We start from the raw sequence: 57671 nt of genomic DNA, 5'->3' as shown, positions 1-57671 counted from the left end.
ACAATGCTTCTGTTCTATTTATATAACCGTTTGACGTATAAGCTTCAGAAAATAAGTTTTTAACTTCAGCTGTTTTTTGCAAATAAATATCATCTTCAAACAATTTTTTAGTTGCACGAAGGCACGTTTCATTAAATTTATCTGCATCTATGAACTGAGTATATAAAGAATTAATTTCTTCCGAAATTATACCGGCTGCCTGGAGATATCTATAGGCGCTTTTGTAAAGACGAGCTTTGGTTTGATTTATTTGAATAATTTTATGTTTGTGCTTTTCCAATTGACTGCTGTTAAGGAAAGAACCAAAATTCAAAATTTCGTCGACCGCTCCTGGAATAGACGGATCAGTTGCATGTGGTGCCGTGCCGTCAACAAATGCCAACTTAAGGTCAGGAATTATTATTCCATCAAGGCTTTCGTCGTCGCTTGAGCAATGAATATATTCCACGAAATACCCTTTTTTAGAAATTTCAGCAGCAAATTTTTTCATGAATGAACTTTTTCCTACACCGGGGCCTCCTTTGAGTATATAGAATTGATTCAGCTTGGAAGGCTGAAAAATGGAATTAAAGCAGTTGAAAAATCCTTTAGAAGTGTTATTTCCTGCAAAGATATGTTTTCCTTTCAAGTAAGTACCTCCTATTTAATTTTATACTTCAAAATGATTTAAGCATTCATTTTGAAAGCACTAATTGTTGTATTATATGTAAATATGAAATTCTTGTTAATACATTAATTAAAATTTAATTCGAACAAAGAGGGGGACAAATATACTTAATCATGCTATAATTATTTGTCAAGCTTAACAAAAGGAAGATATTTATGAAATTGATAGTTACGGAAAAACCTTCGGTTGCAAAAGATATAGCCAGAGTGTTAAAGATAAATAAATCAAGAGATGGCTATATGGAAAACAGCGAATATATTATTACATGGTGTGTCGGACATTTGATTCAGCTTGCATATCCGGAAGAATACGATAAGAAATATAAAAGCTGGAATATAAATGACCTTCCAATTTTCCCGAGACAATTCAAGTATATGGTTAACCCTTCTACTGCAAAACAGTATGAAACTGTTAAATCTCTTTTATTGAATGATTCTGTTGATGAAGTTATATGCGCAACGGACGCCGGGAGAGAAGGACAGCTTATTTTTGGCTATGTTTACATTAATGCAGGTTGCAAAAAGCCTGTCAAAAGGTTATGGATAAGCAGTATGACCGACGAGGCCATAGAAGAAGGTTTTAAAAATTTAAAAGATAATAAAGAGTATTTTAGTCTTTATCAGTCTGCAAGAGCTCGCTCAGAAGCCGATTGGCTGGTTGGAATTAATGCCACTCGGCTGTTTACGGTTAAATATAATCAAATGCTTACAATAGGAAGAGTTCAGACTCCTACTCTTTCTTTGATTGTTGGCAGGCAAAAAGAAATTGATGAGTTTGTTTCACAGCCTTTCTATGAGGTAGCGGCAGACTGTGAAATGTTTACGGCAACATGGTTTAATAAAAACGGTACGCGAATCGATGATAAAGAAAAAGCGGAGCAGATAGCCCAGCGGTGCAGTAACAAAGAGGCAACTGTTACAAAGCTTAAAACTAAAAGAGCTTCTGTTGAGAGACCACTGCTTTATGATTTAACAGAACTTCAAAGGGACGGTAACAAAAGATACGGCTATTCGGCAGAGCAGACCTTGGAAGCTGCTCAGAATCTTTATGAAAAGTACAAGCTTGCTACATATCCGAGAACGGATTCAAGATACTTGACAAAGGATATGAAGCCGAAAATACAGGGGCTGCTGCAGAATATTAAGAGTGGATGGAAAGGCTCTGAATATTGTGTAGATAAGGTAATTAAACAAAAAATTAATGCCGACAAAAGAGTTATAAATGATTCAAAAGTGACAGATCACCATGCAATAATAGTTACACCAAATATAAGGAACCTCCCAGGTATAAGGCTTCCTGAAAGAGAAGCAAATATACTTAAGCTTATAGTAGCAAGATTTATTTGTGTGTTTGACAGGAAACAGGAATATGATCAAACGGATTTGGAAATTCAAATTGAAAAGGATAAATTCAAGGCAAGAGGTAAAAAAGTTGTTGTGCCAGGCTGGAAGGAAGTAGAAGACATAATGCTGGGAAAGGTTAAGGAGAATTCCGAGGACAAAGAAATCACAGCAAGCATTGTGGTTAACGACAAGATTATGCCCAGGGAAATAAAAGTGGTTACTAAGAAAACTTCTCCTCCGAAAGCATATACGGAGGCAACTCTGCTTACAGCTATGGAAACTGCCGGTAAGCACATAGAGAATGAAAAACTTAGAGAAGAAATGAAATCTGTAGGGCTGGGCACACCTGCAACCAGAGCGGGAATTATTGAAAAGCTTATATCTGTAGGATATATAAAAAGAAACAGAAAAAGTCTTGTGCCTACACAAAACGGAGTACAACTCATTGAAATAGTACATGAAAAACTTAAAAAACCTGATTTAACAGGCGAATGGGAGAGTACCTTAGGGAAAATAGCTAAAAAAGAGGAATCCTCAAGGGATTTTATAGTTAATATAAAAAAATACGTTTATGAAATAATTCAAGAAGGAAAGATGAGTTCAACACTTAATGTTAATTTTGAACAGACCGGGAACAAGAAGAAAAGGAAGGCCGTAGGAGTGTGCCCCAGATGCGGCAGAGAAGTCTTTGAAAATAAAAAAAGCTTTTATTGTGCAGGATATAAAAATTTTCCGTCCTGCAGGTTTTCCATGTGGAAACAGGATAAAATATTGCAGGAAAAAGGGATTACTTTGACAAAAGAAATGGCAGCAGAGCTTTTAAAGAGCGGACAAACTATAATAAACGATGAAAAAGACTGCGACAAGCAAAAAATGACGATAAAGTTAAGAGACGAAGGATATAAAACTGTGTACTTAGTCGAGTAATTGTGCTAAAATGAAGGAATGTCAGGTGTTCCTGCATTATTTTTATGATTAAGAGAAAAATAAAGAATATGGAAGTTATAACAGAGTAAAATCAATTAAAACTTATAAAAATAAATAAATTTGGCGAAAATTGAATAATTCTGCTAAACATGAATAATTGCTTAAAGAATGTATTTATATTAGAATACACAAGAACAAAAATAAAGGAGCAGAAAATGGAATTCTTATATGAAGGTATTATCCAGATTACATGGCAGCAAATATTGATGTGGTTAATCGGAGCGACATTGATATATTTGGCAATTTCAAAGGAATTAGAGCCGTCACTTTTGCTTCCCATGGGATTTGGCGCAATTTTAGTTAATATTCCTATGAGTGGAGTATTGAACCAAACTCTGGAAGGAATAGGTGAAGTTAAAGGTATAATAGACTGGCTTTTTGAAGTAGGTATCGAGGCATCCGAAATGATGCCGTTGTTGCTTTTTATAGGCATAGGAGCTATGATAGACTTTGGGCCTCTTTTATCGAACCCGAGGCTTTTACTTTTTGGAGCGGCAGCACAATTCGGAATTTTTGCAACGATTACCGTAGCAACATTGCTGGGGTTCAATATACAGGATGCTGCATCCATAGGGATTATAGGTGCTGCAGACGGGCCTACGTCCATATTGGTATCTCAGGTTTTAAAAAGTAATTATATAGGTCAGATTGCAGTGGCCGCATATTCATATATGGCATTGGTCCCGATAATACAACCTTTTGCCATAAAGATGTGCACAACAGAAAAAGACAGAAAAATAAAGATGAAATACAATCCAAAGAGCGTTTCGAGAATGACAAGACTGCTGTTTCCCATAGTGGTTACAATTATTGCAGGATTGGTAGCACCGGCATCAATATCTTTGGTAGGATTTCTTATGTTCGGAAATTTAATCAGGGAATGCGGTGTTTTGAGATCATTATCAGAAACGGCACAGAAGGATTTAGTAAACCTTATAACGCTTCTTTTAGGAATAACAATATCAGCAAGCATGAGGGCAGAGCAATTTGTAACACTTGATACTCTTTTGATAATGGGGCTTGGGCTCCTTGCATTTGTATTTGATACAGTCGCAGGAGCATTGTTTGCAAAATTTTTAAACTTGTTCCTAAAGGAAAAAATAAATCCGATGGTTGGGTCAGCAGGAATTTCAGCATTTCCAATGTCATCAAGAGTTATTCAAAAGCTGGGACTTGAGGCTGATTCGCAAAATCATTTGCTGATGCATGCTGTTGGAGCAAATGTGTCAGGTCAGATAGCATCTGTTATAGCCGGTGGAGTTATAATAGGACTAGTTCCAGGGTTGATGTAGGAGGCCATATGAATATTAACATTGAAAATGTAATGAATTCACTTGAACTTATGGGGATGGGTATGTCTGCTATATTTTTGGTAATTATAGTGATATATGCATCTGTGAGCATAATGCTGAAGCTTACAGCACAAAACAAATAAACAAGATAAATAAAAGAATCGAGGGAGGAACTATGAAATTATTAAACTATAAATCAACAGCTGTAATACTAACTGTTGTAATTTTCATCTCGATTTTTTTAATTATTTCTGAGAATCACACCTTGAAAGATGATATTTCTTTAAATAGACTTCCTTCGTTTGGAAATTTATTTGAAGAAGAATATACGTGCCAAGAAGGAAACTCTCAGTTGTTAAAGCGGAGTAAGGGAATCTTATTTTACCTTAATATAAAATTTATCTTGTTCAGCATATGGATTCTTGCTGATTTGTATAAAGCACGGCATGCCGAGATGATTAAAACATTGTTGAGGTTTTATAGTTATTGCGTATTTATCGTGTTTTTTATTAATAAAAAGGATGGTAAAAAAGGGACTTTTGTTTGTGCTTCAATACAACAATTAAATTAAAATCAGGAGGAAAAATGAGAACTAATAAACATATTTACATTGTAGTTATGCTTTTAATTGCCGGAATTGCTCTTACATCATTTTTTGGAATTAACGCAGGTCCAATTCAAATTAAGGGCATGAAGGATATAAGATTTGGTATAGATATAAGAGGCGGAGTTGAGGCTGTATTTGAGCCTGCCGATCTTGACAGGGTTCCTACGGAAAATGAGTTGGAATTAGCAAGGGTAATCATGGAAACAAGAATGGATGCCCAAAATATTTTAGACAGAGAGATAACTATAGATAAAAATACAGGTCACATAATAATAAGATTTCCTTGGAAATCGGGAGAAACAGACTTTAATCCTCAAAAAGCAATAGCTGAGCTGGGAGAAACGGCAAGATTGACATTCAGAGATCCCCAGGGAAATGTTTTGGTAGAAGGAAAAGATGTTAAGGAAAGTAAGGTACAGCTGGACAGCAAAACAAATATGCCTATTGTTACTTTGAAATTTAATGAAGAAGGCGCGGAAGCTTTTGCCGATGCTACGGAAAAACTAGTAGGGCAGTCAATATCTATTTATATGGACGAAACATTAATATCAGCACCACATGTTAAACAAAAAATTACCGGAGGAGACTCCTATATAAGCAATATAGAAAGTGCCGAAGAGGCAAAGAGCTTATCAGATAAAATTAATTCAGGAGCACTTCCGTTTTCTTTAATATCAAAAAACCATAGTATCATAACCCCAACAATGGGTTCAGGCGCTCTGGATGTTATGATAAAGGCAGGAATAATTGCATTTGCGGCAGTGTGCATTTTTATGGTTTCATATTACAAGTTGCTTGGAGTTGTAGCATGCTTTGCATTGCTTTTACAGATTTCTGTTCAGATGCTGGCATTATCTATACCTCAGGTGACACTTACATTAACAGGCATTGCAGGTATTATCCTTTCAATAGGAATGGGCGTTGATGCTAACGTAATTATATATGAGCGAATTAGAGAAGAACTGAACCAAGGAAAGACGTTGGGATATTCAATAGATACGGGATATTCTAAGGCTTTTTCAGCTGTGTTTGATGGAAATATTACAACAATAGCTGCATCAGTTATTATGATGATATTTGGAACAGGATCAATGCTTTCATTTGGATATACGCTTATGGTAGGATGTATACTAAACTTTGTTTCAGGTGTTACAACCTCAAGAATAATTACGAAATCTATGAGTATGAACGAAGTGTTTATGAAAAAGTCCTTATACGGAATGAAAGTTAAGGAGGCAAAATAATGATAAGATTTTATAAAAACAGAAAGATATTTTTTGCTGTATCAGCTGCTATCATGATAATAGGGATTATTTCACTGTTTGTAAATGGTGTTGATTTAGCAATTCAGTTTAAAGGCGGCGCAATAATAAAGTATTCTTATGAAGGAGAAATTGATCAACAGTTGGTTGCCGAAACTGCAACAAAGATTCTAAACAGAAGCACAGAGGTACAGCTAACAGATGATTTAGCAACACATAGCAAGAAAATAGTATTCAACCTGTCAGGCAGCAATGGATTGGAAGCTGGGGAGCAGGATAAGCTGGATGCAGAACTAAAAGCTAAATTTCCTGAAGCTAATTTAGAACTGGCCGAGTCAAATGTGGTAGAGCCATTTATAGGTAAAAGATTTTTAACAAACGGAATGATTGCCATAGCTTTAACAGCTTTGTTTATAATTGTATATGTAAGATTCAGATTTAAAAAAATATCAGGAATGTCGGCGGGAGTTATAGGTTTGATTGCGTTACTGCATGATATACTGATAGTCTTTTTTACATTTGTAATATTCAAGATGCCAATAAATGATTCATTTATTGCAGTTACGTTAACTATAATAGGATATTCAATCAACGATACAATAGTAGTGTACGATAGAATCAGAGAAAATCAGCCTTACTATCTTAAAAAGTCATTTGAGGAACTTGTGGATGCAAGCATAAACCAGACATTGTCAAGATCAGTTAAAACAAGTGTGACGACGGGAGCAAGCATTATAATAGTATATATCCTTGCATTTGTTTACAATATTGACTCAATTAAGACTTTTTCAATACCTATGTTTATAGGAATCGTAAGTGGTTGCTATTCTACAGTGTGCCTGGCAGGACCAATGATGGTTATGTGGCATAACAGAAATCAGGCTATGACATCATAAGATTTTGGAGGAATTAATGGATAAGTTTATCAATACGAGGCTGGTAAAATCAGAAGACCTCAATCACCACGGTACTTTGTTCGCAGGAAGAACAGCAGAATGGTTTGTTGAATCAGCATTTATTGCCGCATCTTCAACATTTGGAAATCCGGAAAATATAGTATGCCTAAATGTGCATGGGCTGTTGTTCAAGAAGCCTGTTAATAAAGGAGAAATAGTAAAGTTTACAAGCAGAATCGTTAATTTAGGTAAAACCAGCATAGCAGTTCATACAAAAATGGATACTGAAGTATCCAAGACAAGCCCGGTTGAAGGCTTTATAACCTTCATATGTGTGGATGCTGACGGTAAAAAAATGCCACATGGATTAGTGCTTGATGAAGCTATAGATGAAGAAGAGCGTGTATTGAGAGAACGCGCAGAGAGTTTGAGACAATAATATGAAAGAGCAGCATAAGCTGTTCTTTTTTATTGCCAAAGATGCTTTGATAAATTAAAAAGCTCTATTTCAACTTGTAAAAAATTATCAAAAAAGTCCATAAAATGTCATAGTATTGTCATTGACAATTCATTCCAAATTATTTCAATTTTCTTACATATCTCTTATAATTATCTAATTAGTATCAAAGAACCAATTAAAATTGAGTAATTAAATTGAAAAGGAGGTATGTTGGTTTATTGGAAGCTTAATGCAAAAAATTTACAGAAAAAATCAAGAAGGAGAATCTATGACAAAATTAAAAAGTATAAGAACAAAATTATCTCTGGCTTTTGGCTTGTTGATTCTGATGGTATGTGCAGGCCTTGGATTAATAACATACATTCAATCATCATCTGCTATATCATCGCAGGTGGATGAATCATTAGAACAACTTACGAGAGAGGCATCCAAGCTTGTTAAGGGAAGAACTGATCTTCATTTAAACGCACTTGAAGTAGCAGCTGAAAGTGATTTAATCAAATCAGAAACAATAGCTATAGACGAGAAGCTGGATTTTCTGAAAAGAGAAGTTGAAAGAAGTGGACATTTGTCAATGGCTGTTGTCGATATAAATGGAAATGGTCTAAATACCAAAGGAGAAACAGTAAGTGTTTCAGAAAGAGAATATTTTAAAAAAGCCATGTCCGGAGAAAAATCAGTTACAGACCCAATGGTTAATAAAATAGATGGCAGCATAATAGTTATGTATGCAGTGCCAATAAAGAACGGAAGTGCAGTAAAGGGTGTACTGCTTGCCGGAAGAGATGGAAATGAGCTAAGTGATATGGTCGATGATATAAAGTTTGGGGAAAATGGTGAAGCATTCATGATTGGCAAAGATGGAACAACGGTTGCTCATCCTAATCGCGAACTTGTTTTAAACATGGACAATGACTTAGAAAATGTATCGAGCGATGCCGGGCTGCAATCTCTTGTGGAGCTGGAAAAGCAGATGATTGAAGGTAAAACAGATACAGGTGAATATGAATACAACGGCATTACTAAGTATATGGCATTTACTCCTATAGAAGGAACTAATTGGTTCTTGGCGCTTACATCTCCAAAATCGGAGGCCATGGAAAAAGTAAATAAAATAACCAACATAATTATTTCTGTTTCAATTGGGTTTATTGTAGTTGGCATTTTAGTAACAATTGTAATTTCTGCAAGCATTTCAAAACCGATAAAAATGGCATCAGACCATCTGCAAGTGCTGTCTACAGGAGATTTTACCAAGGATATTCCTTCTAAGCTTCTAAAGATGAACGATGAGGTGGGGATTTTGGCAAACGCCATGAATACTATGCAGCAATCACTGAGTGGTCTAATACGTAATGTTGCCGGCGAATCTACAGAAGTTACATATATGCTTGGACAAATCAGCAATGAAATTATTGAACTTAATAAGAGCATAGAAGAGATAACTGCAACTACAGAAGAGCTTTCTGCATCAACAGAAGAAACAGCATCAGCAACAGAAGAAATGAATGTTACTTCTTCAGAAATAGAAGGTGCTGTGCAGTCAGTGGCAAATAAATCCCAGGAAGGGGCGGTTACAGCCAACAGCATGAACGATATGGCTGAAAGCATGAAAGAAGATGCTGTTAATTCAAAGAAAGAAGCAATCGAAATTTACGAGAGAACAAAAACAAGCATGGAAAATGCAATTAAGCAGTCTAAAGCAGTGGAACAGATTAACGTTTTATCTGAAGCTATACTTGAAATAGCATCACAAACTAATTTGCTGGCTTTAAATGCCGCAATAGAGGCGGCAAGAGCAGGCGAAGCAGGCAAAGGGTTTGCTGTTGTAGCAGATGAAATAAGAACTCTGGCTGTAAATTCGCAGAATACGGTTTCAAGGATTAAGGAAGTAACACAGTTGATTTTAGTGGCTGTAAATAATTTATCAGCCAGTGCTCATGAAATAATGGAATTTATAGACGGAAAGTTGCTCAAGGATTATGATACACTTGTTGATTCCAGCGAATTATACAGTCACAACTCATCAAAAATAAACGATATGGTTACCGATTTCAGTGCGGCGTCTGAAGAAATACTGGTTTCGATGCAAAATATGGTACATGCTTTAAATGAAGTAGCTTCGGCTTCAACAGAAGGAGCTCAGGGGGCTACAAATATTGCTCAAAGTACAACTTCAATTGCTCAGATGTCTGGCGAAGTTTCAAAACTTTCAGAATCAGCAAAAGAAAAATCAAATATGCTTATTGAGGCGGTATCAAAAATCAAATTATAGGGGGGTAAAATGGCAGAAATTAAGCAGATAGTAGTTTTTAAATTGGGGGAAACAGACTACGGTTTTCCGATAGAACAAGTAAATGAAATAATTAAATATATTCCTGTTTCGAAGATACCTAATTCTTCGGCATACATGGAAGGAACATGCAATTTAAGAGGCAAACTGCATGTTATATTAAATCTTAGAAGTATAGTTGGATTGGAAATAAGTGCAGCCCATGATAATGCTTATATAGTAATTGCAAATAATTATGATGCAGGCTTTATTGTTGATGAGGTTAAGATGATTGTTTCAATATCCGAAGAAGACATTATTGACACTGATACATTGGCTAAATATATTGATGATAACTACATACTATACATTATTAAGTATAACAATAAATTAGTCAATGTGCTGAATTTGGAGAGCATAACAAGCAGGAGCTTGAATAATGTTAAAAAATAGCCATGAGGAAATCAGCATTTTGATGGAAAACTTAGAGTATAATGAGTTTTTCGTACATTATCAGCCAATAGTAGATGCTGCAACTTATGAGATTCGATGGATAGAAGCGTTAGCTAGATGGAACAGCCCCATAGCAGGTACTGTAAGCCCTGACAAGTTTATTCCCGTTTTGGAAGAGAAGTTGCACATAATTCCTGTTGGTATGCACATTCTTAAAAAAGCATGCATGCAGCTTAAAAGGTGGTATAGCAATGGCTGCACAAATAGTGGTATATCAGTAAACGTTTCGTCTTTGCAGCTTCAGCAACACAATTTTGCTGAAGCTGTGGTTACTACGCTGCATGAATTTGGGCTGAAGCCGCATAATCTTGTTCTGGAAATAACAGAGAGTTTAAAGTTAATGGGAAACGAACACGCGTTACAAACACTAAAAGTTCTAAAGGAAATGGGAATAAGAATATCAATTGATGACTTTGGCACAGGGTATAACTGCTTAAAATGCTTACAGGAATTTGAATTTACAAGTATAAAGATAGACAGATCTTTCGTTGCAAACATGGGAAATAACAGATGTAAAATTATAATTGACAGCATAATTTCACTTGGGCATCGAATAGGAGTAAAGGTTATAGCAGAGGGAGTTGAAACTATTGAGCAATGCAATCAGCTTAAGCATATGGGATGCGATATGCTTCAGGGATACTATTTCTATTTGCCTTCTCCGGCAGAAGAATTAAGTTTATTGTTAAAAAATGACTTTATTAATAAATCAATGGTTCAGTAGGAATATATTAATTTTATATGTCAATGCTTAAATATAGAAAAAGTGAACTTATGGTGATATTATAGTAGTCAATAAGCATTATACTATGGTAACATAAGTTCATTAATTTTTGTAATAAAAAAGAGGAAGACAGGTAAACATGAGCAATATGACATTTGGTGAATGCCTCAAATTCATGCTTTCAGCGTTAGATATAAGCATGAATCGCCTGGCTAAGTATATTAATGTAGATAATTCACTTGTTAACAGATGGGTTCATGGGGAAAGAATTCCTCCTTACGGTTCATCTTATATTGATAACATAGCATTGTACATGTCAAAAAACGTTTACAATGCATATCAGAACAAGAACTTAAATGAAATTATTGCTAAACATGGATATAGCAATAATTCATGTGATACAGAAGAAAAGATAAAAAGAATTCTGTTAGAAGCTCAGGGATATTCATTTGAATGTAGAAAAAGACATTTAGACAAAACGAAAAACTCAGCCAAAGTTCAAGGATTTAAAGCCTTTGGTACAATAGATGTAGAAGTAAAGAATGCTAAAGATATGATACAAACAAAAATGATAGACGGTATATTTGGAATGTCAAGCAATGATAAAGTTATTTTTGGTTCTGAAAATATAATCAAGTATGCTTTTAATATGCTTGATGAAGCAATAAACGAGGATAAAGAAAATAAAATTATTTATTTAACTTACAACAGCAATATTAGCAAAAATAATGGCGAAATGCTGAAATTGCAAAGTTATTTAGGCACAATGATAAAAAATGGGTGGGAAATTATTATTCTAATGAAATTGGACAATAATTTTAGCAGAATATTAAATTTTATCAGGCTTTCCATGCCATTGATGTTTTCAGGAAAGCTTAATATTTATTATTACATTAATTATGCTATGTGCGACGCAGAAAGAGAAATGCTTATAATTCCTAATACTAGCGCAATGTCTGGTTTTGCGCATAATTGTAACATAGGATTGAATGCAGCGTTTTATCTGAAATGCACAAGTGCTGTTAATGCATTTAAGGACCATTTTGAATCAATGATGGAAAAAAATGCTCATCCGTTAATAAAAAACTATGACTCAAAAGCATACATGGAATATTGGCGAAATTTAGTAGAATCGGATGAAACAATAGGAAATCGTATGGTGTTCCGATCCGGTTTGGGTTCAACAATGCTTCCTGAGCATATTTATTTAAAATTTCTTAATAAGTTAAATCTTTCCGATGACATAGTAAAATTTGCTTTCAATAACTACAAAAAACAGCGTGAAGCCTTTCAAAAAAATATAAAAAGTTATGAATACAACGAAATATACCTTATGGACGCAGTAAGTAGCTTAATACAGACAAATAAATTTTGCATGAATTATTATGCGGGAGTTCAACATATAAAATTAGAAATAGAAGAAATTATTGAAATATTGGAAAACATCATACATAATATAAAAAAATATAAACATTATAAGATTTCATTTATAAATAGAAAAATAGAAAATTTGATAACAGCTAAAAACTTTTCTTTTGTACTGAAGGAGAGAAAAGCACTATTTTATGAAAGTTATAATGATAGAACCAATTACCCGTCAATAAGGCTATCTATCGAAGAACCGACTTTCATAAAAGCTTTCGAAGAATATTTTATGCAGGTTTGGGAGCATATAACGCCTGCAAACAAAGAAAAATCAGAGGCCATAATGTTTCTTAAAAGACATATAGAGGCCCTAAAAAGGCAAGCCTAAGCTAAAAGATTTATATATTGTAGAGGATAACATTTGTTATTCTTTTTTTATATATTTTGCGATGAGTTGAGCATAGACTGCCCTAGAAAAGTTGACAGAGCGGTTTATAGGGTGTATACATTTATTTGATAAATTTCGATTTTTATGTTAAAATATAGAAAATATATGAGGAAATATATGAAAAAAATCACTAAAATAGAAATTCAAAAAAATAACAGAGATAGAGTTAATATCTATCTTGATGATGCTTTTGCTTTTGGTATTGATTTGAATATTATGATGAAGTATTCGTTGGCTAAGAATATGGAGATCGAGCAACTATTTATTGATGAAATATTAAAAGCGGAAGAGGAGATACATGTATATAACTACGCACTGACATTATTATCAAGGCGTGCCATGAGTGAAAAACAAATAAGAACCAAAATGAAAACAAAAGGATATGATGAAGACTTTATCGATAGTGCAATTTTGAAGCTGAAGAATCAGAAGTATCTAGATGACGAAAGATACAGCGAGATGCTGATAAACGATAAAGTTAATATTTCAAAATATGGCAAAAGAAAAATAAAACAGCTATTATATGAAAAAGGAATAGAAAGAGAGACAATTGAAGAAAAAATAAAATGTTTGTCAGAGGAGGATGAATTAAAAAGGGCGTATTCAGTGGGATTAAAGAAAATTAGCTCTCTGAAAGAAGAAGACGACAGAAAAAAATATGTAAAATTATCGAGATTTCTTATTAATAAAGGCTTTGAATTAAGTACAGTTAGAAAAGCAGCATCGTATTTGCTCAAAGCAGGCATTGATGATTTTGGAGACTTTGAAGATATTTAAAATGCTTCGAAAGGGGTTAGAATATGAAGGAATTTGCGAATTACATATCCGATGGGATTGTTGAATGTAAAATAGTTAAAGATAAATCAAATAAAATAGATATAATTGCAATTTATGCAAATAAACAGACAGAAATAATAACCGGAAAGACAGTTGATGAAATTCTAAATAAAAAAATGAAAGAAGTTTTTCCAGCTATAGCAGATTCGATATTTGACTGGCCGATAATATTGAGTGAAGCGGCGATGACAAGTGAACATAAAATTATCGAACAATACGTTGTAGGTTTTGACAAATATGTGAGATTCAGTGTTTTTGGATTTAAGGAAGACACTTTTTATATTGCAATGCAGGATATGACAGAAAAAAAGGAGACAAAACGAATTCTGCTTGAAAAAGAAAGAGTTATAAGACACCTCGAAAATGAAATAAAAGCAAGAGCTAATACGGATATGCTTACTAATCTATATAATTTTCAATTTATGAATGAAAGCATAAAAAGCAGTATTTCCAGTTATGTGGAAGAAGATATTAATTTCTGTCTTCTTGTGTTGGATATAGATGATTTTAAAAAAATAAATAAAATGTATGGTATGGATGAAGCAGACAATATAATTCATGATGTTGCAAATATTTTAAGTGCAAATGCAAGAAAAATAGATGTTGTAGGGAGATACGGAAACGATAAATTTATGATAATTTTGAACAATGTCGATATTGACATTGCAAAAATACTGACTGAAAAAATAAAAAAAGAAATAGAAAGTTACAGCTTGAAATTCAACAACAATTTAAGTGCTTGCGGATCGATTGTGGAATACGGAGGAGAAACAATAGAAGAATTTATTGAAAAATCTGAAATATTAACAACTAAAGCCCAGTCAATGGGCAAAGGTATAATATTGTCGTAAGTGTCTAACATTAGTAAACTTAAAGCAAAGGGATGTATGCAGCTATGTAAAAATTGATGTATACATCTTTTTTTTTATGTCATCCATGACTTTTTTTACGGAATATTTTTAATTGGATTGTGTTAGGTTTGTACTACATAAAAAAATACTGCGTTTTAAGTATTTTTGAAACAGAAAGCTTTTTAGGATAAAAGTTATAATGTCGATTTATTTTTTGTTAGAGATAAATAGAGATGATAAGAAGATAACCAAGGGCGGAGCGGATATATTAATTATATTTGACAAAAAAAAACAACTAATATATAATTTAAATTACTAAATAAATGGGAATGAAATGGTGAAAAATGAACGATTCAATATACTCAAAAGACAACTTGACATTTAGCATAAACGATGTTGCCAAGGTGATTGGAGTAGTACCGGCTACAATAAGAAACTGGGAGAAATCTGGATTATTTGTTGCTAAAAGAGGAGAAAATAATTACAGGATTTATACATTGGATGATATAGAATCTTTAAAAAAGATTAAAGAAGTACTTAATATACAAAAAAACAGCAGAAATGGAATTGCGCAAATACTGCCGTCTATTAACAGCAGTAATCCACTCGTGAATATTGTTGAAAAAGAAAAACAACCGGTTTATTCTAAAAAGCTTCTTAACAAGAGGTGGAAGGAATGCAGAGAGAAAATAGGATATACTCTTGAAGAAGTAAGTAAGGCTGTAGGGATTTCAACATCTCACCTTAGCAAACTTGAAAACGGAAATGCTAACGTAACATTGGAAGTATTGGAGAAAATTGCATGCTTCTATGGAGAAAGCCCCATATATTTTTTCGATTTAGATTATTCCGAAAAGAAAAAAATTAGTTTAGGGCAAGGAGAAAAAGTAAGTATTGGTGTGCCTGGTGTTGAGATGGAATCATTAATTGCGGAGAGGGGAACAAGTATTTACCCGATAATGTATACTGTTAAGCCAGGATGTGGGAATTTGGAAGCTCACTCACATAGTGGACAGGAGTTTATTTTTATATTATCAGGGAAAATTGAAATTAAGCTAAACGATAATGAAGTTTATTTGCTCAAGAAAAATGATGCCTTCTTTTTTAGAAGTAAAGAAAAGCATTCGTGGAAAAATCCTGCGTCAAAGAGTGTTGCAACACTTCTCTGGGTGCATTCTCCTTACGATAACAATTAATGCTTATACAAAAAACGTGGTCTAATAATAGATCACGTTTTTTTAATAATGAAAAAAGTCAAAGAGATTAACTTCTTATTTTAATTCTGCAGTCAACTGCTGTGAATTTGTTTTTAGTTTTGTCAAAAATTAATGGATTTATATCTAATTCTTCTATTTCTGGATGGTTTACAAGCATTTGATTCAATCTCATCAATATTTCTTTCAGGTCACTAATATTAACGCCTTTTTCACCTCTGTATCCATACAGCAATTTATTAGATTTTAGAGAGTTAATCATTCTGTTGATGTCTTTAGCGGTAATAGGAACGTGACCAAAGGATACATCTTTTAAGATTTCAACTAAAATTCCGCCCAAACCAACAATTATGGAGTGCCCTACTGATTCGTCATATAGTCCTCCTATAATTAGTTCTAAACCATTGCTCAATTGTTCTTGTACAAACAAACCTTCCAGACCTGTAAACTTAGTTGACCATTCATTGAACAACTCAGATAACTGAGTTTTGTTTTCAATATTCATTTTAACTCCACCAACATCTGATTTATGAACAATATCTTTGTGGTCAATTTTTGCAACAACGGGATAATTAAGGTTTAAGTTTTCAATGTCATATAGGTTTTTAATGTAGCCAGATTTTATCATATTAATTCCGTAATTTTCTAATAAATTTAAACAGTCAGTTACACTAACGTAACCTCCGTTTTTATATTTGTCGACTATGTCGTTTGATATACGGATGCTGTTGTCTTTTATGTTAATTTTGATTTTTTCATCTTCAAAATCTATGGGTTGTTTCATGTAATTCAGTATTCTTGCTAGCTGTTCAGGGTAATCAAATTCTTGTATGCCTTCCTTGGTCATTACTTTTTTTGCTTCTAAGCCAAGTGTTGGCCCTATAAAACATGAAAGTACAGGGATGTCTGAAGATTTTAAAACAGGCAATAAAGTTCTTGCGATGTTTCCTGTATCGACAGACGCAGGAGGTACACAATTTATTATTAGTCCATCATATTGTTGGCTTTTAATCATTGCTTTTGCTGCTTGTAAATAATGTTCTGCAGGAGCAGGAGCAACCACATCTATGGGATTGTTTAAGGAAGCTTCAGGTAAAAGCATAGGCTTCAGCTCTGCTTTTACAGCATCGTTCAACGGAGGAATTTCAAAGCCGTATTTATTCAATGAATCTGCAAGAAGTATTCCGGGACCTCCAGCATTTGTCAAAATACCTATTTTATTACCTTTCAAGAAGTTTGTTTTAGATAACGTTGATGTAAGCAAGAAAGCATCTTCTAAAGTTTCAACTCTAATAACATTTGTTTTTTTCAAGAATGCATCGGTAACATTATCATTGCCTGAAAGACTTCCGGTATGGGAACTTGCAGCTCTTGCTCCGGCATCGGATGTGCCAGATTTTAGGACTATGACAGGCTTTGTAATTTTTTTCATTATATTTATAAATCTTGGCGGATTTTTAATTGATTCCAAATAAAGAAGTATTACTTTTGTGTTATTATCTAGCTGAAGCATTGGCATTAAGTCACAAACATCAACATCTGCTTGGTTCCCTAGCGATGTAATCACGGAAAATCCTATACCTAATTTATTTGCAAAGTCAATTATACTAGCGCCCATAGATCCGCTTTGAGTTATAAATGCAACGTTGCCTTTTGGAGGCGATACTGATAATATTGTCGAATTGAGCATTGTATCATCGGCTGTATTTGCAATTCCCATGCAGTTTGGACCTATCATGCGCATATTATACTTACTTATTATTTCCGTCAAATGTTCTTCTCTTAGTTTTCCATCATTTCCTATTTCGCTAAAGCCTGCAGAGATGCAGATAATTGATTTTATGCCTTTTTTACCACATTCTTCTGCAACTTTCAGCACTGAAGGTGAAGGAATAGAAATAACGGCCATATCGACATCATCTTTAATATCCAAGATAGAAGTACAGCCTTTGCAGTTTAATACATTTTCACCTTTGTTGTTTACCGCATAAAGATTACCGTTAAAATCAACATCAACTAAATTTTTTAAAATTGAAAATCCAATCCCAGGCTTATTTGAAGCTCCTATTACTGCAATTGATTTAGGTTTTAAAAGGGTTTCATTTTTCCTTTTATAAATAGGAACATTTTCATTCCAATTATTTATTCTTAAACCTTGAGGAGCAGGTGTATTCTTATAGTACACTTTGCTGTCTTTATCAGTTTTAAAATTTCCCAAAGCAATTTCTAGAATTGTTCTTGCTCCGATTATTCTTGATTGATTGTTGGCAAGTTTTAAATAATATGCAAATCTATCTTTGTTATCTTCGTGCAAATTGTAGTCAACAGGTATCTTTTCAGAAATTATTAGAATTGGCCCTGCATCGATGTTTTTGTTAACAATATGTGAAGCTGAACATATGTAATCCATGTTTGCATCAAAAGCTGCCTGAATTCCATTATGACCGGCTAGTAGTCTTTTTCCATCTTTCATGACAGATAAGTCGCCTGGATGCACATTAATTACCAAATAATTCTCAATAATTATATCTGTAATTGCCCAAACATATCCTGATAAAATAATTAAGTCTGCATTGAATTCCTTTATTAAATCATATGCATCAGCATCATAATTTGCCCTGACGGTTCTATCTTTAAGAGGTGCACCTGCTTGCTTATAATATTCTCTGATATCTATTGACTTATAGGGTATATTTTCTTTTATTGCTGTTTCAACAGCTTTTGAGTTGGGGTTGTCTGAAAATATTCCCACAACTTCAAAGGGACAACCCTCAAAAGTTTGTTCCATTTCTTTTTGAAGTTCTAATATTTTCCACAATGTGTTTCCAGAACCTGAACAGTATCCTAAAACTCTCATTTTTCCGTTAATTGGATTGTGTATATGTTTTAACACTTAAATAACCTCCATCTATTTATCTAAAAATTCATTTATAACTTCAGCAATTATCTTTATTCCATTTACGATGCTTTCATCGGATGGAGTCGAATAATTTAATCTGAAGCAATGGCATGGCTCGTCGTAATCAGGAAGAAAATCATGCCCGGGGACAAATGCAACTTTTTTCTCCAGTGCTCTTTTTGTAAACTCATTAATATCTATTTCATCAGGCATTGTACACCAAAGGAAAAGCCCTCCATCAGGTCTTGTAAACTGAACTCTTTCATAGAAGTTTTTTTCAATGGTCTTTATCATTAAATTTGATTTTCTTCTATATAAGTTTCTTATTTCTTCAATATGAGCATCATAATCGTATTTTTCAAGGTATTTATCTGTAAGTATCTGAAAATATATGTTTGTATGTACGTCCGAAACTTGCTTGGCAAGAACTATTTTTTGTAAAATTTTACTTGGGCCGTTTACAAATCCAAGTCTCATTCCAGCTGACAATGTTTTGGAAAATGAGCCGCAGTAAATGACTATTCCTTCAGTGTCCATGCTTTTTATAGGGGCTATATCCTCGCCGTTAAATCTTAATTCACCATAAGGATTATCTTCTAATATAAGAATATTGTATTTTGATGCTAACTCATATACCTCTTTCCTTCTTCTTAGACTCATTGTTTTTCCTGTTGGGTTTTGGAAAGTTGGTATGAGATAAATCATTTTTACGTTTTTGTTATTCTTGATTGCCTTTTCTAAATTGTCAACTCTGATTCCTTCATCATCCATTTCGATTCCCACAAGATTTGCGCCGTGTGATCTAAAAGCATTCATTCCACCGACAAATGTAGGATTTTCGCATATTATTGTATCTCCTTCATTGCATAAAACCTTTGCTATAAATTCTATACCTTGTTGTCCACCTGATACTACTAATGTTGAATCGTTTTCATTTCCTACTTTGAATTTTTCTTTTAGCCTTTTTGAAATTTTGTCGAGAAGGGGAGGGTATCCTTCTGTAACATTATACTGTAACGCTTGTACCGGATTTTTTTCATAAATTTCTTTAGACAGTTCAGAAAACTCTTGTATCGGAAAAGATTCTGAGGCCGGGCTTCCTGCTGCAAAAGAAATAACTTCAGGGTTTTGTGTGATTTTTAAAATTTCTCTAATTGAGGAAGATCTTATTGTAGACATTCTTTCTGAAAATTGATAGTTCATATAGCACTCCTTTTACTATTATTAAAGTCAAATTATTTGTTTTGTGTATTATATTATACAATTAAAACTATGTCAATAGAATAATAAAGTTATGAAATATAAAAATATAAAAAAGATAAAAAATAAATGCTGAATGAAAATTATTAACTAAAACAAAACGTTTATTTGAAGCTATATGCAAGTAATTAGCAATTAAATGCGTAAAAATAAAATTCAAGAGCTTATAAAATGATTGACAATGTTAGTAAGGTGATATATACTATGTGCTATAAAAATATTGTTGATATAATTTCAAAACATTATAAACAAAATTACAACAATAACAAAAACAGAAGGAGGATTTGAAATGGGTTATAAAGAAGAAGGTAAATGGTGGGTGAGCCAATCGAACTATGTAGATGAAGTAGTATCTAAATTTAACTTTGCACCTAATATTGAAATTTTAGATACTACATTAAGAGATGGCGAACAGCAACCTAATATCATTTTGAAGAAAAATGATAAAATTGCTATAGCAAAAAAACTGGATGAGGCCGGAGTTCATAGGATTGAGGCAGGGACCCCTGCAGCATCAAAAGAAGATGCGGAGGCAATAAAAGAAATTTGCCAGTTGGGATTAAAGGCTAAAGTGTTTGCGTTTGTAAGAAATGTTAAGTCAGATATTCAATTAGCAAAAGACTGTGGGGTGTATGGTGTGCTGGCAGAGGTGCCTGGAAGCAATCATTTACTTAAGCACGGAATGAAATGGACGGCTGAAAAGGCAATTAAAGCTGCATGTGAGTCAACAAGGTTCGCGCATGAACTGGGTTTGTATGTTACGTTTTTTCCAGCGGATGGTTCTCGTGCAGATTTAGATTTCCTTTTAAGTACATTACAGGCTATAATTGAAGGAGGAGGGCATGTTGATTCAATAGCTCTTGTTGATACATTCGGTGCATTTTCTCCTGAGGGGGCAGCTTATACAGTAAAAACACTTATTGATAAATTTGGTCTTCCGGTTGAAGCTCATTTTCATGAAGATTTTGGGCTGAGTGTTTCTACAACTATAGCAGCTCTTACAGCTGGTGCAAGCGTTGCCCACGTAACTGTAAATGGCATTGGAGAAAGAGCAGGCAGTTGTCCGTTAGAACCGTTAGCATTATCTTTAAATTGCTTGTATGGTGTTGATACCGGTATAAAAACTGAAAAATTAATGGAACTTTCCAAATTAGTTGAAGAAAGAACAAAATTTCCTGTGCCTCCAACTAAGGCAGTTGTCGGAAAAGAAATTTTTGGATGGGAAACGGGAATGCCCTCAAATATGTGGATGAATTCTAAGGATGTAGATCCTTTAATTATGCTTCCTTATAGATGGGAGTTAACAGGAAACACTGAACCTTACATATTTCTTGGTAAAAAAAGCGGAAGTGCAAACATCCTTATGTGGCTTAAAAAATACAATCTTGAATTAGATGAAGACAAACGAGGGAAATTATTGGACATGGTAAAAGAATTTTCAATTGAAAAAGGAAGAGTGCTTACTGGTGATGAGTTTAAGGAATTAGTTAACAACTGCAAATAAAATTAGCAAGAAAAAAAGGTTCTCGTAATAATGTTGGACAAGTAAAATATTATTTGTCCAATATTATAGCTTACATTATAAAAAATATTATATGGAGGAATGTATGTCAACAAAAAATGATGTTGAAGTTAAAATTCAGCCCGAACAAAAACGTGAGCAGTGGGGTAGTCAATTAGGATTTATACTTGCTTCGGCAGGTTCAGCAGTAGGCTTAGGAAATGTGTGGAAATTTCCTTATATGACAGGAACCAATGGAGGAGCTGCATTTGTAGCTGTCTATCTAATAATCATTTTGTTAATTGGAGCATCAATGCTATTAGTTGATTTCGTTGTTGGAAGATATGGTAAGTCTAATGCTGTAGATGCATATAAAAAGATTAGTTCTAAATTTGCTTGGATGGGGTATCTTGGTATTCTTTGTGCGATTTTAGTATTATCATATTATGCGGTTATTGGTGGGTGGATTATACATTATATGCTTAACTCATTTACTACATTAACTACAATTGCACCGGAACAGGTAGGAGATTTCTTTGGAAGCTTTATAGGGAATCCAATACTACCGTTAATTCCTCAGTTCTTTTTCATGTTTTTCACTGTCTACATTGTTATGAAAGGAATAAAAAACGGTATTGAAAAATGGAATAAAATATTAATGCCTGCGCTTCTTGTTATGCTTGTTGTTTTAGCTTTTAGAAGTTTAACTCTTGACGGTGCAATGGCAGGGGTAGAATTTTATTTAAAACCTGATTTTTCAAAAGTTACAATGGCACTAATTGTTGCAGCTTGCGGGCAAGTGTTCTTTTCTTTAAATGTTGGAACAACAGGAATGGTTGTATATGGAAGTTATCTTAGTGAAAAAACAAATATTCCTAAAAGTACGGTGTCTATAATATTGACAGATACAGCAGTTGCATTGTTAGCTGGCTTAATAGTAATACCTGCAGCTTTTGCATTTGGTGTTGAACCTGGTTCAGGCCCTAGCTTAGTTTTTATAACCGTTCCTGGGTTGTTTAGCCAAATACCTTTTGGTGGATTCTTTAGCTTTATATTTTTTACATTATTGTTATTTGCATCAATAACTTCATCAGTTTCCATACTTGAAATAGTGGTTCCGTTTATGATAGAAAAATTTAATTTCGAAAGAAAAAAATCATGTATTGGAACAGGTATTGCATGTTTTGTTTTAGGAATTCCTGTAAGTTTAGGCTTTGGGATATGGAGCAATATTACTATTTTTGGAAAAACGTTTTTCGATCTGTTCGACTATTTTGCAAGTAATATAAGCTACCCTATAATTGGTTTGTTCAGCGCAATAATGGTAGGATGGGTTTGGGGCAAAAAAAATGCCATGGAGCAAGTATCAAGCAATGGATTGTATACATCAAAAATAAATGGGATATGGTTTTTTGCAGTAAAATATATATGCCCAATAGCTTTGATTATTATATGTCTTTCAAGCCTTGGAATAATTAAGTAATTTTAATATGAAAGTGAGAATTTTATGACAAAAAAGTTTTTAAGTGATATAGAAATAGCTCAGCAGGCTGAGCCAATTTTAATTAACAAGATAGCAGATAAAATTGAAATACCTGATCAGTATGTAGAAAATTACGGAAAATATAAGGCTAAGATTGATTACAAGTATTTGCAGAATGAACTAAGCAAAAAAGAAAACGCCAAACTTGTATTAGTTACGGCAATAAACCCTACACCTGCTGGAGAAGGAAAGACAACAACTACCATAGGACTTGGAGATGCTCTTTCAAGACTTGGTAAGAAAACGATTGTTGCGTTGCGAGAACCTTCTCTCGGACCAGTATTTGGAGTAAAAGGAGGAGCTGCCGGAGGAGGATATTCACAAGTAATTCCTATGGAAGATATTAATCTTCATTTTACAGGAGATTTTCACGCAATAGGGGCTGCTAATAATCTTTTGGCTGCCATGATTGACAATCACATTCACCAAGGCAATAATCTTAATATTGATACAAGGCGCATAGTGTGGAGAAGAGCTGTGGATATGAATGACAGGCAGCTGAGAAGTATAGTATGCGGATTGGGAGGAAAGGCAAACGGAGTAGCAAGAGAAGATGGTTTTGACATTACTGTGGCATCTGAAGTTATGGCGGTATTCTGTCTTTCAAACAATGTTACTGAACTGAAAGAAAATCTTTCAAAGATAATAGTAGCATATACAAGAGATGGTCAGCCAGTAACAGCAGGACAGCTCAAGGCGCATGGAGCAATGGCTGCGCTTTTGAAGGATGCGTTGAAACCAAATCTTGTTCAAACATTAGAAGGAACTCCGGCATTTATACACGGCGGGCCTTTTGCAAACATAGCTCACGGATGTAACTCTGTCATTGCTACAAAAATGGCTGGTAAGATTGCAGACTATGTTGTAACAGAAGCAGGTTTTGGTGCAGATCTTGGAGCAGAGAAATTTATAGACATAAAATGCCGTAAGACGGGATTAAAACCAAGTGCTGTTGTAATAGTTGCAACGGTTAAAGCTTTGAAATATAACGGAGGAATTGCAAAGGATAACTTGGGAACTGAAAATCTTGCGGCTCTTGAAAAAGGAATTCCTAATTTACTTAAGCATGTTGAAAATATTACTAAAGTATTTAAGCTACCAGCTGTTGTTGCCATAAACAGATTTCCTACAGATACGGTATCTGAACTAGATCTTATAAAGGAAAAATGCAAAGCCCTTGAAGTTAATGTAGCTCTCTCTGAAGTGTGGGGCAAGGGAAGCGAAGGCGGAGTAGAGCTAGCTCAAGAAGTTCTTAGACTTTCACAAAAAGAAAGTGCAATGGAATTTGCATATGAACTTGATCAGCCGATAAAGGAAAAAATAACAGCAATATCTAAAAAGCTTTATGGGGCGGATACAGTTGAATTTTCTGCGAAGGCAAGCAAGGAAATTGCAAATTTTGAAAAACTTGGATTTGGAAACTTGCCAATATGTATGGCTAAAAATCAGTATTCGCTGACAGATGACCCAAAGATTCTTGGCAGACCTACAGGTTTCAAAATTACTATTCGAGATGTTACTATTTCTTCAGGTGCGGGTTTTTTGGTGGCACTTACTGGAGATATTATGAAAATGCCTGGACTTCCAAAGATACCATCTGCAGAAAATATTGATGTTGATGTTGACGGGAAAATAAAAGGATTATTCTAATTTAAAAAGGCTGGAAACAGCCTTTTGCTTATACAATATAAAAGGAGATGTTAACTTGAGTAATGTTTGTTTAACACCTAAAGAAACCTCTGAAGCACTTATAGAATCAGCACAGAAAAAAGTTGCAATGACAGTAAAAAAACGATATATAATGAGTATAATGGCTGGATTGTACATCTCTCTTGGTGCTCAGGGGTTTATGGTTACATATGACAATTTATTTATAAGAGCAGCTGTTTTCCCGGTTGGGTTGATGCTGATTGTGCTTGTGGGAGGAGAGTTGTTTACAGGAAATTGCCTTATGACATTTGCACTTCTACATAAAAAAATAACCTTTAAGGACTATATGTCAAGCTTGCTGCAGGTATTAATAGGAAATCTTATTGGAGCACTAGTGGCAGTTGGGTTTTTGTATTTTGGGGGGATTTACAACAATCCAGCTATGGCGGAAACTGTTGTAAACATAGCAAATTCAAAACTGTCGCTATCATTTACAGAGGCACTTTTTAAAGGAATACTTTGCAATGTATTGGTGTCTCTTGGAGTTTGGTTTGCAACAACGTCTAAGGATACAACAGGAAAGATACTGGGGTGTTGGTTTCCTATAATGCTTTTTGTGCTTTGTGGCTATGAGCATGTTGTGGCGAACATGTTTTATCTTCCCATGGCAATGATTGTTGACAGTGCAATAACTATATCAGAAGTAGTATTAGATAATTTTATACCGGTGGCTATAGGAAATTTCATAGGAGGAGGAATACTAGTTCCAATTATGTACTACAGAGTTTATTATAAATAATTTTATGCGGAACTATTGATATATTTATTTTTAATTTATATGCTAGGATATTATTTTGTTTCAAATGCGGTTAAATAGAAAAGAAGGGCAATTAAAAAGGTATTTAGAATGCAGCTTCTAAATACCTTTTGTGTCACAATAATTCCATTCTTAGGATGTCTCCAATAATGAGGAAAGTATTAGTATTGAATTTAGTAGAGTTTCTTATAAGCTAATTTTCCTAATAAAAATCCAATTATAACAAGCACTATGCTGATAGTCCATGTTCTCAGGCCTTCATAAAAAAACACAAGATTAATCCCTGAAAGTATAAGCATTACACTACCCATTAGACATATAATATTTTTTGATTTTTTACCCTGTCTAATAATACATAAAAAATATAGAATAGATAATTTAAGTCCCAGTAAAACTATCAATATACCTACTATATCTTGTATTAATAAGAAATAACTGACATTGGCTTTATTTGCATCTGAAAACAAATAATTAAAATTCATACTTCCCTCTAAGTAATTAAATATTTAAATAAGCTTTAAGGCTTAGTGACTTATAGGAGAAGAAAAGTATAGTATTTTTTTCTTCTCCTGACATTTATAATATTATTTACAAAAGCCATTTTTTAAAAAATGATAGAGTAATGTTTGATCAATAATTATACTCCTGCTCTAAGCTCTTGTTGTTTTATTTCAGAAATTTCATCATCCGAATACTTTTTCATTGAATACCCTGTGAATCCATAGATAGTAGAAAAAATGGGGCAGAGGAAATTTAAAAAGCAATATGGAACATATGCAGACCATGGTACTTGCAGCATAGTTGCACAGTATACACCGCTTCCTGTCCAGGGGATTATAGGTGCTCCCATTGTTCCTCCATCTTCCAAAACTCTTGATAAATTTTCAGGTTTTAATTTAAATTGCATAAATAATGGTTCCATTAAAGTCCCTGTCATTACGTGAGCAAATGACTGCGAGCCGCCAACTGCATTACCGACGTATCCTATTATAAGTGTAGTAACAACAAGACTTCCTACAGATTTAATATAATTAGTAAGCTTATTTACAATGGCGGGCAATATGCCTGATACTCGTAATATACCTCCCAATCCTAAACCGGTTATCATAATAGTTGATAACTGCAACATGCTTGCAATACCACCGCGGTTTAACAATTTGTTTAAGAATTCATTACCAAAGTCTCCAGAAAAGCCACTGTATAAAGTTCCGGCAGCAAAGTTTAAAGGGTGACCCTGGTAGAGCACAGCGATAATTATTCCAGCTACAGCTCCAAGTAAAATAGAAGTAACCGGTGACTGTTTCATAATTAAAAGTGTTATAACAAGTATTGCCGGTATAAATGCAATAAAGCCTACATTGTATAATCCAGATATTGAATCCATTATTGCATGTACATTAGACATATCTACATTACTTGAACCGTATTTAAAACCAAATACAAGAAAAATAATTGCCGTGATTACATAAGATGGAATAGTGGTGTAGAACATATGCTTTATATGAGTCATGACATCTGTGCCTGCAACAGCAGGGCACATATTTGTAGTATCTGACAAAGGTGACATTTTATCTCCAAAATACGCTCCGCAAATTACAGCACCGGCAGTCATTCCTGCAGGTACACCCAAACCTTCACCGATTCCCATACATGCTATACCTGCTGTTGCAATTGTTCCCCAAGAAGTTCCTGTCGCTAGAGAAACCATAGAACAAAGAAACAAACTTGTAATCAAGAAGAAGCTTGGAGACATTACTTTTAAACCTACATATATTAACCCAGGAACTGTTCCAGATGCTATCCAAGAGCCTGTTAACGCACCTACTGCCATTATAATTATAATGGCTTCCATGCCTCTTCGGATCATCTCAAAAGCACCATTTTGTAAATCAGAATAGGTTAAACCTACTTTGTAAGCAAACGGAACTACAATTAACCAGCTAAAGAATAATAAAGTTGGTAATTTAACTTTATACATCAATATTCCTATAACCATAAAGACAATGATGAGTCCCAATGCTGAGCAGGCCATTCCAAACGACATAGTTGTTTTTTCTTTTTTCATTATAAAACTCCTCCTATTTTTAGTTGTAAGCGTTAAGTATATATATGTTAATTAAAATTTTTAAAGGGATATAGAAGCTTTGCAAATTAATACATGCCTTAAGATAAACGATTTCATTGCTGGCTAAAACTGGCGTCGTTCAATTGTCTGCCAGTTACGATTTAATTCAGAAACAATTAAGCAGGTATAATCTGTATTGATATTAACTCTTTCTCTATTTACTCAATCCATCTAATGCTTCTTTAATTTTTTTCATTCCTAATTCAATATCTTCATATGATGTTGCAAATGATATTCTGATATATCCCTCTCCCGTATCGCCAAAAGCACTGCCTGGAACTACAGCTACTCCTGCTTTTTCTAATAAGTACATGGCTGCTTCACTTGATGATAAACCGTATTTTTTGATAGACGGAAATATGTAAAATGCTCCCTTTGGTTTCACATATTCAATGTTCATTTCATCTAAATTTTTCATTATTAAATTTCTACGACGTTCAAATTCCTTAACCATTTCTTTGACACAATTCTGTGAACCGGTTAATGCTGCAATACTTCCAGCTTCTACAAATGTATTTGGACAACTTATCGTATGTTGATGAATTTTTAAAATTCCTGATATTAAGGTTTTAGGTACTACCAGGTATCCAACCCTCCATCCGTCCATGGCATATGTTTTAGAAAAACTGCCGATGATGATTGTTCTTTCCAACATATTTGGCAGATTAGCAATGGGGTCATAGCTAATATTGTCGTATGTTATGCCATTATAGATATCATCAGATATCACTATTAAATTATATTTTATAGCTATATCTGCTATTTTTTTGATATTTTCACTATCTATTATTATACCTGTTGGGTTGTTTGGGGTATTTAATATAATGCATTTGGTTTTTTCTGTTATGTATTCTTCTAATTTATCTGCACTTAGAGAGAAGTTATCACTTATTGTTAAAGGAACATGTACTGACTTAGCGCCAGTTAAATGAATCCAGCCATCATAATACACGTAAGAGGGAGTCGGTACTAGCACTTCATCTCCAGGGTTCAAGATTCCTTGTAGTGCAGCTACTATAGCTTCAGTAGCTCCTATAGTTTCTATTACCTGTTCTGGTTGTGCCTCAATTTTAAAGTCTTCATATAATCTGCTACATACAGCTTCACGAAATTCCATAGATCCAGGTGTTGCCGTATAGTGTACCTTACCCTCATCTAAAGCTTTTTTTGCTGCTTCTTTAATGTGCTCTGGCGTGTCAAAGTTTGGTCTTCCGATTGAAAAATCAATAATGTTTTTTCCTTGTTTTTTTAGCTTTTGAACCCTATTTAAAACCTCCCTTATTATAGATGGTTGCAATTCTTCAGTTCTGTTCGCTGCCTTGATCTCCATTGTTTTACCTCCTATTTTGTTTATTAGTTATTAATTACTTTTCAATTCCATTTAATGTTGAATTAATACCTTGTTTATTACCGTTTATAAAATATCCACAGGTCATTAAGATAAAACTAAATCCCAAACCTATAAATAAAGTATCAAAATTAAAATCAAACAAAATTTCGCTGATCAGTATACTAATCGGACTTATAATTATTGACGCTATTACAAATTTAGTATTGATTTTCTTTGGCAAAAATAGTGCTCCAAACATTGGAAAGAAGCTCACAGCTGCTCTTAAACCCATTGACATGAAACTCCATTTTAAAATAACAGACTGTAATGTACCAGTTGTAAATATCATTGCTATTAACAAAATGGCTATAATGGTAAAACGTGTTAAAAGAAGATTCTTTTTTGGATTTACTTTAGTAAAACAGCGTATAATATCGTTGTTAATTATTGTACTGATTCCCAATGACAATCCTGCGCCTGTACCAACAATAGCTATTAAAAGTGTAGCTAAAACCAATCCTCCAAATAATGAAGGCATATGATTAATTACAAATATTGGAAAAGACTGTGCTGGGTCTATGTTAGGGTAGTTCAGCTTCATGAACATTCCTATAAATACTCCACCTGCACCAATGGGAGGAATTAACAGTGAACTCATTAGTGCACCTCTAATTGCAGTTTTATCATTCCTGCCAGATAATACGGCTTGTATGTAAGTCTGTGTTGATAGAACACCAAACACTAAAGATAAACCTGCACCTAGGTCAATCCCAACTCCTCTTGCGAAAAGATTAAAATATTGTGCTTTTGGAAGTAATTCAACTATAGTACTTAAACCACCGCTTAAGGAAATCGCCAATATACCTCCTGTAATAACAGAAACATATAGTAATATTGTTTTAGCAATACCAACAACGCCTGCACCCAAAACGCCACCAAACAAAACGTAACTAGCCATTAGACCAATACTAATAACAGCACAAATTGTTGGTGCAAGGGGAGTCATTGATTTCAATAATGCCATTGCCGATAAGATTTGAGCAACAATATTTATAAATATACCTAAGGAACCTAGCAATGAAGATAGTAAACTTGGAAGCTTGCCGTATTCTTCTGAAATTATTTGCTGAATAGTTCTACAATCGCTGCCACGTAAAGGTTTTGCAAAAAATACTGCCATTACAAAGCAACCAATACTACCGCCTAAGGTAAACCAGATTGAAGAAAATCCATAAGTATATGCTAGCTGTGCTGTTCCAACGGTAGAAGCACCACCCACTAAAGTTCCGATTATTGCACCCATTATAATTAAAGAGCTTGCTTTTCCACCGCCGGTAGTAAAATCCGATTCATTTTTTATTTGTTTACCGGAATATACTCCTGTAAGAGCTATACAAATTAAAGTGACTGTAAATCCAATGATGTGTGAAAATGATAATAAATTCATTTTAAATAATCCTCTTCATAGTTTTCGAAAAATTTTTTGGATAAACCTTGATAAAAACTCACACTTCTCCTTTCTTTTATGATTATGCTATAGATTAACTTGATCTATAAAATAGATATATAGAAATTCATTTGAATATTTAGATAGCAACTTTCATGCCAATAAAATATATATGTTAAAAACGTTGATTGAGCTACACAATACGAATTATTATATTTTCAGTATTGATTAATTGTTAAATTCTGTGTTTAAAATAAAAACATTGTTAAAATTCTTTACTTATACAACTGATTGACTTTAATTTTTACGAGGTATATAATTGTGAATAACGTTATCATACAGCAAGGAGCATATTTATGGAAGGAAAAGTACTTTTTGTATCAACAAGCATGCGCATTTCTATGGAAGCTAAAAAATTAGCTGAAAGCAAAGGAATTAACTTGCATATATATAATGGCGGTATATTAAAAAATGGGCATATATACGCTAAACAACACGAGCATGAGTATGATGTTATAATCAGTCATGGAAATACTGCAGATACTATCAGGAAATTAGTGACAGTACCTGTTATTTCTATAGAGATAACAACCTTAAACATACTAAATACACTTTTGAAAGCTAAAAAATTTAGTAATAAAGTTGCACTTATAGTTTTTGAACATGACATGTTAAAAGAATTATATTCATTACAAGATATTTTAAATATAGAATTTGAATTGTTTACATATTCTAATCACAGCGAATTAAAAGAGCAGATAAATAAAGCAATCAGTCTAGGAATTACTACATTAATCGGAATTGGTGATTGCATAGCTGACGCAGCTGCAAAATATAGCGTGAATTCAATATCAATCGACTGTGATTTGAAGGAAATTGAAACTGCATTAATATCGGCTGCAAATATTAGTAATTTATCTAAAAAGGAACGAGAACTAACAAGAAGGTATCAAAAAATATTAGACCATACAAGTAGCGGCATTCTAACTTTAGACAATAATAATAAAATTATTACTCTAAATAAATTAGCTGAAAAAATATTCAATGTTGAATCTTCTGACATCTTAAATGATAGTATTTACAATGTAGAACAATTAAAAGTAATTGTCGATGCTATGGCTAGTGAAGAGATGACATTTAATAAAATAATCGAAGTCAATAATATTAAATTAATTATGAATATTTTTCCTGTCATAATAGAAAAAGATGTATATAATAAAATTATTTCTTTGCAAGAAGTTTCAAAGTTGCAGAAACTAGAATTAAAAGTAAGAACTCAATTATATAAAAACGGATTGTATGCAAAATATCATCTGGAAGATATTGTAGGAGACAGCAAATTAATTAAGAACCTAATATATAAGATAAAAAAAGTCGCTAAGACAGATACTACTATTTTAATATCGGCTGAAACTGGTTCGGGAAAGGAACTGTTTGCACAAAGTATACATAATATTAGTTTAAGAAAAGACGGGCCTTTTGTTACTATTAATTGCGCTGCTATGCCTGAGAATCTGCTGGAAAGTGAGTTGTTTGGATATGAGGAGGGAGCTTTTACCGGTGCTAAAAAGGGTGGAAAGCCAGGTCTATTTGAACTTGCTCATAATGGTACTATATTTCTTGATGAAGTAAGTGAATTGCCTTTAAATCTTCAGGGGAGACTGCTTAGAGTGCTGCAAGAAAAAGAAATTCTAAGAATAGGAGGGGATTATATCTTAAATGTTGACATAAGAGTCATAGCAGCAACTAATCAAAACTTATTAACTATGGTAAATGAAGGGAAGTTTAGAAAAGACTTATACTATAGACTAAACATTTTAGATATTAGAATACCACCTTTGCGTGAACGAAAAGAAGATATACGTGGATTAGCAAATATGTTTTTTGATAAAATGAATAAAAAATATGATACAAGTATCTCCAAAATTTCGGAAGAAGTAAACAAATTGCTGATGCAGTATGGTTGGCCGGGCAACGTGAGAGAATTGGAAAATTTCGTTGAAAAAGCAACGATATTATCAAACGGCTCTTATATCGATCCAGAGTTTGTCAGAGAGTCTTTGTTAAGTAAAAATGAGAACGATTTTATACAGAGCAATCTAAGTGCAAGTAATGATAATATTAATGTTCGCCTTTCAAACTTGAAAGATATTGAACTTCAAGTAATTGAACAGGCTAGCAAATTATATGAAGGAGACAAATCAGATTTAGCTGACATTCTTGGAATTAGTAGAACAACTTTATGGAAGAGGCTTAAACAAATTGAAGAAACACAAAGTTCTTAAGTAAACATAGAGTTTATAAAACCTCTGTTAGCTATAGATGAGTTTAATACACGTAATATTAACATATAAAAACAGTATTCGATATTTTCGATTGCGAATACTGTTTTTAATGTTTTATGGTTTTCATGAATAAACTAAATTTATTACTATGGGATCTGCCTTTTAAAAAATATATTTATTTTTATTGCTTAATTTGGATATGCCTTTAATGAGATGAAATTTTACATTGCTCAGCTAATTCTATTCCTTTATTAAACGCCTTAAGGTTAGCCTCACATACTTTTGAGTTTTTAGAGAACTTTTTTTTCAAAACATTAATTACAGCTTCGCTAGAAACAACTCCTGTCATTTTTACAATTATACCCAAAGAAACTATATTAGCTGCTGCTAAATTTCCAACTTCCTTTGATGCTTCTATTATTGGAAATCCATACTGTTTAGCTTTTACATCAGAAGTAGATTTTATGGAATCGCAATCATAAATAAGAATGCAATTTTCACTCAATGATTTTGCATATTTATTATATGCAACCTGCGCAAGGGCTAAAACTAAATTTTCTTCTATGACTTCAGGAAAGAATATTTCGTCTTTGCTGATTATTACATCAGATTTAGTAAACGTTCCCCTGGTTTCGACGCCGTAGGAAGTTGTAAGTGTAGAGTTGAGGTTATCAAACATTGTAGCTGCTTCACCAAGTATTGTGCCGCCAACTACTAGCCCCTGGCCGCCAACACCGCTTAAGATTATTTCATATCTTTTTTTCACTTATTTACCTCCTTCTTTACTTTTCTTCGCATCATTAATAACTCGTAAATATTTTGTACTATAATCTTCATTTTCTTTATTTACAAAGTTTCCTAATACAAACTTGTTTTCTCTTTCATTTTGCGTAAGCTTTTCTGCGGCAGAAATAGAAACCGAGTTTTCTTTAAACCAATTTAACATATCTGCAGGTTTTTTCATTCCATTAAGCCTTCCAAAGTGTGTAGGGCATTGTGAGATTGCTTCTACAAATGAAAATCCTTTCTTTTGTAAAGCTTCAAATATAAATTTCTCTAGCTGAACTATACCATATGTTGTTCCCCTGGAAACATAAGATGCTCCAGCTGCTGCTACTAGACCACTTAGATCAAAACCATGCTCTATATGCCCATATCTTGATGTAGATGTTATTTTTTCATGAGGAGTTGTTCCTGAATATTGGCCGCCTGTCATACCATAGTTTAAGTTATTAACAACAATTGCTGTAACATCAACATTTCTTCTTGCTGCATGAATTAAGTGGTTTCCCCCAATTGTAGCTCCGTCACCATCTCCCATTAAAACTACAACATTTAATTCAGGGTTGGCCAATTTTATACCTGTTCCAAAAGCTAATGCCCTGCCATGAGTTCCGTGGAATGTATTAGTGTCGACATAATCGTCTGCTTTGCCCCAACATCCTATTCCGGTTACAACAACTGTGTTCTCTCTTGTGTAATTCAACTTCTCAAAGCATCTTAGTATTGCATGTAATACGCTGCCGTTTCCGCAGCCGGCACACCAAAATAATGGAAGTTTTTCTTTAACCAAATACTCTTGTGCTTTCATTTTTCACCTCTGCTATTTTATCTAAAATTTCTTTTGGCGTAATAGGTTCACTATTTACTTTATTTATACCTAGTACCGGTGTTCTATAGTCGTTAAGTTTCTGAACTTCTCCTATCATCTGACCTAAATTCATTTCCGGTACAATTACTGCATTAGAATTTATTAGAACTTCTTTTACCTCATCTTCAGCAAATGGCCACAGTGTAACTAATTGCAATACCCCAACTTTCATTCCTTCTTCGCGTGCCATATTCATAGCTTCTAGGGAAGACCTGGTACTTCCTCCGAAAGTTACAAGAGTTATATCTGAATCTTCTAAATTATATTTTCTAACTTTTACTATATCTTTATAGTTTTTTTCTATCTTATCTGTATAATGTCTAATAAATTTATCTGCATTATCAGGTCTTGAGCATGGGAATCCTTTATTATCATGACCGGAGCCAGATAATCTAACTATGTAGTCACTTCCATAAGGAGCTAGAGGAGCAATTCCATCTTCATCCTGCATAAATGTTTGATATTCTTCAGGTTTACATTTAGGCTGCTTCCTTTGTACTATTTTATTTTCATCTATTTCTCTTATAATAACTTTTTCTCGTATATGTCCAACGATTTCATCAGCTAAAAAAACTACCGGAGTTCTATACTTTTCAGAGAAATTAAAAGCATCGATCATTAAATCGTAGCAATCTTGTGCTGTTGATGGAGATAAAACGATTATGCCGTGATCGCCATGTGTTCCCCATCTGCTCTGCATAAAATCACCTTGAGCAGGTTTAGTTGCTAGTCCGGTACTAGGACCTGAACGTTGAACATTTATAATAACACACGGTACTTCAGCCATAACTGCTACGCCTAAATTTTCTTGCATCAAGGAAAATCCTGGACCGCTGGTAGCAGTATAAGATTTTTTACCTGAAGCGGAGGCTCCGATTATTGCAGCCATACTAGCTAATTCATCTTCCATTTGTACATATAAACCGCCTTCTTGAGGAAGTCTGATTGATGACATTTCTGCTACTTCGGAAGAAGGGGTTATAGGATATCCTGCATAAAATCTAGCTCCTGCTGCTATTGCGCCTTCTACCATAGCTACGTTACCTTGAATAAACCGAATATCTTGTTTATGAGTCATTATTCTTTACCTCCAGTTAATGTTAATGCTATATCTGGGCATCGCAAAACACATAAATTGCAGCCTGTACATTTTTCTTGATGCGTATACATTGGTAATTCATTGATCTCATTTGTGAAAACTTTTGCAGGACAAAGTGATGAACAAATACCACATTTCTTGCATAACTTTTCATTTACTTCTACTTTCCACATAGTTGCCTCCTTTTATTGCTAAAAAATTAGCTATATATTTTTAATTTTTCATCTCCATTTAGCACTCTTATAACGCCTTGGACCATTGATTGCATTTCATTTTCTCCTGGGTAAACCTTTATAGGTGCTATAAAACTTACTCTTTCTTTTATCCATCGAACCAATTCTTCATCATAGGCTAATCCGCCTGTTAGTACGATACTATCAATTTTTCCCTTTAAAACTGTTGCTGCTGCTCCGATATCTTTGGCAATCTGATATGCCATAGTTTCGTATATAAGCTTTGAATAATTGTCTCCTTCTGCTATTTTCTTTTTTACTTCCCTAGCATCATTTGTGCCTAAATATGCAACTAATCCACCTTTGCCGGTTATCTTTTTCTTTATTTCTTCAATTGTGTAATTTCCTGAAAAGCATAATTCTACCAAAGAGCCTACTGGAAGTCCGCCAGATCTTTCAGGTGAGAAGGTACCTTCGCCGTCTAAGCAATTATTTACATCTACTATTTTGCCTTTTTTGTGTGCACCAATGGATATGCCTCCACCCATATGTGCAACTATAAAATTAAAAGAAGAATATTCTCCGCCTAATTCACTAGCTGCGAGTCTTGCCACGGCCTTTTGATTTAGAGGGTGAGATTTTGATTTCCTTTTTATTTCAGGAATGCCTGAAATTCTTGCATAATCTTCAAATTCATCTACAACAACAGGGTCAACTACATAAGCTGATATTTTTAAATCTTTAGCAATTGAATCTGCTATAATTCCACCAAGATTTGAAGCATGTTGACCCATAATACCAATTTTTAAATCTCTGACCATTTCTTCATTAACCTGATAAGTACCACCTTCAACAGGCTTCATGTTTCCGCCCCTGCCTACAATTGCATCTAATTCGCTGAGATCTATATGTTGTTCTTTTAAAATAGTTAATATTATATTTTTTCGAAATTCAAATTGATCGCTTATTTTATTGAACTTTTCCAAGTCGGAACTCATATGTGATACAGTTTCCTTATAGATAACATTTTTATTTTCGTATAATGCAATTTTTGTAGAGGTAGATCCGGGATTAATAGCTAGAATTTTATACGATTTTTTCATATATTCTCCTAATATTTATTATTTTGATTTTTTTGAGCTATAAAAGCAGCTAATGATATAGAATTAAGCTTTGCTTTACTTGAACTTGCCCTTGAAGTAAGAATTATTGGTACTCCTGCTCCCATTAGTACTCCTGCTTTTTCTGTGTGACCAAAGTACTCTATTGCTTTGTTTAATACATTACCAACTTCTAGATTATGCGCTATTAGTATGTCTGCCTTACCGGCAACCGGGTTAACAATGCCTTTATGCGATGCGGCTTCTTCAGATATAGCATTATCTAGTGCAAAAGGTCCTCCAATTACACATCCCTTAATTTCTTTTTGCTCATACATTTTTACTAATTCTGCTGCATGAACAGTGGATTCAATTTTTTTATTTACTTTTTCAACCGGACAAATTATTGCAACTTTTGGTTCTTCAATTTCTAAGGCGTTTGCAACTATTACCGCATTATTTATTATGCTGACTTTATCCTGAACGGAAGGTGATATATTAACAGCTGAATCGCTAATTATAAAAAGTCTGTTAAATTTATCAACCTTTAAAACTCCAACATGGCTAATTAAACCACTAATTTCCAAACCGGTTTGCTTATTAATAACTGCTTTTAAAAGAATTGAAGTATCTACAAATCCCTTCATTATTGTAGAAGCATTGCCTTCCTTAATCATGTTGACGGCTATTTTACATGAATTTTCTTTATCAGCTTCATCAATTATTTCATAGTTTTTTAGACAAATAGAATTATTGCTTAGAATAGTTTCGATTTTACTTTTATTTCCTATCAATATGGCACTAATAATTCCAAATGATCGAGCTTTCTCAATTGCCAGCAAAACTTCTAAGTCATCTGCAGCGGCTACAGCGACTTTTATTGGAGGATATTTTTTTGTACTGTCAATTATATCTTGAAAATTTCTTATCAATTTTTACTCCTTTCAAAATACTAATTTTATTTAATAACGTATTTCTAACGCACTTAAATATGTTTATAGCAAAATGCATACCAACTTAATTTGTAAATCACATTTCTATATAATTTAGTTAGTTTTAAGCGATTGTTTTAATACTTAGTTAATTTTTTAATAAAACAATTATTTTAAATTTATATCAAAAAAACTTAAAATTGATTTTAATTTTAACAGCCATGTTTAATTATTAAACACACAATTATTTTATATTTATGGGAAGGTATAAAAAGATAAGATAAAAAGGCGTTGGCGCTGGCACTTTCTTGGATGCATCCAAGAAAGGCAAGGAGGCGCTTGAGTTATATACAACTATTACTACTTATGGTATAATTAGACAAGTTAACCGTTCTTGATTATTAAGAAAAAAAGAAACAATTATGGTGAAATTCAAGAAATGTTCACTATGACTGTTAATGACTTATGCTATTTTTATGAAAGTCTACACATATTTTAAGCTGGGGGTAAATATGTTAAAGAAGATAATCGAAAAATATAGTTTGCACATATTAATTATATTTATATTAATGACTCTTTTAGATGGGGCTATAATATTCCAATTTTACAAACAAGAAAAAGAATATGAAAAAATAATAAATTCTAAAATTATATCAATAGTTATTGAAACTATGGAAAACACATCAAGGATTCAAGATTATCTTGATAGAGCGAAAGAGAGTTCAGAGATTTCAAACAAAGATTTAGAACAAATCGCAAAATGGTATAATGAAATGTTTAACTATGCCAGCGATGTTCAAAATTTCTATAATATTTACAAAAAAACTGATAATGGGAACTTTTCTTTAGCAGATACTCATTATTTTAGTCGGAGGGTCTATGAAATAGAAAGTATTCTTGAAGAAGAATATAGAAATGGTAAAAATATTAATGACCATACTAATATAAATAAGTATAATGAACAATTTGATAAAATATATGAATTTAATTCTTTATTTATAGAAACTATGGTTCACAAAGAGGCAATCTTGTATGTAAATGAGAAATATTGGCCAGATGAAAAAATAAATAATAAAATATTTATAGAAGATTTTTTTTATTGGAATTTATTTAACGATTTTTTTGAAATATTAAATAGTAAAAATTTCATATAAGCATTCACAATACTTTGTAATGAATATATAAGAAGTTATCTGCATGAAGAGGCACCGGACAGAACCTTTGGCGATGATTTTACAAATGGAAATTAGGGGGAAATAACTATGGTTAGTTTCAGTATTGTCAATACAATAATTGCAGTTTCTTTAATTGTGGCATTTTTATACTTGATTAAATTTATCTTTAGAAGTCATAAGTAAAATGGTTAGATTTTTTAGTGGCGGAGATTATTTAATAAAGATCTGTGTAGGTTTTAATGCAAGGTAAAATTCCACAAAAAGTAACAGATGAACTGGTGTCAAATAAAATTATTGACTCAGAGAACAGTGAGCTTTATACATACGGATTGCAGCAGGGAGCATTGATGCTTCTGAATATTTTAACCCTTCGAGCAGCATAAATTTGAATTTTTAAATTATAGAATTGAGGAGGCAATAATGAGCGAAAAAAATAAATTAATTATATCAAAAGTAATTATTGTTTTTTTAGTTTTAATATATCTTATTTCTGTATACCAGTTACATAAAGCTGAGCCTATTAAACATATTCATGGCACTTATCAGAGTGTAGATGCACCTGAAGTGTATACTTTTACATTTAGTTCTTATGATGGAACATATTTAATTAATTATGTTTATGAAACACTTGAAGAGGGAACATTTGAAAAGTATGGTTACAACACATATATTTGCAAAGATAAATCTGGGAAAAAATCGCTTTTAACACTACTTCACGATGGTTTCTTTTACTATGATTGTAAAAATGATAGAATTGTAAAAGCGATAAAGAAATCAGATGTACCAACTGTTATTTTCATAGATGAAAATACAAGGCGATGAGGCGATTAAAACATATTGAGATAATATAGCGTTTATATTTGGTTTATTATTGTTTGAAAAAATTACTAGAGCATAATAATTATATAAGAGGTGTAACATGAATAATAGAAATAAATTTAAATTATTAGTGGCTGTATTAATAATCTTAACACCTATAATTTGCGATAACATAGTGTTTCTAAGAGATAATCATATGGAAATGAAGTATATATATGTTTCCCTTGTAGTATCTAGTATCATTGGACTAGGATATATATATAACTTATTAGATAAGTAGTATTTTAAAACATAAATGCAAATATTAGCAGGAAAGAGCTTCACAATATGGGTTGTTACACTAATTTCTTAGTATAACAACCCTCTTGTATTTTTTATGAAAAAATTCTTTCTACATCCAACACCCCGGCGCCTTGCTCGTATGAAGAGGCTTTGATTCTTGAGCAAGCGTTGAGGAGCTTTCTTTTAATGTCGAAGTGAGTGTAATTTGGATTTTCGTTTAATAAAAGTGCTGCAGCTCCAGATACCATGGGAGCTGACATGGATGTTCCGCTTAAATTTGTAAAGACTTTTATCATTGTTTGAAAAGCATTACTAGAGTATAATTAATTATACAAAAAGTAGGCAGGTGAATTAAGTGTTTCAAATTGGAATATGTGATGATGAGTCTATTATTTGTTCTGAAATTGAAAATATCATATTAAATTACAGCAAATTAATTTCGGAAAAAATTGAAGTTGATGTTTTTTATTCTGGTGAAGAACTATATAATTATTTAAAAAATGATAATTATTTTGATATGATTTTTTTGGATATTGAATTAAAAAAGCTAAACGGAATTGAACTGGGAAAAATAATTCGTAATGAAATGAAAAATGAAATTACACAGATAGTATATATATCTTCAAAAGAAAATTATGCCATGGAACTATTTGAAGTTAGACCGCTTAATTTTTTAATAAAGCCTATTGATGATGCAAAAGTCATTGAAATGATGAACAAAGTCATGGAGCTTTTAAACAAGCTTGATTTTTATTTTAAATATAAGCAAGGACATAATTTTTTCAGAAAAGAAATCAAAGATATAATCTACTTCGAAAGCGACAACCGTCAGGTCAAAATGGTAACAACAACTGATGAAATTAAATTTTACGGCACCTTGTCAGAAATACATTTGCAGTTAGAGCCGCATAAATTTTTCTTTATTCATAAGTCATACCTTGTCAACTATTATCATGTGGCAGAGTCTTATTATGATAGGCTTGTTATGACCAATTCACAAATCTTGCCAATCAGCCAGTCAAAAAGATCAGAGGTGCGGAAATTGCAACTAAAGTATGAAAGGGATGAAATATAGGTGAATATCAGTGATTATGATTTTTTTTATATTACTACCAATATATTTGATGTATACATAATTTATAAATTTATGTCTGCCTTTTTTGACAGAAGGGATGTAAATAGGCAGGTTGAAATTATTTCATATGCACTTTATCTCTTTGTCTTTTCTTTAGTTCATTTATTTTTTAATATTCCTCTTGTAACTTTATTAGCTAATGTTGTTATGCTATTTTTGATTTCCTTTAATTATGAGACAGATTTAAAAAAAAGAATTCTAGCCATATCACTTATTTACATAATTTTAATTTCAATTGAAAGCATCGTTGCCTTAATATTTGGCTTTTTAGATTTTTCAGTATTTAGTAAAAATGATAAATTTTCTTCTGTAGCAGGCATAGTAATTGTAAAAATATTATTATATATTGCAGCACTTTTTATAAATAATTATAAAAACATAAAAAATAAGACAGTTATTCCATACAGCTATTGGTTTGCTATATTTTTCATACCCCTTACGTCATTATTTATAATCTTGATTATAATAGAAATGGCATCAGATAATGCTTTTAAAGTTATTTCTGTTATAGTCAGCTTGTTATTTGTTAATTTTTTCGTTTTTTATTTATACGATAAACTAAACGAACAACAAGAGGAAAAATATGAAAAGTTGCGATTATTACAACAAAATAATTATTATCAGAAGCAATTCGAGCTTATAAAAACATCATTAAAATCAACCAGATCATTTAAACATGATATGAAAAATCATTTGACCGTATTAAAGCTGCTTGTGGGAAAAAATGAACATAACAAAGCGTTGAAACACATTGAACAAATGACAGATGCAATTATTACAGAAAAGGAGTATGCACAATCAGGCAATATAATAATTGACAGTATTCTCAATTTTAAGCTTCAAGAAGCTAAGCAGCATGGAATATCTGTTTCATTAGAATTAAATATACCAGAACAATTAAGTATTACATCCTTTGATATGTCAGTAATACTGGGAAACTTATTAGATAATGCAATTAATGCTTGTTCAAAATTAGAAAAAGAAAAAATACTGGATGTAAAAATTAAGTATAAAAAGAGCAGATTGATAATCAAGATATCAAACACCTATAACGGAGATTTAAATTATAATGGAGATAAATTGATTACCTCTAACGAAGATAAAGAAAATCACGGTATGGGTATTAAAAATACAAAATTTGCTTTGGATAAATATAACGGTGAGATGGAAATTGAACATACAGAAGATGTTTTTACTGTAATATTGCTTATGTATTTGAATGATAAGTCAAAATAAACACAAAAATCTTAAGTTTCTACAAAAACATATATAGATTTCAACATGTTCCCGCACAAATAGTTTTTTTATGCTAGTATTAAAACACCAAAAGCAAAAAAAGCGAAAAGGAGGGGGATACCTTGAGGAAATTGGTTTTAAAATTTGGAAGCGTAATTGCAAGCTTTGCACTGATGATAACAGCGCTAAATGTAAATAGTACATGTTATTTTCTGATTCATCAGCCTAAGCTTCCAAAGGGTGCCGAAAAACTGCGTAGGTTTTGATGCAAGGTAAAATTCTACAAAAAGTAACAGATGAACTGGTGTCAAATAAAATTATTGACTCAGAGGACAGTGAGCTTTATACATACGGATTGCAGCAGGGAGCATTGATGCTTATAAATATTTTAACAATACTACTTGTTGGAAGAATGTTTGGTATGCTGTGGCAGAGCGTGGTTTTTATGGTAACATACATACCTCTCAGGACGTATGCGGGAGGATATCACGCAAGAACACAATGGGGGTGCTACATCAGTTCTGTAGTGTTAATCGTTGCGGTGCTTTTGGGAATAAGGTTTATACCATGGACAAACTTTATTATAATAGCGATTTCCATAATTTCAGGACTGATTATATATATTCTCTCACCCGTGGAGGATAGTAACAAGCCATTGGATACCACAGAGGTAAAGGCGTATGGCAAGAAGGCAAGAATGATTTTGGGGTTTGAATTTGGTGTGTTGATTTTGTTAATGTTTATAGGAGTGAATAATATTGTTGTGTGTATATCAGTTTCTTTAATAATGGCCAGTTTTATGGTAATATTAGGAGAAATAAAGAATTTAAAAAGGTGTTATATTTAAAAATGAAATTAATGGGAGGTTTATTATGAATAAAATTATGAAAAACCTAAGTAGGATATTAACATTGTCTTTAGTATTTGTGTTTACAATTCAATCGTATGCTTTGGGAATGCAAAATTCAGTTCTTATTGATAGTGTTCAAGTTAAGACATTAAAAAGCGAAGTCGGTGATGGATATTTTTATGAAAAAGGAATTGCTATTTTGCCTAACCAATCTGATTATCAAGAAATAGGTTATGAAGAAGAAAAGATTGGTGATATAACAACGTTGAAATTAACATATGGTGATGTCTTAGAAGAAGCTGTTTATAGTGATAATAGTGATATATTTACTGTTTCAATAAATGGAGTTAAAGAGACATTTAATAAAAATGATTATTTAATTAAAATTGACCCTAACAACATATCAAGAAGCTCCAGTGGAGATCCTAGCGACTATGGGATTAATGTTGGAACAAATTATTCAGCTAAGGAATTGATGAGAACGAATTTTACATTTAATTATGAGACTAAAATAGCGAGATTACTAGAAGATTATTCATGGGAGAAAGATTCATTTACTATTTTTGATTTTCCAGCAGGTACATATATTTCAGTTATAGCTACAACTTTAGCGTTAACTGTAGCAACTATTATAGCGGCTATTGCTTCACTAGTTACTGTTGTTAATAATGTTCAAATTGTGAAAGAAGCTATTACAGGTGAAGCCTTTCAAATTAAACAATACTGGAATAAATATGGTAAGATATATACTGAAAGCCCTACGTATTACCACTCAGGTAGAACTTTAAGAATAAAATGTTTAAACATAGAAAATACAGATTCATATTCAACACAAGTTTTACAAGACAGTTCAAGTGGTGATTTTTACAATAACACTGGTATTATGCAAAGCATAATTAATGCATATATAGCTGTTAATTCTTAAGGTTTGGATTCCCAGGGACTATTTATATAGCTCTCTGGGAGTTATATTGATTCTATATAAGGATATTATGGAGATTGATAATGAAAAAAACAAATGCTGATAGTATTATAGAATATTTATTAAGTATTATAGTTTTATTATATATTGAATATATTATAGGTATAGAAATAGTGAGAATATACAATATAAAGAGAATTGTACTCATGTCTTTTTTTATAATGGTTGTATTAATAATTCTTATAACATTCTATATTATAAGAACAGCAAAATTCAGTGAATTTAGTATAAAAAGGTTGAAAAATTTAAATGTGTTTTTTTTTAGAGTATCAATATTGATTTCATTGTGTTTTCCCCTAGCCATATTTTTAATTTATGGCATTGAAAATATGAATAATTCTGTAGTATTTCTTTTTTTAAGCATATTTATAACCGTCAACATAATTGTCTTGCGCATATATTATATATCAACAATAAATAAAAATACCTTTCATTATTGCTCTATTTTTTATTGTTTATTATATCTATTTTTAGCTATTATTTCTTTTTATTTAGTAAATTCCATATAATCATTCTATATGTAGTCTGTTGACAATCCAAATTCAGTGAATTTAGTATAAAAAGGTTGAAATTTAAATGTGTTTTTTTTAGAGTATCAAGAAGACGCAGGGACGTTTCGTTTGTCTTTTTTGATTGTAGTTTCAATATAAAAAATTCAGGGTTGGTTCCAGAATATACTTTGCAAGAGATATTATTGAAAAAACGGAGAATTCTATTATGAAAAAAATTACTAGATATGGTTCGGTGTCATCATACAAAAATTTAGCAAGTTATTTTAAAGAAATGGCTGGCAAGGGTTATATGATTAGTTTTATATACGCTGGCTATTATTCTTTTGACAAAATTAATCCGGTAGAACTTGATTTTGAGATCATTATATTTAATGAATTTGATTTATCGATTTATGGAAATAGAGAAAAATATATTAAAGATATGATGAAAAAAGATTGGAAGTATGTGTTAAAAAACGATAAAATGATTGTGTTTTATAAAAAATCTACTGATGATATATGCAATTGTGACAACGATAGACAACAATATGAAATGGTAAAAAGTGTTTGGAATAGAAATAAACTTAAAAAATTTTTGAAGGAAACGGGTATCATCCCGTCCCCTTGCATTCATTTAAAAAATTCTGCTTATATCCAACACTCCGGCACCTTGTTCGTATGAAGAGGCTTTGATTCTTGAGCAAGCGTTGAGGAGCTTTCTTTTAATGTCAAAGTGAGTGTAGTTTGGATTTTCGTTTAATAAAAGTGCTGCAGCTCCAGATACCATGGGAGCTGACATGGATGTTCCGCTTAAATTTGTATATCCTTTTAAGTTTGTATTGGAGAGGGACATTATATTAACGCCTGGGGCAATTAAATCAGGCTTTTTAATCCTGTCAAATGTTGGGCCTCTGCTTGAAAATTCTGCGATAACATCATCATTTAGTTCCGGGGTCCGCTTATCATCCAGCGCTCCTACAGAAATAACATGCCTGCTGGTAGCGGGTGACAATATTGTATTTCTTAATGGACCGCTGTTTCCTACAGCAGCTACTACAATGAAGTTATTCTCGATTGCTCTGTTTGCCGCTTTAACCAGAGGATCTCTTTTTTCCCTTGATTGAGCTATTGCGCCCAATGAAAAATTAATAATTCTTGTTTTATAAACCTCCTTATTGTCTATAATCCATTGAACGGTGGATAAAATATCCGATGTGTTTCCATTTCCGTTTTCATCAAGAACCTTAATTGACAATATATTTGCTTCTGGTGCTATACCCTTGTATTTTCCTTTTGATGCATATCCGCTTCCTGCCAAAATTCCTGCGCAATGAGTTCCGTGCCCGTTGTCATCGTACATTCTTGATTCGTTGTTTACAAAGTCTTTAAATCCGGCTATCCTGCTATTAGGATATATTAAATCCATATGCGGAGAGATTCCGGTGTCAATAATTGCTACTGTAACATCTTTTCCTGTATAGCCGGTGTCTGAAATAAAATCTGCACCTATCGCATCTCTTGCTACATCCATAACTGCAAATACTTTTGAATCATAACTGATGAATTCCACATCAGGGTCGTTTGTCAGCTTTAGTATAGAATTTATGCTCATTTCACAGGCGCAGCCGTTAATAATAGGAAGTTCACGATTTAGCTTATTAGATAAAGAGGAAAGCTCGCCCTCTTTTATTTTCCTGTCAGTCTTATATGTCACAATGACAGGTATAATATTATTATTGCTTGAATAAATCTGTCCTCTTATAGTGGGACAAAGCTTGCTGTAATCTATATTATATCTCATAATATTCACCTACCTAAATTAATTTATGCTTTTAATTAAAGATGGTGTTCATTTTTGAAAAACATGGTATAATATTTTAAATGGCAGACTTGAGGGAAAAATATGAAATACAGGCTTTTTTCACTGCCATTTTTACCGGAATAAGATTTTTTTGGCTATAAAGTATTAAAAAACTATAAGTTCTAATAATAAGCGTAACAGGAGGTAAGTATGTCTAATATATTAGTAGTAGATGATGAAAGACCGATAGCGGAAATAATAAAGTACAATCTTCAAAAGGAAGGCTTTACGGTACAGACTGCATATGACGGAGAAGAAGCAATAAAGATGGTTCGTAAAATTAACCCTGAATTAATAATTCTGGATATAATGCTGCCGAAGAAAAATGGATTTGAGGTTCTTAGGGAAATAAGGATGGAATATATGATGCCTGTTATAATGCTTACTGCTAAGGAAGAAGAAAATGATAAAATAACAGGACTGGAGCTGGGGGCGGACGATTATATTACAAAACCTTTCAGCAATAAGGAACTGATTGCCAGAGTAAGGGCAAATCTGCGAAGAGTTAAGCTGTCAAGCACCAATGAAGAAATGAAAGCAAAAATAATAAATGTAGGTAATTTAACTATTGATATGAATACCTATGAGGTTAGCAGGGACAATGATATAATTGACCTGACAAATAGGGAATTTGACCTTCTTAAATATTTGTTTTTAAATTCAGACAGGGTTTTTAACAGAGAACATCTTTTAAAAGAAGTTTGGGGATATGAGTTCGGCGATTTAAGGACAGTTGATGTAACGGTAAGAAGATTGAGAGAAAAGATAGAAACTGAAAATGATAAATATATAATTACAAAAAGAGGAACGGGATATTATTTTAAGAGCAGATAGAAATTTTGAGGCTTAGTATGCTTTTTTGAGGCTTTACTATCTCAGAGAAATTTTTACGGTGATGATAATACTGCGATATCCTGCGGGGAGAATTTATGTTTAAAAGTATTAAATGGAAATTCATTTTAATTTATTTTTTGCTTGTATTCCTTTCTATGTCCATAGTAGGAATTTATATTGTCCATCAGCTGGAGGACATTCAGATGGAAATGAGCAGAAAAAATATGGAAAAAAGAATACAATCCATTATATATTCGTCAGAAGTGCTAAAGACAAAAGAATGGAGCGAAAATGTCGATGAAATTCAAGAGAATTTCCGAAGCATTCAAATAGGTTATAATGAAAACCTGTATGTTATTTTAAATGATGAACAAAAAACAATAATAGCCGGAAGTGTCGAAGATATAATAGGACAAAGCGCATTTAATACGACATCTATAAACAATTATATTTTTGTTAAATCATTAACCGGAACTGCTCAATATACTGTACCGCCCAACCAGTACGAAGAGGTTGAAGGAGATACAGAAACCCCAATTTTCTATCACATGTCATATCCCGTTAAAATGGACGGAAATATTAAAGGATACATTTATATTACCAATAATATTGAATATATTTATGATACGGTTAAAAAGTCGATGGAAATTATGACACAGGCAACCATAATAGCCCTGACAATTACTATATTTCTGGGTCTTGTTCTGTCATCAAGCATTACAGGTCCTATCAAGGAGCTTACATTTAAGGCAAAACAAATGTCTCAGGGAGACTTTGATCAGAAGGTAAATGTCAAGTCAAACGATGAAATAGGCCAGCTTGGTTCAATGTTTAATTTCCTTATTGATGAATTGAAAAATTCAATATCAAGTTTGCAGCAGGAAAAAAGTAAAATGGAAACCACATTTAAGTACATGGCAGACGGGGTGCTTACGGTGGATATTAACGGCAATATAATTCATGCCAATCCTGTTGCTAAAAAAATTCTGCTGCTGTCAGAGACTGAAGAAAAATATGACGATGTTGTTAAGAATATAAAAGAAGATATGGTTTTATCGAATTTAAAGGATAAAAATTACCATGGCACCGAAATTTTGGAGAAAGGCAGAGAAACATATAATGTAGATTATGCGCCGTTTATGAATAACCAAAATGAAATCGGTGGTGTCATAATAGTCTTTAAGGATATTACAGAGCAATATAAAATCGACAAGCTTCAGAGAGAATTTGTTGCAAATGTGTCTCATGAGTTGAAAACACCTATCACAACGATTAAAAGCTATGCGGAAACCTTGCTTGACGGAGCGCTGGAAGAAAAGCAAATTGCAGAAGATTTCTTGAATGTAATAAACTCTGAAAGCGACCGTATGTCAAGACTGGTTAGTGATTTGCTTAGACTATCCAGAATGGATTACGAGCAGACAAAATGGAAAAAAGAAAAAATTAACGTTGGAGAAATGCTTGGTCAGGTTGCTAAGAAGTTGCATATTCAAGCAAAGAACAAGAATATTAAAATGCATCTTGGAAACATTCAAGATGATATATTTGTATTGTTTGACAGGGACGGATTTGAACAGATATTGCTTAACATTGCAGGTAATGCAGTTAAATATACACCTGAAAAGGGCAATGTATGGATAGATGCTTTCAGAGACAGCAATAAAATAAATATATCTATAAAGGATGATGGAATCGGAATCCCTAAGGAAGATCAGTTAAGGGTTTTTGAAAGATTTTACCGTGTTGACAAGGCGAGGTCAAGGGAGCTTGGCGGAACAGGACTTGGGCTGTCTATAGCTAAACAGATTGCTGAAGCGCACAACAGTAAATTAACAGTTAACAGTGAAGCTAAAAAGGGAACTGAAATCATAATAACAATTCCTGAGCACAGTTAAGAGGTATTCATGAAACAGGAAAGAATTAAAAATATAATATTAATTTCAATGGTCCTGGTATGTGTTTATCTTAGCAGCAATGTGTGGTTGAAATTGCCTGACTTTATCAAATATAAGGGAGAAACGGGAGAGGATACCAAACAGGAGGAAATTGCGGCTGCTGATATATGGGATGTAGTGAGGCCAATTAAAAATGTAATTAAATACAAGGATAATTATACTATAACGTATTCTGATGAGCAGGACATATGGGGAAAATCAGTATACGTTATAAATGATGCGTTTAATAATTTTAATGCTTCGTCGATCAATGAATCTGCAGCGTTTCCGTCTCAATATCTGAAGTTTGATTTTAGTACAAATATTCCTGTTGAAATATTTTTAGGCCAAATGAAGATTGAAAACAAGGATATTCAATTTAGAATTAAAAACATTAAGAACATAATCATAGATTTAGAAAATACAAATGCAATTTATATCTATAATGGAGAGAATACGGTCAAAATTGAAAGCAGCAACATTAATACAGGTGAAATATCAAATATTGTAAAGCAATTTGATTTTGAAAATAAAACTGACTATGCATTTGAGCAAAAAATAAATGGTGAAACAATTCAGGTTCCCATACCCTTGGAAACTACAGCTCAAACTCCTGTTTTTGTTCAGTCAGAGCTGGATGTGTTTGATACTGATACGATAAATCAAATCGCTAAAAACTATTTTAAGGGAAGATACGATTATGTAAGAAAGTCAGTAGAGGTAAGCGGCAATACTGTATTTATGTACAGAACTGAAAAAGTTTTAAAGATAAATTCTGAAGGACTGTTGGATTTTTACGATACTACAGAGGAACTGGAGAATTCTTCTGATGTATATGACAGTTTTATCAGAGCTGTAGAGTTTACCAATGAATTTCTGGGTTTTCCAAAGGATGGCTATTTAAGTGGTGTTGAAAATATTGAATATGAGGGGAATTATGGGTTCAGGTATATTTTTTCATACAAGATATTGGAACGGCCGATACTTTTCAGCAGAGTCAGGGAGAATTCCGCGTTGCAAATCGATGTTATTGGTGACAGTGTAATTTCATATAAGAGATTCATAAGGGATATTGATGAGTTTCAAATGAATGAAAAAATTGAAACTCCCATTCCAGCAGTGGATGTTATTGTCAGCAATCTTGAAGAAGAATCAGACCCTAGGAACCCTGAGGATATACCAGAGCTTAAGCCGCTAAAGAGAGACATGATAAAAAATATAAGCAATATATATCTGGGATACTTTGATATTTCAAGAGTATCAAAAGATCAGGCGCTGAGAGTAGTATGGGTTATAGAGGTAGGGGACAAAAGCTATATATTTAATGCCATAACAGGCAAGCTAATAGAAGAATGGCAGTAAAGGCGGTTGAAATATGGATTGGAATAAAGCAAATACAGTATTAATTGCAGCATTTATAGTTTTAAATATTTTTTTATTAAGCCCTTCCTTTAGTGATGTTTATTCTGAAGAATACAATGTTAATACAGATTTGGAATTTATTGAAAATGTTGAAAGCATTTTGAGCGAAAGAAATGTTTATGTTAAATGTGAGCTGCCTGATGAAATATATGTATTGCCAACACTGGGAACAGAATATGAGATTTTGTATGTTAGCGATGAACTGTTGACTCGCTTTTTGGGGCCGGGAATGCAGGCTGTTGAAGATGTTACCAGTTACAAAAATGACGCAGGTGAGATACTTGAGATAAATGACGGCAAGAAACTTAACTATGTTGTGAGAGATAAAATTGACGGCGTAATCAGCTATGAAGAGACCATAGATAAAAAAATCAATACATTTATAGAAAATAAAAAAATAAATGCAGAAGGATATTCAGAAAGCTTCAGGTATATCAGCCAGGATTATTCAATAGTTGTTTATACAAAAAAATATAATGAATTCAGTCTAGATAATTCATATATGCGTTTTTATTTTGATAAAGAAGGAATTTATAGATTTGAAATGCAAAATATCGAGACTGCAAAAGAAACAGCTGAAAAAATACGTGTTTTTTCAGCCGCAGAAACATTGCCGAGACTTTTATCCTTTAATGATGTCAGTGATAAGGAAATCATGGAAATAAAAATGACATATTATAGTGCGGAAGATGAGAATTGGCAGTTGATATCAGGAATAAATTCATATCCTGTGTGGAAAGTTATTTTTAACGACGGAACTTACAAGCACTTATCAGGCATCAATACTTATGATATTGATTGACTTAAATATTGAAAATTTATCAATTATATTATATTATTAAATAAATTTACTAGTATCATATACTGATTATACATAAAAAAAGAATTGAGGAATTGTTTATGTCTAAATTTGTTATAGAAGGCGGAACTAAATTAAAGGGTAAAGTTAACATCGGAGGATTTAAGAATGCGGCTGTTGCAATAATTCCGGCAACCCTGCTATGTCCAGGCAAGTGCACTATTCAAAATGTGCCTAAGATAGAGGATGTTAATGTATTTATGGAAATATTTTCAGAATTGGGGGCAGATGCGAAATTTCTTGATGACACGTCAATATCTGTTGATGCATCAGGAGTAGAAGGATGCTATTTAAAAAATGGTTTATCCAAAAAAATGAGAGCTTCGTACTATCTGCTTGGAGCAGGATTGGGTAGATTTAAAAGAGCATCTACGCTGCTTCCGGGAGGGTGCGAAATAGGCAGAAGGCCTATTGATCAGCATATCAAAGGGTTTGAGGCTTTGGGCGCAACTGTGGATATAACTCCGGAAGGCCGAATTAATGTGTGTGCCGAAAAGCTTGTGGGAACAAGAATATATCTTGATGTAGTAAGTGTTGGAGCAACAATTAACATAATGCTTGCTGCAGTGTATGCCGAAGGAAGAACTATAATCGAGAATGCTGCAAAAGAACCCCATATTGTTGATACGGCAAACTTTTTAAATTCAATGGGCGCTGATATAAAAGGAGCAGGAACCGATGTAATAAGAATAAACGGTGTCAGTAAACTTACAGGCTGCACATACAGAGTAATTCCGGATCAGATAGAGGCAGGCACTTATATGATTGCTGCAGCAGCTACAAAGGGAGATATTATTATAGATGATATAATTCCTAAGCATCTTGAGCCTATAACGGCAAAACTGAAAGAAATGGGAATGGGAATCGAGGAATATGGCGATTCAATGAGAGTATTTTATGAAAAAGAACTTACACCGGTAAATATTCAAACTCTTCCTTATCCGGGATTTCCAACAGATTTACAGCAACCGATGACGGTTCTGCTTTCATCTCTAAATGGAGAAAGCACCGTGGTCGAAGGGGTATCCGAGGATAGATTTAAGTATGTGGATGAAATTAAGAAGATGGGAGCAAATATCGAATTTACTAAAACGAAGGCAGATATAACAGGAGCGGTTCACCTAAAGGGAACGGTGGTACAAGCCACCGATTTGAGGGCTGGAGCAGCCATGATAATTGCAGGACTTATGGCTGACGGATTAACAGAAATTAAAGAAATACGTCATATAGACAGAGGATACGAACATATTGAAAATAAATTTATGAACCTAGGCGCAAAAATGAAAAGAGTCAAGGATGATGAGTAATATATTAAGATAGAAAAAAATGCTTCAGACGTAAATGTTTGAGGCTTTTTGAATATTAGGCAGGTGGACAATGAAGAAAGCAGTGCTGATACCGGATTCATTTAAAGGTACCTTAAGTTCAAAAGAAATTTGCAATATTATTGAAAAATCTATTAACCATCACTTCCCGAAGTGCAGTGTAGTATCAATACCTGTTGCTGACGGAGGTGAAGGCAGTGTAGATTGCTTTTTGGAATCATTAGGAGGCAATAAGGTTTATGAGTCGGTTAAAAATCCATATTTTGAAGATATGAAGTCATACTACGGTCTGCTAAGCGGGGAAGAAACAGCAGTCATTGAGATGGCAAGCTGTGCGGGGCTCCCTCTTGTGGAGGACCGGAAGAATGTGGGCAAAACCACCACATATGGAGTTGGACAGCTGATTTTATCCGCAGCAAAAAAAGGCTGCAAAAAAATAATTGTCGGCCTTGGAGGCTCTGCAACTAATGACGGAGGGTGCGGTGCTGCTGCCGCTGTCGGTGTTAAGTTTTTTGATGAATGCGGAAAAGAATTTATACCAGTGGGTGACAGCTTGAAATCAATCAGAAAAATAGACATGTCCCACCGGTCGGAATTATTGAAAAACATTGAAATTATAACTATGTGTGATATTGACAATCCAATGTACGGGGAGACAGGAGCAGCATATATTTTTGGACCGCAAAAGGGAGCAGATGATAAAAAGGTTAAAGAATTGGATGAAGGATTAAGAAACTTGTCCGAAGTAATAAATAAGGATCTGGAGATGGATTTAAAAGATGTTCCCGGAGGCGGGGCAGCCGGTGCTATGGGAGCCGGAATGATAGCATTTTTTGATTCCAGGCTGCAGATGGGAATAGAAACAGTGCTTGATACGGTTCATTTTGACGATGTAATTTCTGATGCAGATATGATTTTTACAGGTGAAGGGAATTTTGACACTCAAAGCTTAAGAGGCAAGGTTGTAATAGGAGTTGCAAGAAGAGCTAAAAAAATCAATGTGCCGGTTACAGTAATTTCAGGAGGAACGGAAGATATCAAAGAAGCTTTTAAAATGGGGGTAACATCAGTATTTACAATAAACAGGCTTCCTCATGACTTTCAGATAAGTAGGTATAAAAGCAAGGAAAATCTTGAAGCAACTATAGACAATGTGTTAAGGCTCATTAAGAGTATTAAATAACGAGTTACCATGACAAATATTATAAATTTAGGGGGCAAAAAATGTTAAAGGATTTGAAATATTTAAAAATAAACTTACCTGAGGACATTCTAAAGCTGAAATGCAACGGTGATTTTGCAGGAGCACAAAAATTAATAGACAGGCGTTTAGAAAAACAAATTCCCACTGCTATGAGAAAAAGGCTTGAGATTGAAAAGGAAATTCTTAGAACTATTAAGGGAGAATACACGTATACATTTGAGCAGGCTCTTCAAAAAATGCAGGACAATATCGAGAACTTCACAAAAGAAGAACTTACGGAGCTTCAGGAAGATGGTCAGGCAGACTGGATATTAGTAGACGGTCAGGTTTATTTTAACGACAGCTTTTTCGGCACTTTAATTAAAACGAGATCTGATCTTGAAGCGAGGTTAATAAATAAGCAGGAAAGCGGAGAAGAAAGAGAAGATTTTCTGAACGAAAATATAAGGAAAACAAGGGAAAACAAAGAATCTTCGTATTTCATACATATGAAGACAACATTGAAACTGCAGGATGAAGCGCTGAGAAAAGACGGAAAAATCATGGTTCACATGCCGCTGCCAATTAATTGCCAGCAATCAAACATAAAAATAATAAAAACTGTTCCTGAGGCAAAGTATATTGCTGACGAAAACTATCCCAGCAGGACTGCATATTTTGAGACATCATTAGAAGAAAGCCGTGAATTTTCTGTTGAATATTCATATGAGAGCCATTTAAAGTATAATGATCTTGATGCTTCAAAGGTATCAAAGGATCAGCCGGGTTTTGATACGCAGGAGCTTGAACCGCATATTATGTTTACTCCTTATATAGCCGAGCTTGCAAGGGAAATAGTAGGTGACGAAACAAATCCGCTGATAAAAGCTAGAAAAATCTACGATTATATTACAGAAAATGTAAAATATTCATTTATGAGAGCATATTCTACAATAACAAATATCCCTGAGTACTGCGCGCTAAATTTAAAGGGAGACTGCGGCGTACAGGCTCTGTTGTTTATAACCCTTTGCCGATACTCAGGTATCCCTGCCAGATGGCAGTCGGGGCTTGCTGTAACACCGTATCATATAGGTCCACATGATTGGGCACAGTTCTATGTTGCACCGTATGGCTGGTTATATGCTGATCCATCATTTGGAGGCGGAGCACTGAGAAAAGGAAATAAAGAAAAGTGGAACTTTTATTTTGGAAATCTGGATCCATTTAGAATGGTTGCAAATTCGGAATTCCAGCATGAATTTGATCCGCCTAAAAAATTTTGGCGCCATGATCCATATGATAATCAGGTCGGTGAGTGTGAATATGAAAATAAGGAAGTAAGAAGAGAAGAATTTAAAGCGGAGTACGAATTAATAGAAATGAAAAAACTATAAGAATCAATTTGACAGCTCAATGAACCATTATCATTGAGCTGTTTGTTTTTCAACAACAAAAAATGCAAAGCTAGTTAGCTTAAAAACGTTGATATTTTTAACTAAATCAATCTGTATCAATATCAACAATTTTAGTATAGCGTCTTAGTGGAAATTCTCCGTCATGGGGTGCTCCGCAATATGTATGGGACATGTTTTCACACGGGCACACTCTGACAACACCGGTTTTGAAAAGTATATGGGACAGAGGATGCAATTCTGATTGGTCGCAAGCCAAACCTACCGTCTGCAGGTAGTTTTTATATGGACGCAGAGCCGACAGCAGTTCTATGTGAGGAAGCGGTCGTACCCACGGGTTACCGAACTGAATGGATGTGTCAATTATTTTATCCGGATATGCAATCAAGCTGCAACTGTCGCCTTTAAATATTCGGCTGTCTTTATAGATGCCTTCCAGTTCTTCTGCATACAGTCTCAGGGCAACCTGAGATTTTATTCCTATTCCGATTTTTTTAGCGTTTTTATTAATCGCATAATCTAAAACAGGCAAAAACCTATCACAGAATTCATATATGTCATTCATGTCATCAGTATCAAGAAAAATTCCCTGTGCAGAACTGCACAGCAATTGTCCAGTCTCGGCAATGTTTTTTGCAAGCCCTTCAAGTTTGTTTTGTGCCATACCTTGTTTCGTAACATAGGCAAAGCTTACTTTGTGTCCCCATTCAATAAGCTTGGTGTTTGGGGGAATAAGTCTTCGAAGAGCAGATACAGCTTCTCTTCCTCCCCATACAACCACAGCGTCTGCAACAGAAATTAGTTTTTCAATATGTTCAATGTCTTTCGAGGAATAATCAAAAACATAAATATAATCTGCCAGTGCAGGTTCTGCTTTTATAAGTTCAAACAGCAAGTGTGCAGATATACCTCCCTCTGCCGCAGGTAATTTCAAAATATTTATATTACCGGTCAAAAGGCCTTCAAGTACACTGAATGCCGGTAATCCGTCGGCATTTCCGGCAGCGACATGCAGTAAAACACCTAGGGGTAAAATTTGTCTGGTAACGGTAAATTCCTTATGCATGGGATTAAATGAATACGGGCTGCCAAGAGTATCACCTAATTCTAACTTCATTCGGTGCAGCAGGCTTTCTTTGCAGAAGAACCTCCGCATTTCATCTATATAGCTTCTACCCAATGACTCGTCAATTCCCAGATTAGACATTGCTTTGATGTAGAACTCTTCATCCAAGTCTGTTACAAGCTTGTCACAGGCATTAACAACTGTTTCGGTACTCAATCTTTCCTTATTTAACGTATCAATAATATGCTGCTCCAGATTATCAAGTACTATATCGCATTCTTTTGAATCAATAAACTTGCCATTTACAAGATTCATACTGCACCGCCCTTCTTTATGTCCAGCAGTTCAGAAGCATTTGCTGCACATGTTTTAATGTCCGCTAGGCCTACGCGCCCGAGAACTTCAAAATACGGGGAACTGATTCCGCAGCCGCATTCTTCGCCGGGATGCATTACTGCCAAATCGTCAGTCATAACACTTACAAACGGCATGCTTGTCATCATAGGAGTGATAAGATTTAGCATACCCGGCACTCCGAACCCGACAGGCTCCATATTTAAATCACGAATGATTACTCTTGAATATATTGGAACATGAAAATGATGATTGGGGCAGTTAAAGTATGCAATCGGGTGCTCCACGGCACCGAAAAATTCCCTGATATTGTCTTCTCCAAGCCCCAAAGCTTTCTCTGACATTGCATACAGAGTATCTTTGTCCACTTCCTCAGTAAAGAAATTTTTCCATCCACCTGCTAAAATTACAAGGGATTTAGGATGAAGCTTAAGCTTGATACCTGATTCTAGCAGTTCTTTCACCAAAAACATAAAATATGCAGGGAATCCCATGAAGCGCACAGGTAGTCCCATTTTTTCATAGCGAATTAAAGCATTTTTAATGCCGTCCATATTGAGCACATAATCTGTTCCGTTATCCTTCAGCGCATATTCTCTGTGTACAGCAGGGGCTGCATATGTAGTCGCATAGGCGGTTTTAACCGCGCCTATTTTATTCCTTTTAGACGGCTGATACCCAAGGACTATATAGTTTGTAGGACGCAACGATACTAATTTATTCGTAAAAAATGTTCCCAGAACCATGCCAAGTCCCCGCCATGCCGATGACAGATCAAGAGCCATTTCGCTTACCTTTCCGCTGGTGCCTGATGTAGTTGATTTAAGCATTAGCTTATTTTTAGGAGAAGAATAAAGTGTGTGGTTTTTTAAAAACAGTGTTGGTATTGGTGGAATTA

52 protein-coding genes (2 of these 52 running past the window's edge) are annotated in these 57671 nt (G+C 33.5%); 35 read left to right on the top strand and 17 right to left on the bottom strand.

Annotation, left to right across the window (positions count from 1 at the left end; translation table 11 throughout):
* On the bottom strand, nt 1-628 hold the 5' portion of the coding sequence (locus RBQ61_RS02185) for a hypothetical protein (RefSeq protein ID WP_308138903.1). 437 nt of this gene lie to the left of the window's left edge; only the first 628 of its 1065 coding nucleotides appear in the window; the start codon lies at nt 626-628; its stop codon lies beyond the left edge, outside the window.
* Nucleotides 629-822: 194 nt separating this feature from the next.
* Between RBQ61_RS02185 and RBQ61_RS02180 the strand changes: the two genes are divergently transcribed.
* From RBQ61_RS02180 to RBQ61_RS02115, 14 genes are all read left to right on the top strand, one after another.
* Nucleotides 823-2937 carry a DNA topoisomerase 3 gene (locus RBQ61_RS02180; protein ID WP_308138902.1) on the top strand — a complete coding sequence of 705 codons (2115 nt, stop codon included), beginning with the start codon at nt 823-825 and terminating at the stop codon, nt 2935-2937.
* A gap of 215 nt (nt 2938-3152) precedes the next feature.
* Entirely contained in the window at nt 3153-4289 is a 1137-nt protein-coding gene (locus RBQ61_RS02175; RefSeq protein ID WP_308138901.1) for a sodium ion-translocating decarboxylase subunit beta, read from the top strand.
* An 8-nt stretch (nt 4290-4297) separates the two neighbouring features.
* A complete protein-coding gene (locus tag RBQ61_RS02170) occupies nt 4298-4432 on the top strand; it encodes an OadG-related small transporter subunit (RefSeq protein WP_308138900.1) in 135 nt (44 codons plus the stop codon).
* A gap of 32 nt (nt 4433-4464) precedes the next feature.
* Nucleotides 4465-4860, top strand: a complete 396-nt coding sequence (locus tag RBQ61_RS02165; protein ID WP_308138899.1) for a hypothetical protein — start codon at nt 4465-4467, stop codon at nt 4858-4860.
* A 14-nt stretch (nt 4861-4874) separates the two neighbouring features.
* Nucleotides 4875-6140, top strand: a complete 1266-nt coding sequence (gene secD / locus RBQ61_RS02160) for a protein translocase subunit SecD (protein WP_308138898.1) — start codon at nt 4875-4877, stop codon at nt 6138-6140.
* Entirely contained in the window at nt 6140-7054 is a 915-nt protein-coding gene (gene secF, locus RBQ61_RS02155; RefSeq protein WP_308138897.1) for a protein translocase subunit SecF, read from the top strand. The genes secD and secF overlap by 1 nt, the downstream gene beginning before the upstream one ends.
* 16 nt (nt 7055-7070) lie before the next feature.
* A complete protein-coding gene (locus tag RBQ61_RS02150; protein WP_308138896.1) occupies nt 7071-7493 on the top strand; it encodes an acyl-CoA thioesterase in 423 nt (140 codons plus the stop codon).
* A 289-nt stretch (nt 7494-7782) separates the two neighbouring features.
* Complete coding sequence (locus tag RBQ61_RS02145) at nt 7783-9789, top strand: methyl-accepting chemotaxis protein (protein WP_308138895.1); 2007 nt, start codon at nt 7783-7785, stop codon at nt 9787-9789.
* A 9-nt stretch (nt 9790-9798) separates the two neighbouring features.
* Complete coding sequence (locus RBQ61_RS02140; RefSeq protein ID WP_308138894.1) at nt 9799-10239, top strand: chemotaxis protein CheW; 441 nt, start codon at nt 9799-9801, stop codon at nt 10237-10239.
* Entirely contained in the window at nt 10226-11023 is a 798-nt protein-coding gene (locus tag RBQ61_RS02135) for a bifunctional diguanylate cyclase/phosphodiesterase (RefSeq protein WP_308138893.1), read from the top strand. Before RBQ61_RS02140 ends, RBQ61_RS02135 begins: the two co-directional genes overlap by 14 nt.
* Nucleotides 11024-11162: 139 nt before the next feature.
* Entirely contained in the window at nt 11163-12776 is a 1614-nt protein-coding gene (locus tag RBQ61_RS02130) for a helix-turn-helix transcriptional regulator (protein WP_308138892.1), read from the top strand.
* A 177-nt stretch (nt 12777-12953) separates the two neighbouring features.
* Nucleotides 12954-13613: a regulatory protein RecX gene (locus RBQ61_RS02125; protein ID WP_308138891.1), complete on the top strand. Its 660-nt coding sequence runs from the start codon at nt 12954-12956 to the stop codon at nt 13611-13613.
* A 23-nt stretch (nt 13614-13636) separates the two neighbouring features.
* Nucleotides 13637-14524 carry a GGDEF domain-containing protein gene (locus RBQ61_RS02120; protein ID WP_308138890.1) on the top strand — a complete coding sequence of 296 codons (888 nt, stop codon included), beginning with the start codon at nt 13637-13639 and terminating at the stop codon, nt 14522-14524.
* A gap of 344 nt (nt 14525-14868) precedes the next feature.
* Nucleotides 14869-15720, top strand: a complete 852-nt coding sequence (locus RBQ61_RS02115; RefSeq protein WP_213925802.1) for a helix-turn-helix domain-containing protein — start codon at nt 14869-14871, stop codon at nt 15718-15720.
* Between the two features lie 67 nt (nt 15721-15787).
* On the opposite strand, the gene RBQ61_RS02110 is transcribed toward RBQ61_RS02115, so the two are convergent.
* Nucleotides 15788-18631 carry an acetate--CoA ligase family protein gene (locus RBQ61_RS02110; RefSeq protein ID WP_308138889.1) on the bottom strand — a complete coding sequence of 948 codons (2844 nt, stop codon included), beginning with the start codon at nt 18629-18631 and terminating at the stop codon, nt 15788-15790.
* Nucleotides 18632-18646: 15 nt separating this feature from the next.
* On the bottom strand, nt 18647-19840 hold the full coding sequence (locus RBQ61_RS02105) for a PLP-dependent aminotransferase family protein (protein WP_308138888.1): 1194 nt from the start codon (nt 19838-19840) through the stop codon (nt 18647-18649).
* Nucleotides 19841-20186: 346 nt separating this feature from the next.
* On the opposite strand from RBQ61_RS02105, the gene RBQ61_RS02100 reads away from it, so the two are divergent.
* The 4 genes from RBQ61_RS02100 (at nt 20187) to RBQ61_RS02085 (ending at nt 25390) form a co-directional block, all read left to right on the top strand.
* The gene (locus tag RBQ61_RS02100; RefSeq protein WP_213925805.1) at nt 20187-21401 is read left to right on the top strand and encodes a LeuA family protein; all 1215 of its coding nucleotides are present in this window, start codon (nt 20187-20189) and stop codon (nt 21399-21401) included.
* A gap of 103 nt (nt 21402-21504) precedes the next feature.
* Nucleotides 21505-22881 carry a sodium-dependent transporter gene (locus RBQ61_RS02095; protein WP_308138887.1) on the top strand — a complete coding sequence of 459 codons (1377 nt, stop codon included), beginning with the start codon at nt 21505-21507 and terminating at the stop codon, nt 22879-22881.
* A gap of 24 nt (nt 22882-22905) precedes the next feature.
* A complete protein-coding gene (locus RBQ61_RS02090) occupies nt 22906-24591 on the top strand; it encodes a formate--tetrahydrofolate ligase (RefSeq protein WP_308138886.1) in 1686 nt (561 codons plus the stop codon).
* Nucleotides 24592-24646: 55 nt separating this feature from the next.
* Nucleotides 24647-25390 carry a formate/nitrite transporter family protein gene (locus RBQ61_RS02085; RefSeq protein ID WP_308138885.1) on the top strand — a complete coding sequence of 248 codons (744 nt, stop codon included), beginning with the start codon at nt 24647-24649 and terminating at the stop codon, nt 25388-25390.
* Between the two features lie 191 nt (nt 25391-25581).
* Here the strand turns inward: RBQ61_RS02085 and RBQ61_RS02080 are convergent, their stop codons facing one another.
* The 4 genes from RBQ61_RS02080 to RBQ61_RS02065 all read right to left on the bottom strand — a co-directional run bounded on the left by RBQ61_RS02080 (nt 25582) and on the right by RBQ61_RS02065 (nt 30310).
* Nucleotides 25582-25890 carry a hypothetical protein gene (locus tag RBQ61_RS02080; protein WP_308138884.1) on the bottom strand — a complete coding sequence of 103 codons (309 nt, stop codon included), beginning with the start codon at nt 25888-25890 and terminating at the stop codon, nt 25582-25584.
* 155 nt (nt 25891-26045) lie between these two features.
* Nucleotides 26046-27473, bottom strand: a complete 1428-nt coding sequence (nhaC, locus tag RBQ61_RS02075; RefSeq protein WP_308138883.1) for a Na+/H+ antiporter NhaC — start codon at nt 27471-27473, stop codon at nt 26046-26048.
* 214 nt (nt 27474-27687) lie between these two features.
* Nucleotides 27688-28863, bottom strand: coding sequence for a pyridoxal phosphate-dependent aminotransferase (locus RBQ61_RS02070; RefSeq protein ID WP_308138882.1), 1176 nt, complete (start codon nt 28861-28863; stop codon nt 27688-27690).
* Nucleotides 28864-28897: 34 nt separating this feature from the next.
* Nucleotides 28898-30310 carry a sodium:solute symporter gene (locus RBQ61_RS02065; RefSeq protein WP_308138881.1) on the bottom strand — a complete coding sequence of 471 codons (1413 nt, stop codon included), beginning with the start codon at nt 30308-30310 and terminating at the stop codon, nt 28898-28900.
* Nucleotides 30311-30666: 356 nt separating this feature from the next.
* On the opposite strand from RBQ61_RS02065, the gene RBQ61_RS02060 reads away from it, so the two are divergent.
* Nucleotides 30667-32595: a sigma 54-interacting transcriptional regulator gene (locus RBQ61_RS02060; RefSeq protein ID WP_308138880.1), complete on the top strand. Its 1929-nt coding sequence runs from the start codon at nt 30667-30669 to the stop codon at nt 32593-32595.
* Nucleotides 32596-32800: 205 nt separating this feature from the next.
* On the opposite strand, the gene RBQ61_RS02055 is transcribed toward RBQ61_RS02060, so the two are convergent.
* Genes RBQ61_RS02055 through RBQ61_RS02030 form a run of 6 tightly spaced genes read right to left on the bottom strand, consistent with a single transcriptional unit; the run spans nt 32801 to nt 37550 of the window.
* Complete coding sequence (locus RBQ61_RS02055) at nt 32801-33361, bottom strand: 2-oxoacid:acceptor oxidoreductase family protein (RefSeq protein ID WP_308138879.1); 561 nt, start codon at nt 33359-33361, stop codon at nt 32801-32803.
* Nucleotides 33362-34186 carry a thiamine pyrophosphate-dependent enzyme gene (locus RBQ61_RS02050; RefSeq protein WP_308138878.1) on the bottom strand — a complete coding sequence of 275 codons (825 nt, stop codon included), beginning with the start codon at nt 34184-34186 and terminating at the stop codon, nt 33362-33364.
* The gene (locus tag RBQ61_RS02045) at nt 34161-35324 is read right to left on the bottom strand and encodes a 2-oxoacid:acceptor oxidoreductase subunit alpha (RefSeq protein ID WP_308138877.1); all 1164 of its coding nucleotides are present in this window, start codon (nt 35322-35324) and stop codon (nt 34161-34163) included. Before RBQ61_RS02045 ends, RBQ61_RS02050 begins: the two co-directional genes overlap by 26 nt.
* A complete protein-coding gene (locus tag RBQ61_RS02040) occupies nt 35324-35518 on the bottom strand; it encodes a ferredoxin family protein (RefSeq protein WP_308138876.1) in 195 nt (64 codons plus the stop codon). Before RBQ61_RS02040 ends, RBQ61_RS02045 begins: the two co-directional genes overlap by 1 nt.
* Nucleotides 35519-35544: 26 nt before the next feature.
* Nucleotides 35545-36621 (bottom strand): butyrate kinase, encoded by a 1077-nt coding sequence (buk, locus tag RBQ61_RS02035; protein ID WP_308138875.1) that lies wholly within the window; start codon nt 36619-36621, stop codon nt 35545-35547.
* Nucleotides 36622-36629: 8 nt separating this feature from the next.
* Nucleotides 36630-37550, bottom strand: coding sequence for a bifunctional enoyl-CoA hydratase/phosphate acetyltransferase (locus RBQ61_RS02030; protein ID WP_308138874.1), 921 nt, complete (start codon nt 37548-37550; stop codon nt 36630-36632).
* 512 nt (nt 37551-38062) lie between these two features.
* Between RBQ61_RS02030 and RBQ61_RS02025 the strand changes: the two genes are divergently transcribed.
* From RBQ61_RS02025 to RBQ61_RS02015, 3 genes are all read left to right on the top strand, one after another.
* Nucleotides 38063-38704 carry a hypothetical protein gene (locus RBQ61_RS02025; RefSeq protein ID WP_308138873.1) on the top strand — a complete coding sequence of 214 codons (642 nt, stop codon included), beginning with the start codon at nt 38063-38065 and terminating at the stop codon, nt 38702-38704.
* Nucleotides 38705-38964: 260 nt separating this feature from the next.
* Complete coding sequence (locus RBQ61_RS02020; protein ID WP_308138872.1) at nt 38965-39108, top strand: hypothetical protein; 144 nt, start codon at nt 38965-38967, stop codon at nt 39106-39108.
* Nucleotides 39109-39145: 37 nt separating this feature from the next.
* Nucleotides 39146-39547 (top strand): hypothetical protein, encoded by a 402-nt coding sequence (locus tag RBQ61_RS02015; RefSeq protein ID WP_308138871.1) that lies wholly within the window; start codon nt 39146-39148, stop codon nt 39545-39547.
* A 371-nt stretch (nt 39548-39918) separates the two neighbouring features.
* On the opposite strand, the gene RBQ61_RS02010 is transcribed toward RBQ61_RS02015, so the two are convergent.
* Nucleotides 39919-40122, bottom strand: a complete 204-nt coding sequence (locus RBQ61_RS02010) for a S8 family serine peptidase (RefSeq protein WP_308138870.1) — start codon at nt 40120-40122, stop codon at nt 39919-39921.
* A gap of 59 nt (nt 40123-40181) precedes the next feature.
* Here RBQ61_RS02010 and RBQ61_RS02005 point away from each other — a divergent pair, with 59 nt between their 5' ends.
* From RBQ61_RS02005 to RBQ61_RS01980, 6 genes are all read left to right on the top strand, one after another.
* Nucleotides 40182-40901 carry a LytTR family DNA-binding domain-containing protein gene (locus RBQ61_RS02005; RefSeq protein ID WP_308138869.1) on the top strand — a complete coding sequence of 240 codons (720 nt, stop codon included), beginning with the start codon at nt 40182-40184 and terminating at the stop codon, nt 40899-40901.
* The gene (locus tag RBQ61_RS02000; RefSeq protein WP_308138868.1) at nt 40902-42197 is read left to right on the top strand and encodes a sensor histidine kinase; all 1296 of its coding nucleotides are present in this window, start codon (nt 40902-40904) and stop codon (nt 42195-42197) included.
* A 122-nt stretch (nt 42198-42319) separates the two neighbouring features.
* Nucleotides 42320-42463, top strand: coding sequence for a cyclic lactone autoinducer peptide (locus RBQ61_RS01995; protein WP_308138867.1), 144 nt, complete (start codon nt 42320-42322; stop codon nt 42461-42463).
* Complete coding sequence (locus RBQ61_RS01990) at nt 42463-43044, top strand: accessory gene regulator ArgB-like protein (RefSeq protein ID WP_308138866.1); 582 nt, start codon at nt 42463-42465, stop codon at nt 43042-43044. Before RBQ61_RS01995 ends, RBQ61_RS01990 begins: the two co-directional genes overlap by 1 nt.
* Before the next feature lie 25 nt (nt 43045-43069).
* On the top strand, nt 43070-43972 hold the full coding sequence (locus RBQ61_RS01985) for a hypothetical protein (protein WP_308138865.1): 903 nt from the start codon (nt 43070-43072) through the stop codon (nt 43970-43972).
* Nucleotides 43973-44746: 774 nt separating this feature from the next.
* On the top strand, nt 44747-45202 hold the full coding sequence (locus RBQ61_RS01980) for a DUF2812 domain-containing protein (protein WP_308138864.1): 456 nt from the start codon (nt 44747-44749) through the stop codon (nt 45200-45202).
* Here the strand turns inward: RBQ61_RS01980 and RBQ61_RS01975 are convergent.
* Nucleotides 45155-46321, bottom strand: a complete 1167-nt coding sequence (locus RBQ61_RS01975) for a S8 family peptidase (RefSeq protein ID WP_308138863.1) — start codon at nt 46319-46321, stop codon at nt 45155-45157. The genes RBQ61_RS01980 and RBQ61_RS01975 overlap by 48 nt on opposite strands.
* A gap of 210 nt (nt 46322-46531) precedes the next feature.
* Here RBQ61_RS01975 and RBQ61_RS01970 point away from each other — a divergent pair, with 210 nt between their 5' ends.
* The 7 genes from RBQ61_RS01970 to RBQ61_RS01940 all read left to right on the top strand — a co-directional run bounded on the left by RBQ61_RS01970 (nt 46532) and on the right by RBQ61_RS01940 (nt 55335).
* Nucleotides 46532-47215, top strand: a complete 684-nt coding sequence (locus tag RBQ61_RS01970; protein WP_308138862.1) for a response regulator — start codon at nt 46532-46534, stop codon at nt 47213-47215.
* A 95-nt stretch (nt 47216-47310) separates the two neighbouring features.
* Complete coding sequence (locus tag RBQ61_RS01965; protein WP_308138861.1) at nt 47311-49110, top strand: ATP-binding protein; 1800 nt, start codon at nt 47311-47313, stop codon at nt 49108-49110.
* 9 nt (nt 49111-49119) lie between these two features.
* Nucleotides 49120-50511, top strand: coding sequence for a hypothetical protein (locus RBQ61_RS01960; protein ID WP_308138860.1), 1392 nt, complete (start codon nt 49120-49122; stop codon nt 50509-50511).
* A 13-nt stretch (nt 50512-50524) separates the two neighbouring features.
* A complete protein-coding gene (gene yycI / locus RBQ61_RS01955) occupies nt 50525-51373 on the top strand; it encodes a two-component system regulatory protein YycI (RefSeq protein WP_308138859.1) in 849 nt (282 codons plus the stop codon).
* Nucleotides 51374-51471: 98 nt separating this feature from the next.
* Entirely contained in the window at nt 51472-52737 is a 1266-nt protein-coding gene (locus RBQ61_RS01950; protein WP_308138858.1) for a UDP-N-acetylglucosamine 1-carboxyvinyltransferase, read from the top strand.
* Between the two features lie 70 nt (nt 52738-52807).
* Entirely contained in the window at nt 52808-53938 is a 1131-nt protein-coding gene (locus RBQ61_RS01945; protein ID WP_308138857.1) for a glycerate kinase, read from the top strand.
* A 41-nt stretch (nt 53939-53979) separates the two neighbouring features.
* A complete protein-coding gene (locus tag RBQ61_RS01940) occupies nt 53980-55335 on the top strand; it encodes a transglutaminase-like domain-containing protein (protein WP_308138856.1) in 1356 nt (451 codons plus the stop codon).
* A gap of 106 nt (nt 55336-55441) precedes the next feature.
* Here RBQ61_RS01940 and RBQ61_RS01935 read toward each other — a convergent pair whose 3' ends face one another.
* Complete coding sequence (locus RBQ61_RS01935; RefSeq protein WP_308138855.1) at nt 55442-56734, bottom strand: acyl-CoA reductase; 1293 nt, start codon at nt 56732-56734, stop codon at nt 55442-55444.
* Nucleotides 56731-57671, bottom strand: the 3' portion of a protein-coding gene (locus RBQ61_RS01930) for an acyl-protein synthetase (RefSeq protein WP_308138854.1). It continues 187 nt past the right edge of the window; 941 of the gene's 1128 nt are visible here — the last part of the coding sequence; the start codon falls outside the window, past its right edge — the gene reads right to left on this strand; its stop codon occupies nt 56731-56733. Before RBQ61_RS01930 ends, RBQ61_RS01935 begins: the two co-directional genes overlap by 4 nt.

The sequence above is a fragment of the Sedimentibacter sp. MB35-C1 genome (assembly GCF_030913635.1).
Lineage (GTDB): Bacteria > Bacillota > Clostridia > Tissierellales > Sedimentibacteraceae > Sedimentibacter.
This window is presented reverse-complemented; position numbering and strand designations above follow the sequence as displayed.

What these genes read in the sequence shown, in the direction of transcription:
- RBQ61_RS02180 (WP_308138902.1), top strand. Translation starts at nt 823, where the DNA reads ATGAAATTGATAGTTACGGAAAAACCTTCGGTTGCAAAAGATATAGCC.
- RBQ61_RS02175 (WP_308138901.1), top strand. Translation starts at nt 3,153, where the DNA reads ATGGAATTCTTATATGAAGGTATTATCCAGATTACATGGCAGCAAATA.
- RBQ61_RS02170 (WP_308138900.1), top strand. Translation starts at nt 4,298, where the DNA reads ATGAATATTAACATTGAAAATGTAATGAATTCACTTGAACTTATGGGG.
- RBQ61_RS02165 (WP_308138899.1), top strand. Translation starts at nt 4,465, where the DNA reads ATGAAATTATTAAACTATAAATCAACAGCTGTAATACTAACTGTTGTA.
- secD (WP_308138898.1), top strand. Translation starts at nt 4,875, where the DNA reads ATGAGAACTAATAAACATATTTACATTGTAGTTATGCTTTTAATTGCC.
- secF (WP_308138897.1), top strand. Translation starts at nt 6,140, where the DNA reads ATGATAAGATTTTATAAAAACAGAAAGATATTTTTTGCTGTATCAGCT.
- RBQ61_RS02150 (WP_308138896.1), top strand. Translation starts at nt 7,071, where the DNA reads ATGGATAAGTTTATCAATACGAGGCTGGTAAAATCAGAAGACCTCAAT.
- RBQ61_RS02145 (WP_308138895.1), top strand. Translation starts at nt 7,783, where the DNA reads ATGACAAAATTAAAAAGTATAAGAACAAAATTATCTCTGGCTTTTGGC.
- RBQ61_RS02140 (WP_308138894.1), top strand. Translation starts at nt 9,799, where the DNA reads ATGGCAGAAATTAAGCAGATAGTAGTTTTTAAATTGGGGGAAACAGAC.
- RBQ61_RS02135 (WP_308138893.1), top strand. Translation starts at nt 10,226, where the DNA reads ATGTTAAAAAATAGCCATGAGGAAATCAGCATTTTGATGGAAAACTTA.
- RBQ61_RS02130 (WP_308138892.1), top strand. Translation starts at nt 11,163, where the DNA reads ATGAGCAATATGACATTTGGTGAATGCCTCAAATTCATGCTTTCAGCG.
- RBQ61_RS02125 (WP_308138891.1), top strand. Translation starts at nt 12,954, where the DNA reads ATGAAAAAAATCACTAAAATAGAAATTCAAAAAAATAACAGAGATAGA.
- RBQ61_RS02120 (WP_308138890.1), top strand. Translation starts at nt 13,637, where the DNA reads ATGAAGGAATTTGCGAATTACATATCCGATGGGATTGTTGAATGTAAA.
- RBQ61_RS02115 (WP_213925802.1), top strand. Translation starts at nt 14,869, where the DNA reads ATGAACGATTCAATATACTCAAAAGACAACTTGACATTTAGCATAAAC.
- RBQ61_RS02105 (WP_308138888.1), bottom strand. Translation starts at nt 19,840, where the DNA reads ATGAACTATCAATTTTCAGAAAGAATGTCTACAATAAGATCTTCCTCA.
- RBQ61_RS02100 (WP_213925805.1), top strand. Translation starts at nt 20,187, where the DNA reads ATGGGTTATAAAGAAGAAGGTAAATGGTGGGTGAGCCAATCGAACTAT.
- RBQ61_RS02095 (WP_308138887.1), top strand. Translation starts at nt 21,505, where the DNA reads ATGTCAACAAAAAATGATGTTGAAGTTAAAATTCAGCCCGAACAAAAA.
- RBQ61_RS02090 (WP_308138886.1), top strand. Translation starts at nt 22,906, where the DNA reads ATGACAAAAAAGTTTTTAAGTGATATAGAAATAGCTCAGCAGGCTGAG.
- RBQ61_RS02080 (WP_308138884.1), bottom strand. Translation starts at nt 25,890, where the DNA reads ATGAATTTTAATTATTTGTTTTCAGATGCAAATAAAGCCAATGTCAGT.
- nhaC (WP_308138883.1), bottom strand. Translation starts at nt 27,473, where the DNA reads ATGAAAAAAGAAAAAACAACTATGTCGTTTGGAATGGCCTGCTCAGCA.
- RBQ61_RS02070 (WP_308138882.1), bottom strand. Translation starts at nt 28,863, where the DNA reads ATGGAGATCAAGGCAGCGAACAGAACTGAAGAATTGCAACCATCTATA.
- RBQ61_RS02065 (WP_308138881.1), bottom strand. Translation starts at nt 30,310, where the DNA reads ATGAATTTATTATCATTTTCACACATCATTGGATTTACAGTCACTTTA.
- RBQ61_RS02060 (WP_308138880.1), top strand. Translation starts at nt 30,667, where the DNA reads ATGGAAGGAAAAGTACTTTTTGTATCAACAAGCATGCGCATTTCTATG.
- RBQ61_RS02050 (WP_308138878.1), bottom strand. Translation starts at nt 34,186, where the DNA reads ATGAAAGCACAAGAGTATTTGGTTAAAGAAAAACTTCCATTATTTTGG.
- RBQ61_RS02045 (WP_308138877.1), bottom strand. Translation starts at nt 35,324, where the DNA reads ATGACTCATAAACAAGATATTCGGTTTATTCAAGGTAACGTAGCTATG.
- RBQ61_RS02040 (WP_308138876.1), bottom strand. Translation starts at nt 35,518, where the DNA reads ATGTGGAAAGTAGAAGTAAATGAAAAGTTATGCAAGAAATGTGGTATT.
- buk (WP_308138875.1), bottom strand. Translation starts at nt 36,621, where the DNA reads ATGAAAAAATCGTATAAAATTCTAGCTATTAATCCCGGATCTACCTCT.
- RBQ61_RS02025 (WP_308138873.1), top strand. Translation starts at nt 38,063, where the DNA reads ATGTTAAAGAAGATAATCGAAAAATATAGTTTGCACATATTAATTATA.
- RBQ61_RS02020 (WP_308138872.1), top strand. Translation starts at nt 38,965, where the DNA reads ATGCAAGGTAAAATTCCACAAAAAGTAACAGATGAACTGGTGTCAAAT.
- RBQ61_RS02015 (WP_308138871.1), top strand. Translation starts at nt 39,146, where the DNA reads ATGAGCGAAAAAAATAAATTAATTATATCAAAAGTAATTATTGTTTTT.
- RBQ61_RS02010 (WP_308138870.1), bottom strand. Translation starts at nt 40,122, where the DNA reads ATGATAAAAGTCTTTACAAATTTAAGCGGAACATCCATGTCAGCTCCC.
- RBQ61_RS01990 (WP_308138866.1), top strand. Translation starts at nt 42,463, where the DNA reads ATGCAAGGTAAAATTCTACAAAAAGTAACAGATGAACTGGTGTCAAAT.
- RBQ61_RS01985 (WP_308138865.1), top strand. Translation starts at nt 43,070, where the DNA reads ATGAATAAAATTATGAAAAACCTAAGTAGGATATTAACATTGTCTTTA.
- RBQ61_RS01980 (WP_308138864.1), top strand. Translation starts at nt 44,747, where the DNA reads ATGAAAAAAATTACTAGATATGGTTCGGTGTCATCATACAAAAATTTA.
- RBQ61_RS01975 (WP_308138863.1), bottom strand. Translation starts at nt 46,321, where the DNA reads ATGAGATATAATATAGATTACAGCAAGCTTTGTCCCACTATAAGAGGA.
- RBQ61_RS01970 (WP_308138862.1), top strand. Translation starts at nt 46,532, where the DNA reads ATGTCTAATATATTAGTAGTAGATGATGAAAGACCGATAGCGGAAATA.
- RBQ61_RS01965 (WP_308138861.1), top strand. Translation starts at nt 47,311, where the DNA reads ATGTTTAAAAGTATTAAATGGAAATTCATTTTAATTTATTTTTTGCTT.
- RBQ61_RS01960 (WP_308138860.1), top strand. Translation starts at nt 49,120, where the DNA reads ATGAAACAGGAAAGAATTAAAAATATAATATTAATTTCAATGGTCCTG.
- yycI (WP_308138859.1), top strand. Translation starts at nt 50,525, where the DNA reads ATGGATTGGAATAAAGCAAATACAGTATTAATTGCAGCATTTATAGTT.
- RBQ61_RS01950 (WP_308138858.1), top strand. Translation starts at nt 51,472, where the DNA reads ATGTCTAAATTTGTTATAGAAGGCGGAACTAAATTAAAGGGTAAAGTT.
- RBQ61_RS01945 (WP_308138857.1), top strand. Translation starts at nt 52,808, where the DNA reads ATGAAGAAAGCAGTGCTGATACCGGATTCATTTAAAGGTACCTTAAGT.
- RBQ61_RS01940 (WP_308138856.1), top strand. Translation starts at nt 53,980, where the DNA reads ATGTTAAAGGATTTGAAATATTTAAAAATAAACTTACCTGAGGACATT.
- RBQ61_RS01935 (WP_308138855.1), bottom strand. Translation starts at nt 56,734, where the DNA reads ATGAATCTTGTAAATGGCAAGTTTATTGATTCAAAAGAATGCGATATA.